Raw genomic sequence first — 55,454 nt, 5'->3', positions numbered from 1 at the left:
GACGCCGAACCGCTCGCCGTGGTGACACCGGACGACTGGGCGCGCGACGGCCAGGCCGCCGGCACGCCGTTCTCCGCCGCGCACACGTTCGGCCAGACCGGCCCGTTCCGGCCGCGCAACCTGCCGTTCCGCAACGGCAACGTCGTGCTGGCCGGCAGCGGCACCACGCCCGGTGTCGGCATCCCGCCGGTGCTGATCTCCGGACGGCTGGCCGCCGAACGGCTCCGGCGTCCGGAGCAACCGTGAGAGCGCTTTCTCTCATAGGGTGATCCGCCTCAGAGCAAGCTCGAGGGGGCTTCGTGCGCACGATGAGGCGGGCACTGGCGGCATCCGTCGCCGCGGTGGTTCTGGTGGTCTCCGGAGGTGCGGCGCACGCCGAGCCGGCGTCGTCGATCGCGTGGGCGCCCTGCCCGGACAACCCGGACGGCGAATGCGGAACGCTCAGCGTGCCGCTGGACTGGAAGAAGCCCCGCGGTGAGCGCATCGACCTCGCGCTGGGGCGTCACCGTGCCACCGACCCGGCACGCCGGCTGGGCGTGCTGATGGTCGACCCCGGCGGACCAGGGGGTTCCGCGGCGGAGTTCGCGCTCTCCGGCCTGTTCAGCCCGGAGGTCCGGGCCCGGTTCGACATCGTCGGCGTCGACTCGCGGGGCACCGGGAACAGCCTGGCGTTGCGGTGCGCCGACCTGATGGACGGGCAGCCGTCGATCTACCCGGAGGACGAGGCCGGGTTCGCCGCGCTGCTCGAGCACAACAGGACCGTGCTCCGGAAGTGCCGCGAGCGCAGCGGGCCGATCCTCGACCACGCCGACGGCGCCACCGTCGCGCAGGACATGGACGCGGCCCGGCGGGCGCTGGGGGAGCGGAAGATCAGCTACTTCGGGCTCTCGTACGGCACCGTGTACGGCCAGGCGTACGCCGAGAGGTTCGGCGGCAAGGTCCGGGCGATGGTCCTCGACAGCGTGGTGGACCACAGCGCGGACGTCCGGCGATTCGTCGGAGACCGGGCGGCCGCCGGAGACGACGCGTTCAGGGAGTTCGCGAGCTGGTGCGATCGCACGACGGACTGCGTGCTGCACGGACAGGACGTCTACGCGGCCTGGGAGGCGGCACTCGTCCGCGCCGACGGCGAACCGCAGGGGCGGCAGGGCCTGCTCGACGACATGTACTTCGCGCTGCGCGGACCGGACTGGCTCTGGGCCGCCGACCTGATCGTGGGGCGGTCGCTGCGGGCCCAGGCCTTCGAACCCAACTACGAGTCGGTCCGGCTGGCCGCGGTCTGCCAGGACTTCTCCCTGCGCATCCGCACCTTCCAGGAGTACCAGCGGATGCGGGCGGACGAGCTGCGCCGTTCGCCGATCATGCGCGGCAGCTTCCTCGGCCACGACGAGGCCACCGCGTGCATCGGGGTTCCCGGGCAGCCCGCCAACCCGCCCCACCGCCTGGACCTCGGTGACGCGCCGAAGATCCTGGTGCTGAACGCCAAGTACGACCCGACGACCCCGCACGCGTGGGCGGTCAGCGTCCACCGGCAGGCGCCGCGCAACACCGCGTTGCTGAACTACGAGGGATGGGGCCACATCGCCTATCCCCGCAGCGCCTGCACGCGCGGCGGGGTGGACGACTACCTGCTCGAACTGAAGATCCCCGCGATCAGTTGTCCTGCCGCGCCTTCGCGATGAAATCGCGGTACCAGCGGTAGCTGGCACGCGGAGTGCGTTGCAGCGTCTGGTAATCGACGTGCACCAGGCCGAACCGGTGCTTGTAGCCGTGCGCCCACTCGAAGTTGTCGAGCAGCGACCAGCAGAAGTACCCGCGCAGGTCCACGCCCGACGCCTGCGCGGCCGCGATGTGGTCGCGCAGGTAGGAGATGCGTTCGGTGTCCTCGAACCCCTCCGAGTCCGGGTAGACGCAGCCGTTCTCCGTGACGTACACGGGCGGCAGGTCGGGATGACGGGCCTTGAGGTCGTTCAGGGCGAACGTCATGCCGTCGGGTTCGACGGGCCAGCCCATGCCGGTGCGTGGCACGTCCGGGATCTGGGTCGTGTCGACGCCGATGTCGTGAGCCGTGCGCTTGGCAGGGTCGGGCTCGCGGTGCGGCGCGTCGGCGACGTGCAGCCGGTAGTAGTAGTTGAGGCCGACGTAGTCGAGCGGCTGGCCGATGATCGCCAGGTCGCCGTCGTGCCGGAACGAGAAGTCGCTGATCTCGCCGAACATCGACGTCATCTCGTCCGGGTACGCCGAGCCGAACAACGGGTCGGTGAACTGCCGCCGCAGCAGGCAGTCCTGACGGCCGGCCGCGGCGACGTCGGCGGGGGAGTCGCTGACCGGCACGGTGGGCGACTGGTTCAGCACGATGCCGAACTCGCCGTCGTGACCGTTGGCGCGCATGGCCTGCACGGCCAGGCCGTGCCCGAGCAGCAGGTGGTGTGCTGCCGCCAGGGAGCCGTGGCCCTCGCGTGCACCGGGAGCATGCCGGCCTTCGCCGTAGCCCACGACCGCCGAGCAGTAGGGCTCGTTCAGCGTGGTCCACTTGGTGACGACGTCGCCGAGCTCCTCGTGCACGAGGGCGGCGTAGTCGGCGAACCGGGAGGAGGTGTCGCGGTCGCGCCACCCGCCCCTGTCCTCCAGCGTCTGCGGCAGGTCCCAGTGGTAGAGCGTCAGGAACGGCTCGATCCCGTTGTCCCGCAACGTCTCCACTAGCCGTCGGTAGAAGTCGAGGCCGCGTTGCTCGATGCGTCCCGTGCCCTCCGGCAGGACCCGCGACCACGACACCGAGAACCGGTAGGCGTCGACACCCAGGTCGACGAGCAGGCGCACGTCCTCGGCCCAGCGGTGGTAGTGGTCCGCCGCCACGTCCCCGGTGTCACCGGACGCGACGGCGCCGGGAACCCGTGCGAAGGTGTCCCAGATGGACGGACCGCGGCCGTCGGTCCGTGCCGCCCCTTCGATCTGGAAGGCCGAGGTCGCCACGCCCCAGCGAAAACCGTCCGGAAAGCTCACAACAGTCTCCAATGAAGATCAGCCCTTGACGGCGCCCGACATGATGCCGCCGACGATCTGACGGCCGAACAACAGGAACACGAGCAACACCGGCACCGTGCCGATGGTCGCGGCGGTCAGCACGAGCGTGTAGTCCGTGGTGTAGCCGCTGGCCAGGGTGGACAGAGCGGTCTGCACGGTCGGGTTCTCCGGCACCAGCACCACGAGCGGCCAGAAGAAGTCGTTCCACGCCTGCATGAACGTGAACAGCCCGAGCACCGCCGCCGCCGGACGGGCCGCGGGCAGTGCCACGTGCCAGAACAGCCGCAGCGAGTGGCACCCGTCCATCCGGCCGGCCTCCAGCAGCTCGTCGGGGATCGCCCGCTCGAAGTACTGCCGCATGAAGAACACGCCGAACGCCGTCACGAGCCCCGGCACGATCACCGCGTGGATCTCGCCTGCCCAGCCGAACTCGCTCATCATCATGTAGAGCGGGATGATGCCGAGCTCGGTCGGGATCGCCTGCGTGCCGATGATGAGCAGCAGCAACACGTTGCGGCCGCGGAACTTCAGCTTGGCGAACGCGAAACCGGCCAGCGTGGAGAACAGCACCACCGAGACGGTCACCGTGCCCGCGACGATGATCGAGTTCATCAGCGCCAGCGCGAAGTCGGTGGTGTCGAAGACGCGCGCGATGTTCTCGAAGAGGTGGCCGCCCGGCACCAGGACGGGCGGCACGCTGTCGATCGCGTCCGGTGTCTGCGAGGACACCACGAACGACCAGTACACCGGGAACGCGGAACCGGCCAGCACGGCGATCAGGGCCGCGTACGTCCACGGCCCGGCCACGCGGCGGGCCAGTCTGCGCGCCCGTGCGGTCGGGCCGGTGGGCCGCACCGGCGCGGGGCGTTCCAGCACTGCGGTCATGGGGTCACTCCGTCCGGATCCGTTTGGTCACCAGGTAACCGAGACCGGCGACGATGACCGTGGCGATCGCCAGCACGACCGCGATCGCCGAGCTGTAGCCGAAGTCGTAGTTCGTGAAGCCCTGCTCGTACAGGTACAGCGCGGCGGTCTGGAACTGCCGGTCCGAACCACCGGTCGCCGCCGCGGCGCCGGGGTTGAACAGCAGCGGCTCGGCGAGCAGCCGCATGTTGCCGGTGGTCGCGATGATCGTGGAGAAGATGATCTGCGGCCGCAGCAGCGGGACCGTGATCCGCCAGAACTGCTGACTGCCGTTCGCCCCGTCCAGGGTGGCCGCCTCGTACAGGGTCGACGGGATGGCCTGCATGGACGCCAGGAAGATCAGCGCGTGGTAGCCGGTCCAGCGCCACACGACCATCACCGCGATCGCGATGTGCGAGGTCGCCGTGCCGGCCTGCCAGTCGACGCTTCCCGCGCCGAACAGCCCCAGCACCCAGTTGACCAGGCCGAAGTCCCGGCCGAACAGCTGCGCGAAGATGATCGTCACCGCCGCCACCGAGGTGATGTTCGGCAGGATCACGCCCATCCGGAACAGCGTGCGGGTGCGGACCTTGCGGTTGAGCAGCTGGGCGATGAAGAGCGCGAACAGGATCTGCGGGATCGTCGTCAGCAGCCACAGGCTGAGCGTGTTGCCCATGGCGTTCCAGAAGTACGGGTCCGCCATCAGCGTCGCGTAGTTGTCGAGCCAGACCAGGCGCGCGGCCTCGGCGTCGAGCAGGTTGCGGTGCTGCAGCGAGACCCAGACGGTGTAGAGCAGGGGGAACAGCCCGAAGACACCGAAGATCAGGAAGTACGGCGCCACGTACCCGTACGGCGCGAACTTCGTGTCCCAGCGGTGCCTTCTGACCGCTTTTTCCATCAGAACCATGTCAGCGCGTCACTTCTGGACGTCGCCGACGAACTGGCGCCACGACTCCTCGCCGTTCTGCTTGCCCTGCTCGACGCGCTGCATCGCGTTGCCGATGGCGGTCTGGATGTCGCCGGCCTTCGGGCCCTGGTACTGCGGGTTCAGCTTCTTGGCCGCGTCGGTGAACAGCTTGCCGATCGGCGCGTCGTTGAAGTACGGGTTCTTGTAGTCGACGATCGACGGGTCCTCGTACAGCTTCGGGATCGACGGCAGCAGCCCGGCGCTCTTGAAGACCTTGGCCTGCTGCTCTGGCGCGGTCAGCCACGCCGCCAGCTCCACGGCCTTGTCGACGTTCTTGCCGGACTTGGGCACCGTCAGGTACGAGCCGCCCCAGTTGCCGCCACCGCCGGGCACGGAGGTGACGTCCCACTTGCCGGCCGCCTCGGGCCCGGCCTGGTCCTTGATCTTGGCCATCTGCCAGGCGGGGCACGTCACGGTCGCGAACTGGCCCTGCTTGAACCCGGTGTTCCAGACCGGCGTGGAGTACAGCAGCTTCGAGGAGAGCCCGGACTGCACGCCGTCGACGACGAGGTCCCAGCCGGCCTTGATCTCCTTGTTGTCGCCCACGACGATTTTGTCGGACTTGTCGTAGTAGCCGGTCGAGGCCTGGCCGACGATCGCGTTGAGGACGGTCGGGCCGCCGTCGAACCACTTCACGCCCTCGGGCGCCTTCTCCTGGAACTTCTTGCCGGCGGCCATGAAGTCCTGCCAGGTCGGCCACAGCGCGGCGACCTGGTCGCGGTCGGCGGGCAGCCCGGCGTTCTGCAGCAGGTCGCGGCGGTAGCAGATGGCCAGGCCGCCGATGTCGGTGCCGTAGCCGATCTGCTTGCCGTCCTTGCTGAGCGAGGCCTCCCACTTCCAGGGCAGCCAGCGGTCCTTGAGCTGGTCGCCGCCCTTGGTGTTGAGGTCGACGAACTTGTCCGGGGTGGCCTTGAACTGGTTGACGTAGCCGGTGTCCACCGCCTCGATGTCCGCCGTGCCGCTGCTGGTGGCGAGGTGGGCGGCGAGGTTCTTGTGGTGGTCGGAGTACGAGGCGGTGCGGTCCGAGATCTCGACGTCCGGATGCGCGGCGGCGTACTCCTTGAGCAGCTCGGCGTACCCGAAGTTGCCGAACAACCCGATGGTCAGCTTGGTCTTGCCGCCGGACGCGGCGTCGCTGCCGCAACCGCTGAGCACGACGGCGGTCGCGAGCACGGCGCAGCCGAGTGCGAGTGCTTTGGGGCGCATTTCCAGGCCTCCGTTGGTTTTCTGGGCGCGCTGAAGCAGAAGTGGTGGTGGTGCGAGAAGGTGTGAGGCGCCTATGACAGCGGTGTTACGCGACGCCCGTCAAGTAACGAGATGATAAACAGATCAACTTCTGCACCTGTTTGACTAGCAGAAGTGCTGCTCGTAGGGTCTATGTAACCGCTTACGGTAAATCGGGAGGTCCGATGGCGACCGGGCGAGAGATCGCCCAGCTCTGCGGCGTGTCCGTGGCGACGGTGTCGCGCGTCTTCAACCAGCCGGAAACGGTCAACGAGGAGACGCGCACTCGGGTGCTGCGAGTCGCGAAGGAGCTGGACTACCGGCCGAACGAGTCCGCGCGGGCGTTGTCGACCAAGCAGTCGACGATGATCGGACTGGTCTGGGACACCGACCACCGCAGGCCCGGCTGGCGCCACCCGTACCTGCAGGACCTGTTGATAGGACTGAAGTCCGCGCTCAGCGCGCACGGCTACCACCTGCTGATGCTCGCTACGAGCGGCGACGCCCGCGAGGTCGGCGCGTCGCTCGCGGACCCGGTCGGCTACGTGAACATGACCCGCCGCCACCACCTCGGCGGCCTGGTCCTGATCGACAGCGGCTCGGACGCCGGCGCGTTCGAGGCGTTCGCGCAGTCAGGGGTTCCCTGTGTGGCGCTGGACGTCGCGGTCGACGGACCCAGGGCCACCTACGTGACGTCGGACAACGAGGGTGGCGCGCTGTCGGCGGTCCGCCACCTCGTCTCGCTCGGCCACTCGCGGATCGCCACGATCACCGGTCCGCCGGGCAACCAGCCGTCCGAGGCGCGTGTTTCCGGCTACCGCAAGGGGTTGCGGGAGGCGGGCATCGAACCGCGTGCGGAGTACCTGGGCACCGGTGACTTCTACCGGGCTAGTGGAACCGCTGCCGCACAACGGCTTCTGGCGCTCGACGAGCCGCCCACCGCGGTGTTCGCGGCCAGCGACGAGATGGCGGTCGGTGCGCTGCTCGCCGCTCGTGCCGCCGGGCTGCGGGTGCCCGAGGATCTGGCGCTGGTCGGGTTCGACGACATCGAGATCGCCTCGGTGGTCGATCCGGCGTTGACGACGGTGGCCCAGGACAAGCCAGGGTTCGGGGTGGCGGCGGCGAAAGCGATCATGGCGATGATCACCGGGGTGGAGCGCGAGGAACCCCTGGTGTTGCCGACCCAGCTCGTGGTCAGGGGCTCCTGCGGGGCGAGGTAGGGCGGGGGATCGCTCTAGGAGAGGGCTCCTGCGGGCGCGTTTCAGGCGTGAGCCTGGACGTCTTCGTGGGAACTCGCGGTCAGTCGGTGCGTCGGGGTGCTGCTCCCACGTCCGCGCGCTCTGCCGCGAGTGGCAGTGTTGTGCGGCGGTGCCGCGGTGTGGTGCCGCCGCACAACCACCGAGCCCGAACTCGCCGCTAGTCCTTTGTGGAGGTCGCGGCCGCGATGAGCGCGATCAGCTGCTGCCGGAAGTGCTCGTAGTCGTCCACGGCGCCGAGCAGCGTGTCGGACTCGCGTTCCTCGCGGCGGGCGGCGGCGAGGGCGCGGCGGCCCGCCGCGGTGATCTTCACCGACGTGCGCCTGCGGTCCTTGGTGTCCTGGCTGCGCGCCACGTGGCCACCGCGGTCCAGGTGCTCGATGGTGCGGCTCATCGTCTGGTCGGTGACGCGGCACAGGAGGGCCAGTTCGCGCTGGGAGCGCGGGCCGTCGGCCAGGTGGTGCAGGGTGATCATGCCGGCGTGGGTGAGGCCGCGGGTCGCCAGGAAGTCCTCGAAGCGCTTCTCGACGACGCGGGCCGCGACCGACAGGAGCCTGCCTGTGGGCCAGGAGGCGACGTCCGCGCCCACCTGGTCCGGGCGGTCGGCCACCGCCAGCTCGTCTCCCTCGGCCACGGCCCCATCATCCCAGACCCACCCGATCACCCCACGTCGGCACCGAACGGCATGCCGGTCACGGGCGTGTCGCCCGCTACGGCCGCCGCTATGGCCGCGGCCGCGGGTGGGTAGGCGAGCTCGCCCAGGCCGCCCAGCGGGGCGTCCGACTGCACGATCGTGACGTCGATGTCGGGGGTCTGGCCGATCCGCGCCCAGCGGTAGTCGCCGAACGTGGACTCCGCGACGTGTCCCTCCCTGACGGTGATCTGAGCACCGAGCACAGTGGACAGGGCGTCGATCACGCAGCCCTCGACCTGGGCGCGGACGCCGGACGGGTGCAGCGCCACGCCGACATCCACGGCCGCGTGCACGCGCAGCACCCGGCGTGACGACGGCTCAGCCACGGCGATCACCGCGATCGCGGAGCCGTACTCCTCCAGGCAGGCCACGCCACGGGACGTGCCGGGCTCCGCCGGACGGTTCCAGCGGGCGCGGTCGGCGACGGTGTCGAGCACCTTGTGCAGCCGCGAGCCCGCGGGCAGCAGCGTCCGGCGCAGCGCCACCTGGTCGAGGCCGGAACGCCTGCCGATCTCGCTGAGGAAGTTCTCCTCCGCGTAGACGAACTGGCCCGCGTAGACGGACCGCCAGAACCCGGTGCGCAGCGGAGCCGGCCGGACGACGACCGAGACGTCGCCGGGCACGGTGTAGGGGAAGTGGTCGCCGCTCGCCTTGATCAGGGCGGGGTTGCCGAAGATGGGCAGGACGGTCAGCGGCCAGGTGGCGACCTCGTGCGCCCTGCGGACAGGCATGCCGTCGGCGCCGATCTCCGCGGACAGCCGGTGCACGGACATCGGCCGGTAGGAGTCGTTGCGCATGTCGTCGACACGGGTCCACAGCACCTGGACCGGAGCGCCCGCACGCCGTGAGCAGGCCACCGCCTCCAGGACCGGGTCGGGCTCGATCCGTCGCCCGAACGCGCCGCCGGACGCCGTCGCCTCCACCCGCACGGACGTCGCGGGCACACCGAGCTGGCGGGCCAGCTGCGTGCGCAAGCTGCCGGGGTCCTGCGTCGGAGCCCAGATGGTCACGCCATCTGGACGCACGTGCGCGGTGGCGTTCATCGGTTCCATCGGCGCGTGAGCGAGCAGCGGCATCTCGAAGACGCGCTGCAGGCCGTTGACCGGGCTCTGCGCGGGCAACGCCGCGTGCAGGTCGGCGAGCCAGGCGCGGCTGTCCGCGCCGGGTGTGCCGCCGCTCCAGGTGATCCGCAGGGCGTCCCGGCCCCGCAACGCCTGGTGGGTCGACCTGGCGATGACCGCGACGCCGCCCTGACCGTCGGCCGGGGCGGTGAGGGTCAGCACGTCGACCACTCCCGGCAGGGCACGGGTCGCGGTGTCGTCGACCGTGGCGGGCACCGCGCCGATCCACGGCGGCCTGGCCACCACCGCGACCAGGCTGCCGGCCGGCCGCGAGTCGATGCCGTACCGGGTGCGGCCGGTGACGACGTCGCGGGCGTCGACCCGTCCGCCGCGGGTCTTGCCGAGCAGCCGCCACTTCTCCGGCGGCGTGAGCGCGACCGGCACGGTGGCGGGATCGAGGGCGGCCGCGCCGCGCACGAGTGCCCGGTAAGGCAGGCGGCCTCGGCGCGGGTGGCACACCGCGCCGTCCTTCGCCGTGCACTCGCTGACCGGCACACCCCAGCGTTGCGCGGCGGCCGTGACGAGCAGGCAGCGCGCGGTCGCGGCGGCCGTGCGGATCGGGACGGAGAGCTGCCGCACCGAGGTCGAGTTCGCCACGCCCTGCGAGCCGAAGCGCTCGGTGTCGCCGTGCGCCTGCTCCAGCGTGACGTCCCCGGCCTCGACCGCCAGTTCCTCGGCGACCATCAGCGCGACCACGGTCCGCACGCCCTGACCGGTGTCCGGACGGGGCACGGTCGCGGTGATCCGGCCGGCGTCGTCCAGCCGCACGAAGACGTTCGGCACCAGGCCCTCCGCGGCCAGCGCGGGCACCGGCACCGCGATGACCAGCGCGCCGACTCCCGCGCCGCGCAACAACGTCCGCCTGCTGATCATCGTTCCTCCCGCATGATCCGGCTCGCCCGCCGCACGGCCGCGCGGATGCGGGGATAGCTGCCGCAGCGGCACACGTTGTCGCGCAGGGCCTCCTCGATCGCCGCGTCGTCCGGGTCGGGGTCACGGGCGAGCAGCGCCGCCGCGGCCATCACCTGGCCTGGCTGGCAGTAGCCGCACTGCGCCACGTCGAGCTCGCGCCACGCCCGTTGCACCGGGTGGTCCCCGTCACGGGACAACCCCTCGATGGTCGTGATCCGCGTCTTCGCGCTGTCAGCCGCCGTGCGCACGCACGGCCGCGCCGCCTGACCGTCCACATGGGACGTGCAGGCGCCGCACAGGCCGACCCCGCACCCGTACTTGACCCCTGTCAGTCCCAGTTCGTCGCGCAACACCCACAGCAGGGGAGTGTCACCCTCGACGTCGACCTCGTGCCGTTCACCGTTGACGCGCAACAGATAGCGGGCCACCGCGCTGCCTCCCCTAGTTGCTCAGTGCGCTGAACGTATCACGACAGACCGTGCATAATGCTCAGCGTGCTGAACGATGTGCGACGGACCGGTCGCGGTGTCCTGGTGTGGGGTGTGGTGGCGAGCGCGGTGCTCACCGGCCTGGTGTGGCTGCTGGGTCAGCGGCTGCACGGGGTGGTGTTGCTGCCCGACCAGGGCGCGTCCTGGTACTACTGGAAGCTGCCGGACCCCACCTTCTGGAGCAGGGCGTCCGCCTGGGTGGGCTACGCGGCGCACCAACTCGTGTCGTGGGGCCTGATCTACTACGCCCAGACCCGGATCAGGCGCTACACCACCGGCCTGCACCGCATCAACGTGCTCGCGCTCGCCGCGAACGGCGCGTTCATCGGCCTGCACGCCCTGCAGACGCAGGTGTTCTACGACGGCCTCGCCCAGGACGTCTCGATCTTCAGCTCGCAGGGCTCCGTCGTGCTGCTGCTGGTGGTCGTCCTGCTGATGGAGAACCGCCGCCGCGGCCTCGTGCTCACCTGGTCCGCGCCGATCTCCGCGCAGGTCGTCGGGTTCGCGCGCCGCTACCACGGCTACCTGTTCAGCTGGGCCGCGATCTACACGTTCTGGTACCACCCGATGGAGTCCTCGAGCGGGCACCTCATCGGGTTCTTCTACATGTTCCTGCTGCTCGTGCAGAGCAGTCTGATGTTCACGACATCCCACACGAACCGCTGGTGGACGCTGACCCTCGAACTGCTCGTGGCTGTGCACGGCACGCTCGTCGCCGTGATGAACTCCGGCCCGAACGGCATGTGGCCGATGTTCTTCTTCGGGTTCGTGGCGATCTTCGTGCTCACCCAGATGCACGGTGTCGGGCTCAGTGTGAGGACAAGGTGGTGGATCGGCGGCACCTTCGTGGTCGCCGCCCTCGCGGTCTACTCCTGGCGCGGCCTGGGCAAGATCGACGAGGTCGTGCGGATCCCGTTGATCGAGTACCTGCTGGTGGCCGTGCTGGCGCTGCTGATCTGGGCCGGCGTGCGGCTGTCGCGGTCGCTGTCCCGGTCGCGGTAACGGCACGCAGAGGTCTGGACCGCGCTGGTCGTGGCCGCGGCCCCAGCGCCACGGGCCGAGGCCGTCGCGCCGTTCAAGGTCCTCGCCTCCTTCAGCGAGGCGGCGGACCAGGCGCACCGCGGCTTCCAGCGGGAGGCCGACATCTGGTTCCCGCAGCAGTCCGCTGCCAAGCAGAACAAGCTGATCCTCGACGGCATCGACCTCGCCTGGTACCCGGTCGTCCACAAGGCGAACGGCAAGTGCGTGGACGCGAAGGCCACGGGGTCGAGCAGCGGGACCGTGATCCAGCAACGGCACCACCGCGCAGCAGTTCCAGGCGACCTGCGGTGGGAACAGCAGGGGCAACAACCGCACGAACGCGGCGTTGGTGCTCGACGTGTCCGGGGTGCCGCTCGCCGGCAACGCGGGCGTGCGGCTGTGGACGTGCGGCGGCGCAGTCGTTCCGCATCGGCTGACGACGCACGTTGCCCCGGGCGCCGGGACTGATCAGCGCGCGGGCTCGCCGAACCAGCGGCTGAGGTGGGCGTTCAGGTCCTGCTGGTCCTCGCCGATCCAGGCGACGTGCCCGTCGGGCCGCAGCAGCAGGGCGGGGACGTCCAGCGGTGCGGTCGGATCCGCGATGACGTCGACCCGGTCCGACCACCCGCCGGCGGTCAGCCGTTCGGTGCGGTCGAGCACGACGCCACGACCCTGGTGCAACCGTTCGTAGAGACTGCCCTGCTTCAGGTCGAGGTCACGCAGCCGGCGGCCGAGCAGGTCGGGGCCGTCGCCGAGGTCGTAGCGGACACCGATCGCGGTGATCTTCTCGATCAGGTGCCGGTTCACCTCGTTGATGTCCATCAGCTCGGTGAGCAGCCTGCGCACGGCTCGCGCGCCCGGTTCGCCGGACGCCAGCGCCACCTGGGCGCGGGTGTTGTCCAGGACGTCGGCGGCGACCGGATGGCGTTCGGTCTCGTAGGTGTCCAGCAACGTCTCCGGTGCCCAGCCGCGGATCTGGGCGGCGAGCTTCCAGCCGAGGTTGACCGCGTCCTGGACGCCCAGGTTCAGGCCCTGGCCACCGGCCGGCGGGTGGATGTGCGCCGCGTCGCCCGCGAGCAGCACCCGTCCGGCCCGATAACGCTCGGCCTGCCGGGTGGCGTCGCCGAAACGGGAGAGCCAGCGCGGGGAGTGCACGCCGAAATCGGTGCCGGCGATGGCACGCAACTGTTCCCGGAAGTCCTCGATGGTCGGCTCGGCACGGTCTTCGCTGACCTGAGCGGCCGGGATCACGACGCGGTAGACCTCGCCGCCGAACGGCTGCAGCGTGAACGACTGGTGGGTCTCGCGGATCTCGGCGACCTTGGCGGCGATTTCCTCCTGGGACGCAGTGGCTTCCAGCTCGCCCATCAAGGTGTCGTTGCGCGAGGGTTCGCCGGGGAAGCCGACACCGAGGAGTTTCCGCACAGTGCTGCGTGCGCCGTCGCAACCTACTAGGTAGCGCGCCCGCAGCCGTTCGCCGCCGGCCAGTTCGACCGTCACCGCTTCCTCGTCCTGCTCCAGACCTACGATCGCGCACCCGCGCCGGACCTGCGCACCCAGTGCCGTCGCGTGCTCTTCGAGGAGGCTTTCAGCGACCGGCTGCGGGATGCCGAGCAACGACGTGAAGCCGGAGTCCAGGCCTTCGGGCGTGGGTTTGGGGATGCCGGCGAAGGAACCGCCGACCGGGCGTTGCCTTCCGCGTTCCAGGAAGCGGTCCAGCAGCCCGCGCATCGCCAGGATCTCCAGGCTGCGGATGTGCAGACTGACTATGCGCACGAACGAGGCCGGCTCTGACTCCTTCTCCAGCACGAGCACCCGCACGTCGTGCAGGCGGAGCTCGGCGGCCAGCATCGCGCCGGTCGGTCCACATCCGGCGATGACGACATCGAACATTGACAACCCAGTTTTCGCAGGTCCTGACATCGGCGGCCCAGTGTGGGGTGGTCATCCGCGGTCCGCAACCGACATTCGGGTTTCCTGTTGCCCCGAAAGGGTATTCGGCGATTCCCTATGAGCAGGACGGTGAGACGTGGACAGACCGTCGTCAGAGGACGTGTGGAGCCCGACGGTCGGTGTGGAGGAAGAGTTCCTCCTCGTTGACCCGGACACCGGCGTCCCGGTCAACAAGGCGGACGAGGTCGTTGCCGCCGCTCGTGAGTTCGGGCTCGAACTGGAGCACGAGCTCACCGGCGCGCAAGTGGAGATCAACACAACGGTCTGCCGCGATGTGGAGCAAGCACGGTACGAGCTGGCCGAGGCCCGCCGTTTCGTGGCACGGGCCGCGAAAACCGTTGGCTGCCAGGCGATCGCCGTCGGGGCACCGCCGTTGGGCGATCCGACGGGGGAGGTGACGGACAGCCTTCGGTACCGGCGGATCGCGCGCGAGTTCGGTGCGTTGGCCGAGCAGCAGCTGATCTGCGGCTGTCACGTCCACGTCGCCGTGGCGGACCGGGAGACCGCGGTCCAGGTGTGCAACCACGTCCGGCCGTGGTTACCCGTGCTGGCCCTGGTCACGGCGAACTCGCCGTTCTCGCGCGGTGAGGACACCGGCTTCGCGAGCTGGCGTTCGACGGTGTGGTCGCGCTGGCCCGTGTCGGGTCCGCCACCGGTGTTCACCTCGTGGCAGCACTACGAGGAGGTCTGCGACACCATGATCACGGCGGGCACGGCGCTCGACCGGGCGATGATCTACTGGGACGTCCGGCCCGCCACCGACCTGCCGACCGTGGAGGTGCGGATCTCGGACGTCGCGGCGACCGTCGACGACGCCGCGTTGCTCGCCGCACTGGTCCGGGCGCTCGTCGCGCAGGCCGTCGTGGACGTCGAACGTGGTGTGCCGCCGCAGGAGGTCTCGCAGGAGTCGTTGCGCCAGGCCTGCTGGGGTGTGGCCAACGAAGGCCTGCACGGCAGCACCCTGGACGTGCTGTCCGGCGAACGGTTGCCGGTGCGGCAGCAGTTGTACGCCCTGGTGAGCCGGTTGACCCCGGTCTTCGAGGCCAACGGCGATCTTCCTGCCGTGCATCGAGGTCTGCGACTTCTGGACACCGAGGGAACCGGAGCGGACCGTCAGCGTCGTGCGTTCCGCGACGGCAAGGTGGCGGCACTGCTGAGCCTGCTCGCCATCGACAACGCGGACAGCGCCGAGCCCCAGCGCAACGCGGCCAGCTGAGCCCGGGGTGCCCCCACGGCGACGTGGGGGCACCGGCGTCCGGTTCAGGCCTTGCGCACGCCTTCCTCGACCCGCTTGCCGATCTCCTCGTCCACGTTGTGCCAGTACTCGAAGGCACGGACCAGGACCGGCTCGGACACGCCCTTCAGCAGGTGTCCCACGATGTTGTCGACGAGCCGTGTCCGGGCGTCGTCGTCCAGGACCTCCCGGACCATCGTGCGGGCCTGGCCCCAGTCGTCGTCCTCGGCGTGCGCGACGTAGGCGCTGCGCACCATGTCGCCCTCCGCGGCCCATCCCGCCGTCGGGCCGTAGCTCTGCGCATCGGCCTGTGGCCCGCCCTTGGAGTTCGGCGCGTACACGGGATCGGAGACGTTGGTGACGCGCATCGCCCCGTCCTTGCTGTAGCTGTGCACGGGCGACTTCGAGGCGTTGACGGGAATCTGCTTGTAGTTCGCGCCGATGCGGTGACGGTGCGCGTCGGCGTAGGCGAACAGCCTGCCCAGCAACATGCGGTCCGGGCTGGCACCGATGCCGGGCACCAGGTTGTTCGGCTCGAACGCGGCCTGCTCGATCTCGGTGTGGTGGTCGGTGGGGTTGCGGTCCAGGGTCAGCTTGCCGACCTCGGTCAGCGGGTAGTCCGCGTGCGGCCAGACCTTGGTCAGGTCGAACGGGTTGAACCGGTACCCCGCGGCGTCGTCGAACGGCATGACCTGGACGAACAGCGTCCAGCTCGGGTGATCGCCGCGCGAGATCGAGTCGAACAGGTCGCGCGTGTGGTAGTCGCCGTCGGAGGAGGCGAGCTGGTCCGCGTCTTCCTGGGGGAGGAACTCCACGCCCTGATCGGTCTTGAAGTGGTACTTCACCCAGAACCGCTCACCGGCCGCGTTGACCCACATGTAGGTGTGCGAGCTGTAGCCGTTCATGTGCCGCCACGTGCGGGGAATTCCCCGGTCGCCCATCAGCCACGTGACCTGGTGCGCGGACTCGGGCGACAACGTCCAGAAGTCCCACTGCATGTCGTGGTCGCGCAGGTTGTTGTCCGCGCGGCGCTTCTGCGAACGGATGAAGTGCTGGAACTTCATCGGGTCCTTGATGAAGAAGACCGGCGTGTTGTTGCCGACCATGTCGTACACGCCTTCGGACGTGTAGAACTTCACCGCGAACCCGCGCGGGTCGCGCCAGGTGTCCGGGCTGCCGCGCTCGCCGGCCACGGTCGAGAACCGCGCCAGCACGTCGGTGGTGACGCCCGGCTGGAACACCGCCGCCCGCGTGAAACGGGAGACGTCGGCGGTCACCTCGAACCTGCCGAACGCCCCGCTGCCCTTGGCGTGCGGCTGGCGTTCGGGGATGCGCTCGCGGTTGAACTGCGCCATCTGCTCGATCAGGTAGTGGTCCTGTAGCACGATGGGGCCGGCGGGGCCGATCGTGAGCGAGTGCTCGTCGCTCTCGACCGGGATGCCTGCATCGTTGGTGGTGGGATGGTCAGCCATCGGGTCCTCTCAGGTGCGCGGTGCGTGCGGCTTGCGGCGCCCTTCTGACGAGCCGCTCCTCGACGGGTTCGACCTCGGGACGGGCGGGCAAACACACCTTCTTCCGATCGCGGGCACCACCACCGTGCCCACCACGGCGCGAAACCGCGCGCCGAAACCGAAACCTCGAACTCATGATCGTCACCTATCGGGTGATCTTGTCCGCGTCCGGGCGTGCGGATCCGGCGCGACGTTCATACGGTCCCCCTCGGCGGTCGAGAGGCCGTTGCACCACCAGGGCTCGCCGTCCGCTCACCTGTCCAGCGGCGTGCCCTGTCCCACGTAACGGACGAAGCCCTCGCCGGACAGGCGCTGCGAGACAGCGAGAGCGGGACGAGGTGCGAAAAGGGACATGCGTCATCTCCGTGGCACCATCACCAGTCGCGCCGTGCTCATCGCCGTCTCCGCGACGGCTCTCGTCACCACGTGGGGCACGGCGGCCTCGGCCTCCGCACCGGTCGACTGGGACCGGATCGCGCAGTGCGAGAGCGGCAGCAACTGGTCGACGAACACCGGCAACGGCTACTACGGCGGGCTGCAGTTCAGCCAGTCGACCTGGCAGGCCAATGGCGGCGCGGGCCGCGCGGACCAGGCCTCCCGCGCGGAGCAGATCCGCGTCGCGGAAAGCGTTCTGCGCACCCAGGGTCTGGGAGCTTGGGGGGCGTGCGGACGACGTGCGTCCGCCGGTGGGAAGCTGCCGGTCCGCCAGGGTTCGGCCCCGGTCAGGGGTTCGTCGGCGAGCAAGGCCGTGTCGCGCGTGGTCGCGGTGGCACCGCCGTCCGCGAGCAACCCCGATGGTGACTACACGATCAAGACCGGCGACACGCTCAGCAGCATCGCCCAGGAGTTCCGCGTCGAAGGGGGCTGGCAGGCGCTGGTGGCCAAGAACGGCCCGTACCTGACCAACCCGGACCTCATCAGGCCAGGGGACAAGATCGCCACGAAGTGACGCTCGGCGCGGGACCTGCGACCCAGGTCCCGCGCCCTGCCCTGGTCAGCCCAAGCCTCGCAGCCAGGCCGCGACGTCCTCGAAACCGTTGCGCCGCGCGGCTTCGAGCGCGGTGACCCGTTCCCAGGGCGGCAGCCAGTCCAGGTCCGCGCCCAACGCCAGCAGGCGCTCGGCGCACTCCCGTTGCCCGCCGTGGCACGCGCTCCAGAACGCCATGGTGACGTCTTCCTGTGTGGCACCAACGAGAAGCCGCTCGAGTTGATCGCGCAGGCCGAGCGTCGCGGCATCGATCAGCGTGACCGTCGCACCGCGCTCCACGAGCCGACGGGCCGCACGCCACTGCGCGAACGCCCGCGCGTCGGCCAGGGGAGTGCCGCCGCCGATCACCGCTCCGTCGGCGTCGATGTCCGCACCGGCGTCGAGCAGTGCGTCGAGCACCTCGACGTCATCGGCGCTGGCGGCCCAATGCAGCGGAGTCTCGGTGTGCGAACCCTCGAACCGTGCGTTGACGTCGGCGCCTGCCGAGACCAGTGCCGCCACGGTCTGTGCGCCGTGCGGGCACCCGGCGGGCCAGTCCGTCAGCACGTGCAGCAGGGTTCGCGAGTTTCCGTGGTCGTCGACGATCCGCGCGGTGGCCAGTCCGGCGTCGTCGGCCAGCAGCCGGCGCAGGGTGGCCAGGTCGCCGCTGCGGACAGCGGTCGCGGCGAGTGTCAGCGGGTCGTCGGGTCGCATCAGGCCTTGCTCCACCGCACGACGTCCGCGAACGTCACGTTCCCGCCGCACACCACGAGGCCCAGGCGCGCCTCGGGCCCGACCCGGTCGAGCACCGTGCGCGCCGCCGCCACGAGACACCCGGCGGCGGGTTCGGCCCACACCTTCTGCGTCTCGGCCAGCGTGATCGACCCCCGCACGGCGTCGGCGTCGGACACCACGAGGACGTCCTCGACCAGCGCGACGGTGTGGTCGTAGGTCAGCTGCGACACGTGCGGCGCCGAGAGCGTCGACACGATCGACGTCGGCGTGATCTCCACCGGACCACCTGCGGCCAGTGCGCGGTGCATGGCGTCGGCACCCTCGACCTCGACGCCCCACACCCGCACGCCCGGCACCAGCGCGCGGAACGCCGTCGCGACGCCCGAGATGAACCCGCCGCCGCCGATGCTGACCAGCACGTCGGTGACGTCCGGCGCGTCGGTCGCGAACTCCAGCCCGACGGTGCCCTGCGCGGCGACCACGATCGGGTCGTCGTACGGGTGCACGAGCGTCGCACCGGCCTCCACCAGGTCGTTGAGCAGCGCGAACGCCGCCGCCAGGCCCTCGGTGAGCCGCACGTCCGCACCGGAGGCGCGGGCGAGCTCGACCGAGCGGGCGGGCGCGGTCGCCGGCATCACGACGGTCGCGGCCACGCCGAGTTCGCTCGCGGCGGCGGCCAGCGCGATGCCGTGGTTGCCGCCGCTGACCCCGACCACACCCGCCGCCCAGGCCTCGTCCGTGAGCGAGAGGATCTTCGCGAACGCGCCGCGCGTCTTGAACGAACCGCTGCGCTGCAACAGTTCCAGCTTGACCGTCGTCGGAACGCCCAGCAGGGCGGACAGCCCCGGCGAGGGGAGTGTCGGCGTGCGCAGGACCCGTCCGTCGAGCACCTCGGCCGCGGCACGGACGTCGTCGAGGGTCAGCAGCTCCGCCATGGCGTCACCCTAGGGCGCTGACCCGCGCGATCTCCAGCCGGGCGACGTCGCGCACGTAGCGGCTGGACCTCCCGTCCCGCGGTGTGACGAGCGTCGGGCGGGTGAGCCGCCTGCCGTTGTAGCGGGTGGCGAGCAGGGCCGAGCAGGCACCGAACTCAGGATCGACCTCCGCCCACGACAGCAGCACGCGGAACCCGTCGGCACCGCAGGCCACGACGACGAAGCTGAGCCTGTCCATCTTGCTGCCGCCCGAGGTGCGCAGCGCGACCCTCGCGAGCACGTCGTGCAGCGGCACGCCCTGCACCTGGTGGACCTCGCGGACGCGGGTCGTCCGGTACTCGACGTTGACCGGCTCGCGGGCGTGGGCGTCGAGGTGGGACGTGCGGAAGACCCACTCATCGTTGATGTCCCCGGTGACCAGGACCTGGTCCTCGGACAGCGGCATGCGCGGCGTTGGTATGCCTGCAAACGATGACGTCACGTGCTTCACGGTACGTCTCGGTCACTGTCCGCAAAAGCATCCTAACGAGGTGCATTGCATCCGTGAAAGCGGCATCTAAGATGTGACAGTGCCGAATCTGCGGAGAAGCAAGTCTGACAGGATCACCCTCGCGGTCGCCTCAGCCGCGCTGGTGCTCGCGGGGTGTGGTTCAGGTCAGCAGAGCGCCGCGCCGGGTTCCGAGGCGCCGGAGGTCACCGGGGACGTCACGGTGTTCGCGGCGGCCTCGCTGATGGAGACGTTCACCCAGCTCGGCAAGGACTTCGAGGCCGCCCACCCCGGCACGAAGGTGAAGTTCAACTTCGGCGGCAGTTCGGCGCTCGCCCAGCAGCTCAACCAGGGCGCGCCGGCCGACGTGTTCGCCTCGGCCGCGCCGGCGAACATGAAGCAGGTGACCGACACCAAGACGATCACGGACGTGCCGAGGACGTTCGTGAGGAACAAGCTCGCGATCGCCGTGCCGAAGGGCAACCCCGGCAAGATCGCCGGGCTCGCGGACTTCGCCGACGCGGGCAGGAAGATCGCGCTGTGCGCGGAGCAGGTGCCGTGCGGCGCCGCGTCGAAGAAGGTCTTCGAGCTCGCCAGGATCACGCCCGCGCCGGACACGCTGGAGCAGGACGTGAAGGCCGTGCTCACCAAGGTCTCGCTCGGTGAGGTCGACGGTGCGCTCGTCTACAGGACGGACGTGAAGGCCGCGGGCGACAAGGTCGAGGGCATCGAGTTCGCCGAGTCGGCGCAGGCCGTCAACGACTACCCGATCGCCCCGCTGGCCAAGGCGCCCAACGCCGCCACGGCCAAGGCGTTCGTCGACTTCGTGCTGTCCGAGAAGGGGAAGTCGGTGCTCAGCGCGGCGGGCTTCGACAGCCCGTGAGGCGCAACCGGGTGCGGGGACGGCTGCCCGCGGTCCTCGTCCTGCCCGCCGTGGCCGGCCTGGCGTTCCTGCTGGTGCCGCTCGCCGGGCTGCTCATCAGGACGCCGTGGACGTCACTGTCCACTTTGCTCAGTGCTGAGGTCGGCGAGGCGCTGCGGCTGTCGTTGATCTGCGCCTCACTGGCGACGGTGCTGTGCCTGTTCCTCGGCATCCCGCTGGCCTGGCTGCTGGCGCGCTCAGGCCTGCCTGGTCGTGGGTTCCTGCGCGCGCTCGTCACCGTGCCGCTCGTGCTGCCACCCGTTGTCGGCGGTGTCGCGTTGCTGCTCGTGCTCGGCCGGCGTGGCCTGATCGGCGAGCACCTCGACGCGTGGTTCGGCATCTCGTTGCCGTTCACCACCGCCGGGGTCGTCGTCGCCGAGGCGTTCGTGGCGATGCCGTTCCTGGTGATCTCCGTGGAGGGTGCGCTGCGGGCAGCCGATCCGCGGTACGAGGAGGCGGCGGCGACGCTGGGCGCGTCGAGGTGGCTGACGTTCCGGCGGGTGACGCTGCCGTCGGTGCTGCCGGGTGTGGTGGCGGGCGCGGTGCTGTGCTGGGCGCGGGCGCTGGGGGAGTTCGGTGCGACGATCACGTTCGCCGGCAACTTCCCCGGCGAGACGACGACCATGCCGCTCGCGGTCTACCTTGCCCTGGAAACGGATCCGGACGCCGCGATCGTGCTGAGCATCGTGCTGCTGCTGGTGTCCGTCGGAGTGCTGGCCGGTCTGCGCGACCGGTGGATCAGCGGGCCGACATGAGCCTGAACGCGGAACTGCGCGTCACGCGCGGCACCTTCACCCTCGACCTCGACGTGACGATCGCGCCCGGCGAGGTCGTCGCGCTGCTCGGCCCGAACGGCGCGGGCAAGTCCACCGCGCTGCGCGCCCTGGCGGGGCTGCTCCCGTTGACGTCCGGCCACATCACCGTCGGCGAGTCCATCTGGGACGGTGCGGGCGCGTTCGTGCCGACGGAGAGACGGCCGATCGGCGTGGTGTTCCAGGACTACCTGCTCTTCGCGCACATGTCGGCGTTGGAGAACGTCGCGTTCGGCCTCCGGTCCCGTGGCACCCGCCGCGCCGAGGCACGGGCAGAGGCGGCGCGCTGGCTCGACCGGGTCGAGCTGAACGGCTACGCGCACACCAAGCCCCGTTCCCTGTCAGGAGGTCAGGCCCAACGCGTCGCGCTGGCACGGGCGCTGGTCACCGGCCCGAGCCTGCTGCTGCTCGACGAACCACTCGCCGCGCTGGACGCGAGCACCCGCCTGCAGGTCCGTTCGGAGCTCGGCCGGCACCTCGCGGACTTCGGCGGGCACACGTTGCTGGTCACCCACGACCCGTTGGACGCCATGGTGCTGGCGGACCGCCTGGTGATCCTGGAAGGCGGCCGTGCCGTGCAGTCCGGGCCGCCCGCGGAGGTCGCCCGCCAGCCCCGCACCGACTACGTCGCGAACCTCGTCGGCCTGAACTTCTACCGCGGCAAGGCATCGGGCACGGACGTCGACCTGGAGGGAGGCGGCCGGCTCACGATCCCGAGACCTGTCAACGGTCCGGTGCACGTCGTGTTCCCGCCCAACGCCGTGAGCCTGCACGCCGCGAAGCCGGAAGGCAGCCCGCGCAACGTCTGGCCGGTCACGGTCGCCGCGATCGAACAGCACGCGCACACCACCCGTGTCCGCCTGGACGGCGCGCCGGCCGTGCTCGCCGACATCACCACGGCCACGCTCGCCGATCTGCGGCTGCGTCCCGGCGACGAGTTGTGGGCGGCGGTGAAGGCGACCGAGACCCACGTCTACCCGGTCTGACAGTCGCCGGCTATCGAGCGATAGCGACGTTCGCTTGGACACCGTGCTCGTCGCGGGAGGAAGGTCGAGGCACCACAACGACTTCCGAACGGGAGACCTGCAATGGCGAAGGTCCTGTGCGTGCTCTACGACGACCCGGTCGACGGCTACCCCGAGACCTACGCGAGGGACGGCCTGCCGCACCTCGACGGCTATCCCGGCGGGCAGACGCTGCCGACGCCGTCCGCCGTCGACTTCACGCCGGGCACCCTGCTCGGCAGCGTCTCCGGCGAGCTCGGCCTGCGGCAGTACCTGGAGAGCCAGGGCCACACCCTCGTCGTCACGTCCGACAAGGAGGATCCGGACTCGACGTTCGACCGGGAGCTGGCGGACGCGGACGTCGTGATCTCCCAGCCGTTCTGGCCGGCCTACCTGACCGCGGAACGGTTCGCCCGTGCCCCGAGGCTGAAGCTCGCGCTGACCGCGGGCATCGGCTCGGACCACGTCGACCTGGACGCGGCGATCGAACACGGCGTCACGGTGGCGGAGGTGACGTACTGCAACAGCATCAGCGTCGCCGAGCACGTCGTGATGTCGATCCTGAACCTGGTGCGCAACTTCGTTCCCTCGCACCAGATCGTGCTCGACGGCGGCTGGAACATCGCCGACGCGGTGGCCCGTTCCTACGACGTCGAGGGCATGCACGTCGGCACGGTCGCGGCCGGCCGGATCGGACTAGCGGTGCTGAAGCGCCTGGCGCCGTTCGACATGCACCTGCACTACACCGACCGCCACCGCCTGCCGGAGAGCGTGGAACGCGAGTACAACCTGACGTTCCACGAGTCGGCCGCGGCCATGGTGCCGCACTGCGACGTCGTGACGATCAACGCGCCGCTGCACCCCGAGACCGAGGGCCTGTTCGGCGACGACCTGATCGCCACGATGAGGCGCGGCGCCTACCTGATCAACACCGCCCGCGCCCGCATCGCCGACCGCGACGCCGTCGTGCGCGCCCTGGAGAGCGGCCAGCTCGCGGGGTACGCCGGCGACGTGTGGTTCCCGCAGCCCGCACCGGCCGGCCACCCGTGGCGGACCATGCCGCACCACGCCATGACCCCGCACATCTCGGGCAGCTCGCTGTCGGCGCAGACCCGGTACGCGGCCGGCACCAGGGAGATCCTGGAGTCGTTCTTCGCGGGCACGGCGATCCGCGACGAGTACCTGATCGTGGACGGCGGCAAGCTCGCCGGGACGGGCGCGCACTCGTACTCGACGAACAGCTGATCACCCGGTCCGGTGATTGCTGCGGGGTTCACCGCGAACGTTGGATGGGGCCATGAGCGAACTGACGCTGGACCCCGCCACGACCGCCGTGGTGCTGATCGAGTACCAGAACGACTTCACCAGCGAGGGCGGCGTGCTGCACGGCGCCGTGTCCGAGGTGATGGACAAGACCGGCATGCTCGGCAAGACCGTCGCGGTCGTGGACGCGGCCCGTGCGGCGGGCGCGACGATCATGCACGCGCCCATCACGTTCGCCCAGGGTTATCACGAGATCTCCGCGCACCCGTACGGGATCCTCAAGGGCGTCGTGGACGGCAACGCGTTCGTCAAGGACAGCTGGGGCGCGGCGATCACCGACCAGCTCGCACCCCAGCCAGGTGACATCGTGGTGGAGGGCAAGCGCGGGCTGGACACGTTCGCCAGCACCAACCTCGACTTCATCCTGCGCAGCAAGGGGATCACGACGATCGTGCTCGGCGGGTTCCTCACGAACTGCTGCGTCGAGTCGACCATGCGCACCGGCTACGAGAACGGCTACCGCGTGATCACGCTGACCGACTGCGTGGCGGGGACCTCGGTCGCCGAGCACGACAACGCGATCACCTACGACTACCCGATGTTCTCCCTCCCGGTGAGCGCGGACCAGGTGATCGCCGCTCTTGCCTGACCGCGCGGGCGTGCCGTGAACGCGCCTGCGGCTCGGGTTCGTCCGATGTGGACGCATCTGAGGATCAAGGACGAAGTCGCTGTCCTGCTGGGGTTTCCGTGCCTGCTCGTGCAACGTGGCCTCGTCGAGCAGCGGCGTGCTCTGCTGGGAGAGGATCACCGCGGCCTGCGCGGCCCGCGGCCGGTCGGCGAACAGCGCGTCGGACATCTCGGCGGGCAGCGGTTCGACCGTGCCGGTGACGCAGATCTGCTGCAGAGTCTCACGCCAGTGGAACGTCGCTGCCGCATCCGTCGGCGGTGGAGAGCGTCATCGCGAACGGCTCCCGCACCTCGCGCCGCACCGCCAGGCCGAACCACTCGCCGAGCAGTGCGAGCGTGTCGTCACCACTCCCGGCGTCTTCGCCGGCGCCACGGTGTTCAACCTCCTGGTGGGGCTGGCACTGGCGAGCGTGCTGTTCGCGAACTTCAACGGCGGACAGATGCGAGTGATCACGCCATGCCGACCAGGACGAGGTGTGGTCAAGTGGTGCGAGGCGTGGCCGGGAAAGGGGCTCGGGATGGTGGACACAGCACCGCGGGGGTGGGTGCCGGTCGAGCACCGGTTCCTCGGACTGGACCGGCGGACGTTCGCACCCGCCCTCAGCGTTCTGGCGATCGCGCTGCTGCTGCTCTACGGACTACCCGCCCTGAACGCGGTCATCCCGTGGCACAACGAGATCCGTGCCGGTGACGTGCTGGACCTCGGCGACGGCGCGACCGCGGTGCCGCCGGTGGGCTGGCAGCTGGAGGACGGTGTGCTGGCCGGGACCGGTTCGGCCAACCCGACGAGCCTTCAGGTTCAGCTGGCGGCGGGTGGTGCGTCGATCGTGTTGCGCGGCACACCGTTCACCGGCAGCGCGGAGGCGTTCCTGGACCAGGTGCAGCGCGCGGAGGGCAGCCCACCGGGCGTGGACGGGTCGCGAGGCACGGTGACGACCGCGTCCGGGCTGGTGGGGGTCGCCCAGGGCAGCACCTCGCCCAACGGGGACGGGCTCGACGTCGCGTTCAAGATGACGACCGCATCCGGTGAGGCCGCGGCCGCGCCTGCGTTGCTGGTCAGGGTGCGCACGGCGCCGGGGCAGTTCGAACGTCTGCAGGACACCGTGGGGACTTTCCTGCGCAGCATCACGGCGGGGGCGGCCCGATGACCACGACATCCGAAGCGCGGACCGCGCAGCTCACCGCGATCGAGCAGTCGGGCTGGGGGCTGCCGTTCAGCCTGGTCCAGCCGCGCAACCTGGCGTTCTGGGTGTACCTGCTGGGCGTGGGCGGCGGCGCGCTGTCGATGCTGCGCTACTTCGGGCCCGGCGCCCACTTCTACAGCCCCGCGCTGACCGGCGGCGTCGTGCTGTTCGGCCTGTACCTGGTGCCGTGGCTGCTGCTCCTGCGCCACCAGAACCGCTACACCGCCCAGCCCGCCGCGCTGCTGGCGGCGGCGTTCGCCTGGGGTGGCCTCGCCGCGACGTTCTGGATCGCGCTGCCCGCGAACACCGCCCTGCTGGAGATCTGGACGAAGCTCGGCGGAACGGCCTTCGCCGCCGACTGGGCCGCCGGTCTCACCGCGCCGATCAACGAGGAGTTCGGCAAGGCGCTCGGCCTGGTCCTGCTGATCGGCCTCGCCCCGAGGCTGGTGCGGGGCGCCTACGACGGCTTCATCATCGGCGCGTTCATCGGGCTGGGCTTCCAGGTCTTCGAGGACGTGCTCTACGTCTACAACGGCGCCGCGCAGACGTTCGGCGCCGACCAGCTGGCGTCGTCGTTCCAGATGTTCCTGGTCCGCGGCGCGGCCGGGATCGTGTCGCACGCGTTGTTCAGCGCGATCTTCTGCGCGGGCCTGATGTGGGTCCTCGGCCGCACTCCCGGCGAGCGCAACGTGCCCCGCGGCGTGCTGACCATGCTGACCGCCATGGTGTTCCACTTCGCGTGGGACGACATGGGAGGCCTGAGCGGCGGCATCGGCGTCCTGGCGGCCGTGCTGCCGTTCGTGATCGCGGTGGTCGAGCTCGTCACGCTGTTCTACGTCGCGCGGCACGCGTCCCGGCAGGAACGGGTCTGGATCCGCCAGCTGCTGCAGCCCGAAGCGGATGCGGGGGTCATCGATCCCGCGCTGCTCGGTGCTGTCAGCGGTCTCGGCAAGGACCGCAAGGCGTTCCGGAAGCTGGTGCGCGGTCGCCGCAGGGCACGGCACCTGCTGGAGGCGGCGTCCGACCTGGCCCGCGAACTCGCTCGCGCGCAAGGGAACGAGACGAGCGAGGTCGCGCACGCGCGGGCCGAACTGCTGCGGCTGCGCGGTATCCGAGCCTAGAGTCGTTCGCCCGCGGTCACGAACATCCGCTCCGCCGCGTCGAGCAGCACCTCGCGCAGCGCGGGCGAGGTCGTCGCGACGGCGGCGGCGCGGAGCCGGGTGCCGACGCCCATCAGGTCCACTCGGGACAGACGTTCGCCCGGACCCCAGTGCGGCGGCACCGGAACCGGTGTCACGGGCGGGATCACGAACACCACACCGCCCACGACCACGGTCTGTCCCTGCGGTGGGGGCTGGAAGTCGCAGATCGGGGGCGAGCCGATCAGGCCGTCGGCGAACTGCTCGAGCGCCGCGCGGTTGACCATCGGCACCGCGTCGCTGCCGAGCCGGTCCGCCGCCTGCTGCAACGCCGCGGCCTGGTTGACCGCCGCGCCGGTGGCCAGCGCGACCCACCGCAGCCGCTCGTCGGCCGGCATCTTCTGCCGTGCCGGGACGATCGTGGTGTCGGCGACCCAGTGCCGGATGGCGTCGAACTGGTAGATCCAGCCCAGCTCGTCCTCCGGCGGGGGGAACGGCCACCAGTACAGGGCGATGAGCTCCGACTCGGTCAGCGTGACGCTCATGTCGTTCTCCTCGTGGTCGGCGTTGTCGGAGAGACAGACGACATCGGCGACACGCTTGATACGCGTATCAACGAAGACGCACGGGCCGTCTGAGGGGCATGCGACGCACAGGGAGAACACCGCGGTGGGCCGTGCTGACGGCTCTGCTGACGGTTCTGTTGTCAGGCTGCGACCCCGGCGGGGACGCGGCGACGAGCGCGGGATCCGCAGGCGAGGCAGTACCCACGGCCGGCTCGAAGGAGGTCGGGGCCGGTACGACACAGGCCGGGTGCCGCCGGCCCGGCCAGGAGATCGGGCACTGGCTGCCCGCGTTCGACCGGTCTCTCCAGGAGGAGGCCACCGTCCGGACCGTCACGACGAACCCCTGCCCGCCGTTCGTCGAGCTGCTCAGCCAGATCGACATGCTCGTCCCGGAGGGACAACGGCGGGCGAGCAGCGCTGCCAGGGACTTCGCGATGGGAGTGCGTGGTCTGGCCAGCAAGTACCTGGCGGGGGCCGACACCGCGAGGTGCCTTTACGAAGCCGACAAGCTGACCATCGCGATCTACCAGCACGCCGATCACCCGTGGTCCGTTGGCGTCGTCGTGGCGCTCCGGCTCGACGCCGCCGCGGACGTGGCGTTGTGCTACCTGTTCGGGCAGACCCGCTCCGACCCGACGCTCACCCCGGTCCAACCGGCGGAGGGGCCCGAACCCGAGTTCTGCCCGAGCTCCTCGCTGCCGCTGCGCAACGGGGTGCGGACGGCCGTGATCACGTTCGGGTCCTCCACCTGGATGTGCGACGCGCTGGAGCGCGCCGTGCCGTCCGACTAGGCGGAACGGTCGTGAACCTCCTGCAACGCCGCGATCGCCGTGGAACGGCGCAGTCTGACCAGGCAGCGTTGCCTGGTCGGGCCGATCGCGCCGACCGGCATGCCGAGCCGCGAGCTGATCTCCGCGTAGGACGGCGGGGGATCGGTCAGCAGCATCGAGACCAGTTCTCGTTGCCGCACCGGCAGCCGGGCGACCTCGCAGCGCACCGTGACGCGCCGTTCCTCGTGCAGCAGCGGCTCGTCCGCGGCCGGTTCGGCGGGGTCGGCCGGCTCCCGCTCGTCCGGGACCTCGCGATGCCGGCCGCGCAGCAGCGACATGCACTCGTGCCGGACGGTCGTCGTCAGCCAGCCCGGCAACGCCTCCGGGTTGCGGATCTTCGCGACGTTGAGCACCAGCTGCAGCCAGACGTTCCCGCTGACGTCGTCGGCGTCGGCCCCCGTGATCCCGTGGCGCCGGCACACCGCCGACACCAGCGGCGAATAACGCCGGAAGAGTTCCCGCCAGGCGGATTCCACACCCTGCGCGGCGCTTTCCAGCAGTGCCGCGACCGACGATTCGTTCCGCATTCTCGCCCTCCCCGTTGCTCCATTGGCTCCACGGTTTCGGAACGCTCTGCTCGCCGACCTTGCGGCGACCTTGCGGAGCAGTCAGCATCGACGGGTCCGTCTTTCGTCACCCGTCGAAATCCGGGGGCTCGCGGCATGGAACTCCGGCTCTTCGGGGAGGTGCAGCTGAGCGTCGACGGCGGGCTGCTCGACGTCGGAACCCCTCGTCAGCAGGCCGTGCTGGCCGCGCTCGCGGTGGACGCGGGACGCCCGGTCGCCGTCGAGATGCTGATCGACCGGGTGTGGCACGACGACCCGCCGGTCCAGGCGCGCAACGTGCTCTATTCCCATCTGAGTCGAATTCGCCAATTGCTCAGGAAGGCCGGGGAAAACATCCACGTCGACCGCAGGAATGCGGGTTACGTGCTGGACGTCGATCCCGATCAGGTGGATCTGCACCGGTTCTCCCGGCTGGTCGAGCTGGGCAGGGACGCACGGGGCGGCGACGTCGAGCGCGCGGCCGTGCTGACCGAGGCGCTGGGCCTGTGGCGCGGCACGCCGCTCGCGGGCGTCCGGGGCGAGTGGGTGGAGCAGGTCAGGGAGAGCTGGCACCGGCGGCGGCTGGACGCGATCGTGCTGTGGGGCGAGGTCGAGCTCAGGCTGGGCCGGTTCGACGGGGTGATCGGCGCACTGCCCGACCTGCTCGCGGAGTACCCGCTGGCCGAACCGCTCGAAGTCCTGTTCATGCGCGCGCTGCACGCGGCGGGCAGGGACGCGGAGGCCGTCGAACGCTACGGCGTCGTCCGCAGACGGCTCGCCGACGAACTGGGCACCGATCCGGGGCCGGAACTACGTGCGTTGCACAGCGCGATCCTGCGCGGCGACCTGCCGAAACCCGGCCGGGAACGCGCGTTGGCGACCCCGGCGCAGCTCCCGCCCGACATCCCCGCTTTCGCCGGCCGCGCGGAGGAGTTGCGCAGTCTCGGCAGCACCGCGGGGATCATCGTGGTGTCGGGGACCGCGGGCGTCGGCAAGACCACGCTGGCTGTGCACTGGGCGCACCTGGCCCGCGCCGAGTTCCCCGGCGGGCAGCTCTACGTGAACCTGCGCGGGTTCGACCCGACGGGCTCCCCGGTCGCCCCCGGAGAGGCGGTGCGCGGCTTCCTGGACGCGTTCGAGGTGCCGTCCGCGCAGATCCCCGCCAGCCTCGACGCGCAGGTCGGCCTCTACCGCAGCCTGCTCGCGGACCGCAGGGTGCTGGTCGTGCTGGACAACGCGCGCGACGCCGAGCAGGTCCGCCCGCTGCTGCCGGGAGCACCGGGCAGCCTCGCCCTGGTGACCAGCCGCAGCCAGCTGGCCGGTCTCGTCACCGAGGGCGCCCGCCCGGTGCCGCTGGACCTGCTCGACGACCGCGAGGCGCGCGAGCTGCTGGCCGGACGCCTCGGCGCACAACGGACAGCGGCCGAACCGGACGCGGTCGACGAGATCGTCGTGCTGTGCGCGCGGCTGCCGTTGGCACTCGCGGTGGTGGCCGCCCGCGCCGCCATGCACCCGAGGTTCCGCCTCGCCGCGCTGGCCCGCGAACTGCACGAGGCACGCGGCGGTCTCGACGAGTTCTCCCGCGCCGACCAGGCGACCGACCCGCGGGCCGTGTTCTCGTGGTCCTACCTGCAACTCGGTGCCGCCGCAGCAAGGTTGTTCCGGCTGACCGGCCTGCACCCCGGCCCGGACCTCGGCACCCGTGCGGCGGCGAGCCTGGCCGGACTACCGGTCGGCGTCACGCGCCCGCTGCTGGCCGAACTCGCGGACGCACATCTGGTCGCCGAGGACAGTCCCGGCCGCTACACCTGCCACGACCTCCTGCGCGCCTACGCGTCGGAACAGGCCCGCACCCTCGATCCCGAACCCGAGCGGCACGCGGCGATCGGCCGGATGCTCGGCCACTACGTCCACAGCGCGAACCACGCCGACAGACTGCTCGACCCACGCAGGGAGGAGCCGCCCACCCTGACCGCGCTCCCGCCCGGCGTCGTGCCGGAACGGGTTGCCGACCACGGCGCGGCACTGGCCTGGTTCCGCGCCGAGCGGCGGGTGCTGCTCGCCGCCGTCCACCAGCCCGTCGAGTTCGACGCCCAGGTGTGGGAGCTGGCCTGGACGATGCGGCGTTTCCTGGCCCACCAAGGACATTGGCACGACGAGATCGAGACCCTCACGCTCGCGCTCGCCGCCGCCCGCCGGCTGGGCGACCCGATCAAGCAGGCCTACGCCCAGTGCTACGTGGGATGCACCCAGGTCTGGCTGGAGAAGTTCGAGGACGCCCGCTTCCGGTTCTCGGTCGCGCTCGACCTGTACCGCGACGCCGACGACCTGGTGGGCCAGGCGCACGTCCGGTACTACCTCTGCTGGATGCTCGAACGTCAGGAGCGCGTCGCCGAGGCGCTCGCCCAGGCCGAGCAGGGCCTCGACCTGTTCGGCAGGGCCGGGCACGAGGCGGGGCAGGCGAAGTGCCTCAACGCGGTCGGCTGGTTCCACGCGCTGTCCGGCGACCACGAGGCCGCCATCGTCCACTGCGAACGGGCGCTGGAACTGCAGACCGCGCTGGGCGACCAGCTCGGCGCGGGCCAGACCTGGCACAGCCTCGGCTACTCGCACGACCACCTCGGCCATCACGCGCGGTCGATCGACTGCTACCAGGCCGCGGTCGACCTGTTCCGCGTGACCGGCTACCGCTTCAGCGAGGCGTACACGCTGATGTCGCTGGGCGACGCGCACGACCACGTCGGCGACGCGGGCGCGGCCCGCACCGCGTGGGGAAATGCCCTGGAGATCCTCGACCAGCTCGGTCACCTCGACGCCGCCAAGGTGCGGGCCAAGCTGGAGAACCACCCGTGAAAGGCAGACGATGACCGAACCCACCGACGGCACCACCGAACTCTTCGCGCGGCTGCAGGCGCTGGACCTGTCCGAGGAGCAGCGGAGACTGCTGGCCGCGATCCTCAACGTGGCCGGGTGCATCACCGACGGCGAAGGCAGACCGAACGAGCGGGCCTTCCACGAGGATTTCGAGCAGGCGTTCACGCCGTACTCGCCTGCCACGGTCGCACTCCTGCTGGCGAGCGCGGACTGCCCGCCTCCGCCCGCGGCCACGTACGAGATGGTCACGCGCGCCATGGTCGTTCGTGGCCTGCCCCCGTCGGGCCCGACAGGTCCGATCCTCGTGCCGCCCATCACGCCTCCTCCGCCGCCCCCTCCACCGCCCACTCCTCCCGGGCCTGCTCACGATGACGACTGATCGCGCCGCCTGGCCGGTGGTCGTCGTGTCCATGCCCTTCATGCACGCCGACCGCCCGTCCATCCAGTTGGGACTCCTCGCGGCGATCGCCCGCCGGGAGGGGTTCCCGGTGCGCACGCTGCACGCGAACCTGGACCTCGCGGCCAGGATCGGCACGGCCTACTACCGGCAGCTCGCCGACCAGTGCGGGAGGCTGGTCGGCGAGTGGCTGTTCGCGGTCGAGGCCTTCGGCGACGCCGCTCCCGACCAGGAGGGCAAGCTGCTGCTGGAGTTCGCCGACGACCTCGCCTACCTGGGTGACCGGGAACGGTTGCTGCGAACGCGCGAGCACGACGTCCCGGCGTTCCTCGACGCACTTGTGTCCGAAGTGGACTGGGAAGGGGTGCGCGTCGTCGGGTTCAGCTCGACCTTCCAGCAGACGGCCGCGTCGGTGGCGCTGGCCCGGCGGCTCAAGGATCGTTTCCCGGACGTCGTCACGGTGTTCGGGGGCGCCAACTTCGACGGTGAGATGGGCCTGGAACTGGTGCGCTCACTGCCTTGTGTCGACTTCGCGGTCATCGGGGAGGGCGACAGCGCGTTCCCCCGGCTGCTGGACGCGCTGGCCGCCGGAACCGATCCGGGCGCGATCCCCGGCGTCGCCCGGCGGGTCGGGGACGACGTGGTCGCGACCCCGGCCGCACCACCGCACGAGCAGCTCGACGACCTGCCCGACCCGGAGTACGGCGAGTACTTCGACCGGATGGCGGTGCTGGGGCTGCTCGCCGGTGACGTCTGGATCCCGTTCGAGGCCGCCAGGGGGTGTTGGTGGGGCGCCAAGCACCACTGCACCTTCTGCGGGCTCAACGGGACCACGATGCGGTTCCGCGCCAAGTCACCGGTGCGCGTGCTGGACGAGCTCGCGCACCAGGCGAGGCGGTACCGCTCCACGCGGTTCGAGGCGGTCGACAACATCCTCGATCCGCGCTACCTGCGGGAGCTGTTCCCGGTGATCGCCGAACGCGGCGAGGACTACGAGATCTTCTACGAGGCCAAGGCGAACCTCACCAGGGCACAGCTGAAAGTGCTGGCGCTCGGTGGCGTGACGCGGCTGCAGCCCGGCCTGGAGTCGCTCAGCTCCGCCGTGCTGAGGTTGATGAACAAGGGCGTCCGAGCGGCGCAGAACGTGAACCTGTTGCGCTGGGCCGGTTATTACGGCATCGACGTGGCGTGGAACATCCTGTGGGGGTTTCCCGGCGAGACCGAGGAGGACTACGCGGAGCAGGCGAGGATCGTGCCGCACCTCGTGCACCTGCAACCTCCCGCGAGCGCCGACCGGCTGTGGCTCGAACGCTTCAGCCCGATGCACACCCGGCCGGACAGTTTCGGGTTGCCACGGCCCAAGCCCGAGGCGAGCTACCGGTTCGTCTACCCGGACACCGTTGACGTGGAACGGATCGCGTACTTCTTCGAGTACGAACCGAGCACCGCGTTGCCGGCTGCCGCTTACACGCCGTTGAGGAAGTCGGTGATCGACTGGGCCCGGGCCTGGCAGGAGACCCGTCCCACGCTCGTCTACCGGTCGGCGGCGGGGTATCTGCGCATCGACGACGCCAGGCACCAGGGCAACGACGGCACGTACACCTTCCACGACACGCTCGCGGCGATCTACCTGGCCTGCACCGAACGCCCGCGCACCGCCGCCGCCGTGCGCACGGAGCTCGGGCTGGACCTGCCGGTCGAGGCGGTGCGGGACGCGTTCCGGCAGTTCCAGGAGCGCGGGCTCATGTTCCTGGACGACGAGCTGGCGCTCGCACTGGCCTTGCCCGCCACCCGCGGCCGATAGTGATCACCGCCGCGAGCAGCAGCGCGAGGAAGACCAGGCCGAGCGCGCGGCCGTCCAGACGTTGCCGGTTGCGCACCAACGGTTGGGCGGCTTGTTTGCGTCGCTCAGCGATCAACTGCACCGCCGCCTCGGCCAGCACCACGAAACCGATGACCCCGAGCATGGTGTTCGACACGCGGCCGGCCGCGTCCGCCTTGCGCGTCTCCCAGGCCGCCAAGGCGGTCAGCGTGTCCCAGTCGTCCTTCTCGGAGACGAGCGCGGTGGCCAGGCCGGTCTCGACCTCGTCCGCCGGTGCGGGATCGCGGGCCATCGCGCCGGCCACCGCGGCACTCCGGGCGGCCGCGGCCTCCTCGGCGCGCGCCAGTTCGCGGGCATCGGTCACGGTCCGCTCGTCCTCGTAGTTGGCGTCGATCTCCCTGCCGGTCGCGGCCACACCGCCCTCCGCGGCGATCTGGAGGGCGGTGCGCCCGAACTCGGTGCGCGTCGAGCTGATGCTCTTCGCGCTGCGGGACTGGACGGCGTGCCGCGCGGACTCGGCCTGGTACCGCTGCTCCTGCGAGCTGAAGGCCAGCTGCACCAACGGGAACAGCACACCGGCGGACCAGATCACGAGCAGCAGCACCGCCACCCGCCGTTCCGGACCGGTCGCGATGCCCGGCTGCGGGTAGAGCTCCACCACGGGCCGTGCGGATCGGCGAAGCATGGCCCCGACGACGGCCAGACCGGTGACGAGGGCGGTGACCGCGGAGATCCACAGCGCGAGCCGGGCGAGGTCGTCACCCTCCCGGTCGGGAACGGCGGGGTCCGGCGCGGGCGGACGAGCGGCACCGACGTCGGCGAGCCGGAGGAGAAGATTCGAGCCGCCACCGGACAGGTCGTAGCGGCGCTGACCGGCGAGGTTCTGGGGAGCGGAGACCTGGCGGAACGCGAAGGCGGCGTTCTCGGCGATCGCCTTCTCCGTGGCGGCGGCCGCGTTCGTGCCCGCCAACGGCGTCAGTGCGTCCGCGCGGATCTGGAGCGCGGCGACGCGGAAGGCGAACGGACCCTCGTTCGCGTAGACCTGCCGCACGTCGTCCTGGAGGACACCGGCCCGGTCCACCTCCTGCTGGAGCGCCTTCTGCCAGGCACTGGACGCGTCGCTGTACATCCACCCGGCGAGGACCGTGAAGGCCGCGCCGACCAGGATCGCGACGACCTGGACGACGACCCGCGCTCTCACGAGTCCCGCAGCAGGACGAGTGCGTACCCGCCCGACTCGTGCAGGTGCAGCGCGTCGCGACCGGCGCGGAAGGTGAAGACCCGCCGTTTCAGCGCTTCCGGCTGGTCGGTGTGGTCACCCGCCGGATCATCCGGTGCCTTGCGGGTCCGCGTGGACCGCGCCGGGTTCAGTTCGAGCTGGTCACCCGCGGCCACGTAGGTGCCGTCCTGGTCGCGGTGAAAGACGAAGCGGCCGCCGGAAGCTTCGTATTCCAATGCTTCTCGGGATTTGTACTTGCCATCGGCGGAGAAGCGGAAACGCATCTCGGTGGTCGAGCCCGTGCAGACCCATTCACCGACGATCGGCGCCGTAGCCGAATCGCCCGCGGGCGCGACACAGGCCGGTGCGGAACTGGTCGGTGGTGCGACCGAGCTCGATTCCGACGGCCTGGGCGGGGGCGCGAACGGACCCACGCACCCGGTCGGGAAGGTGACCGCGACAACCGCGAGAAGTACGGTGGAAAGATTTTTCGACGCCGCTGTCGGCATGGGACGCGACTATACTTCTTTCCCTCCATTTCGCCAGTGAAGAATCATATGAAAAATCAATGGAGACACTTCGTCTGGAATATGCGGAGTCAGCCGATGGTGACCACTCGGGCCCACGACGGCGGCAGGTCCGGAACGTAGTCGGGATCGTCCTCGTCGTACGCGCTTTGCCGCGCGAACAGACCCACCACCGTCCGGCACGGCGGCGCGGCATCGGGCCACGGCGTCTGGCCGTCGGTCAGGGCAACGACGACGTCGGGACGGGGAGTGGCCCGCAACGCCTTGGCGAAGCCCTCCCGCAGATCCGTGCCACCGCCGCCGACCAACGCGATCCCCTCCGCCTGGCACAGCGGACCGGTGACGTGGGCGGCGGCGTCGCAGGACAGCACCGACACGAGATCCCGCCGGCCGCCCACGGCACGGACGATCGCGGCGATCTCGACGATCGCACTGCCCAGCTCGGCGTCGCTCACGGACCCGGAGGTGTCGACGATGACGACGACGCGCGGAGGCCGGCGCCGCCGGCTGGGCATGACGACTCCGGGCACTCCTGCCGACCTGCGTGATGGCCGGCCGTAGGTGTAGTCCTCGCCCACGCCGGGGCCGGAGACCGCTGAACGGACCGCCGCGCCCAGCAGGTCACGCCACTGCTGCGGCGGCTGGAAAGCCTCCTCCGCCCACCGCCGCCAGCCCTGCGGAACGGAGCCGGGGCTGCCCGCGATGCCTTGGGCCACGCGGAAACGCGCGGCGTCCTGCTCCTGCGCGCTGAGCCCGTGCGCGCCGTCCGGCCCGAGGTCCCAGCCGCGTTCCAGGCCGTCGGCGCCGCTGCCGCAGTCGAGCCAGGCGAACGCGTTGGTGTGCGGGCCGAGCCGGAACTGCCGCAGGTAGTCCTCCATCAGCTCGCCCTCCGGCAGCCGGAGGTCCGCGGGCTGGACCGCGTCGTCGGGACGCACCAGCCCGTCGCCGAAGACGTCGTCGTTGATCTCGCAGTCCGCGGCGATGTTCATCCGCAGCCGCTCGCCCGGCCCGGTCAGCGCGTGCTGTGCCGCGAACCGGTCGCCGCGCCCGTGGTGGTCTCGGATCAGGTGGGACACCTCGTGCACCCAGATCCCGGCGAGCTCCTCCACGGGCCTGCGGTCGACGAACGCCGGTGAGACGTAACAACGCCAATGCCGGTCAACAGCCATCGTCGGGACCTGCCGCGACTCCACGACGTGCAGCGCGAACAACGCCGTCGCGAGGTACGGCCGGCACTGGACCGCGTACAGCCGGGCGGCGAACAGCTTCTCCTCGTCCAGGGTCATCGGCGGGCACCCACCACGGCCCTGGCCCTGTCCGCCCGCCGCGACAGCGACACGGCCCCGGCCAGCCGCTCTATCGCCGCCGGCACCTCCCAGTCGTCGCGGCGCAGCGCGGCGAGCGTCGACGCCGGGACGACCACCAGGTCCGGTGCGCCGGTCTCCAAGGCCAGCGTCAGCAACGCCCACGCGGCGTTCCAGCGGGCCTCGTCCGGCCGGTTGCGCACGGCCGCCACCACGCCGTCGAGCACCACCTGCCTCAGGTCGCCGCGTTCGGGCAGGACCGCCGACGCCGGATCGGCCAGCAGCACCTCGGGGTCCGGCAGGTCCATCCGGTCGAGGCTCGCCAGCAGCTCCAGTCCCGGACCGTCGCCCACCGCGCCGCGCACCAGCATGGACAGCACCTCCCGGGACGTGCCGGCCGCGGTCGCGAACGCGATCAGGCGCAACGTCATCTCCCAGCTGCGGGGCGAGGGCCAGGCACCGCCGCGGCGCGCCTCGTTCTTGGGCAGCTGATGCACGAGGTCCGGCCTGGTGGCCAGCAGTTCGCACACCGCCCGCCGCGCGAACGCCACGGCGTCGGGCAGCCGCCCCGCGCTCAGCCGGGGGAGTGCGGCGACCGGCCAGGTGCCGCCCAGTCCGCGCACCACGACCTCGTGGTCGTACGTCCACTGCAGATGCACGAACCGGTTGGCCAGCGGCGGGCTCAGCTCCCAGCCGTCGGCGGCGGAGGAACGCGGGTTCGCGGCGGCCACGATCCGCACGCCCGGCGGCAGTCGCAGGGCGCCGACCCGTCGTTCCAGCACGACCCGCAGCAGCGCGGCCTGGACGGCGGGAGGAGCGGTGGACAGCTCGTCGAGGAACAGCAGCCCGTGGCCCGCCTCGACGAGGCGCACCGCCCAGTCGGGTGGCGCCATCGGCACGCCCTGCGTCGCCGGGTCGTCGCCGACCACCGGCAGGCCGGAGAAGTCCGAGGGTTCGTGCACGCTGGCGATCACCGTGGTCAGCGGCAGCGCGAGGGCGTCGGCGAGCTGGGTGAGGGCCGCGGTCTTGCCGATGCCCGGTTCACCCCACAGCAGCACCGGCAGGTCGGCGGACACGGCCAGGCTCAGGGCTTCCAGCTGGTGGTCGGTGCGCTGCTCGGTGGACGTGTCGGCGAGCAGCGCGAGGAGTTCGGTGGCCACGTCGAGCGGCCGGGCGTTCAGTGCAGGCATGGTCGATCACCTTGGGTTGTGTCGTGGCCGTGCGACGGCCAGGCGAAAGGGAGTCAGCGGCAGGTGGTGCGGCGACGGCGGCGGGAGCCAACAGGGCCGAGGCCGGTGAGCCCGGCGCGGTACAGCCCGTGGGTCACCTTGCGCTGCGCGGCCGTTTCCAGCTCGTCGCGCAACGGACCGCTGCGCAGCAGGGCGTCCGGCCCGAGCAGGCCTTCGACGACGGCGAGGGCACCGGCGACATCACCGTGGTCCAGGCGGGCGCGCACGTCCACGAGGTCCTCCGGTTGCCGGTGCACCGCGTCGATCGCCTGCAGGCAGGGCAGACCGGTGCCGCCCAACGCGACCAGCAACGCCTCGCGGCGGAGGTCGTCCTGGCCGTGGTCCAGCGCGACGAGCACCCCGTCCACGATGCCGATCCGGTGCGTGGCACCACGGCAGTCGACGAGACGGGAAGCCGTTGTGCCATCAGGACTTCGCGCCGCACCGGCCGGGTGGTCCGGCATCAGCGAGGACCTGACCAGCGGGTGCAACCGGTCGGCGTCGATCAGGCCGGCGCGCATCAGTTCCAGGTCGGGCAACGCCCACGTGGCCGCGTCCGGCAGGACGGGTAACGCGGTGTTCCTTGGTGTGGAAGCACTTCCGGTCAGATCCAGCACGACGCGTCGCCGCGCGCCGAGCCGCACGGCGACGGCGCTACCCGCACTTCCCTCTGCGCGAAGCAGCAACGCGGCCTCGGCCGTCCACCGGTGGGTGGCACGGCCGAGGTCGTCGCCGGTGCCGGACCTGTCGCGCAGCTCCGAGGTCCTGCGCGCGTCCCACAGGTGACGGTGCAGATCGAGGCGGAAACGCCTGTCCGGCCTGGGATGGGGATGCTTGCCCACGCTGCTCGGCACTCCGGACGGCCGCCACAGCGCGAGGCTGATCCGTTGCCCGGCATCGGCCCAGGCGGGCGGTGTGCGGGCGACGAGGTGCACGCCGGGGGAGTACCGGGCGAGGGAGACGGTGAGGCCGGGCCGCAGCAGGCCGTCCGGCCTGATCCTGGGGAAGTGCCAGCGAAGCAGGTCGGGAACCAGGTGACGCAGATCGGCGCGAACGGCGTTCGCGAGTTCCCTGCCCTGGTTGCGACCCACCGCGCGGAGATCGAGATCCACGTCGACCCGCGCGGCCGCGCAGGCCCCTGACCAGTCGCCGGCCTCGCGGCGGGCGGTGGAGGACTCGATCATCGACGTCGGCACGGCGAACTCGCGCACGTGCGACCAGAAAAGAAGGCGGGAGTGTCCATTCACGGTCCGGTGGTGCATCAGCACTCACCTTTGGTGAACGGGACCCCCGATCTGCTCGTGTAGGTGATCATCGAGGGAACCGTAGCAGGGCGCGCAAGTGAATTGGGCCGGTCCTCGGCTTCGTCACGAGCGGACTCGCTGATCAGTCCACAGTGGAGGGAGCGGATTCCTTGCTCCTGCGCCGCTGCCGGACCACGAGGAGGATCACGCCGGTCAGCACGGTGATCGTGGAGACGACGGTCAGCCCGACCGCCGGGTCGATGTGGTCGTAGTACCGGTTCAGGTCGCTCTCGGCGTAGGCGGTGTACCTCGACGCCTTCTGCAGTTCCTCGTCCTTGCGCGGGTCGGGGTCCTGGTACTTCTCGGAGGCGTCGAGCGCCTGCTGCGCGATGGTGAGGTTCTGCTCGGAGAGGTCGAACGCCGTCCGGGCGATGGAGTACAGGTTGGTGCTGAACACGGCGGCGGTGATGCCGATGACGATCGACAGGACGCCGGTGATCAGTAGTTTTCTCATGGGTGGTCGCGCTCCGATGTGGTGGCCAGGTGGTCGAGCAGTGCGAGATGGCGGAACTGGTAGCGGGAGCCGACCTGCTGCAGCACACCGCGGCGGTGCGCGTCGGCGAGAAAGGCGGGCAGGGCCCAGGGGAGCCTGCCGGTGAGCGGGTACCAGACGCGGGTCAGCAGCACCCATTGCGTCCAGGCGGTCATCGCCAGCGCGTTGGGACGCGACGTCATCAGCCACACCAGTGCGGCGACGGCACCGGCGATCCCGAGCGACACCAGCACGGCGACCTCGGTGCCGAACCCGAGCCAGATCTGGCGCGCCAGCTGGTACCCGGCGATGTAGACGAACGCGGTCACGAGAGCGAGCCAGCGCAGGAAGAACACCAGGACCGCCGACACGACCGCGAGGACCGGTGTGTCCGGCGACGCCAGCCACATGGCCAGCCCGGCCGCGGCGGCCAGCAGCCAGCCCGTCCGGACGCTGCCCGCCCGGTCGGCGAGCAGGACGCTCCGGGCGGTGACGGCTCCGTCCGGTTCGTCGTAGGTCACCGATCCGGCCAGCAGACCGGCCACGACGCCGAGGGCGCCGCAGATCAGCACGCCCTCGATGCTCCTGGTGACACCGCCGATCACCACGCCGAGCCCGAGGCCCGCCACGACGGACTCGAGCCGCCGGCGGCCGAGGCCGAACCGGATCCGCAGGCGCATCGGTTCCGGGCCGCGCCGGGGAAGTCCGACGCCCAGGGCGCAGACCGCGGTGACGACCAGGGCGAGATCGATGCGGAACACCGGGAGCATGACGGCGGCGCAGCCGAGCGCGACGAACGCGATCCGCGCGGTGCGGGGCACGCGGTCCCGCAGCTGCCACCAGGCGAAGTCCTTCGCGTCCGTCGCGGCGACCTCGGTCGCGAGGAACGACAGCCAGCGCTGTGCGGAAGCGGGTGACCAACGGCGTTTCGCCGGCCCCGCGGTAGGTATGTCGGCGCGGTAGGCGCCGCCGATGAACCCTGCGAGCAGATCGGCCCGGGGGTCGGTGGCGGTCACCAGCGTGTCCGGGTCTTCCGCGGATCTGGTGCCTGGCCGGTAGATCGCGCGGGCGAGGCTGATCATCAGCGGGTTGCCGAGCGCGTGCGCCAGAGGACCGTGCTCGTCGGCGGAGATCTTGTCCGCCACGAGCCGCCATCGGCCGTTCTCCGCGTCGCTGCCGAGAAAAGCCAGCGCCGTGTCGCGCGGAACGGGTTCCAGCTCCACCACCGCAGCGCCGGACACCACGTTCCCGAGGCACTTCACGGCTTGTTCGAACTCGTTGGCACGGCAGGTGATCACGATGTTCGCCTTGTCTTCCGCCAGCGCCTGGTTGATCTTCCGGAGCGCCTCGACGCGGACGTCGGGCTCCAGCTCGTCCAGACCGTCGAGCACCGGGAGGATCCGCTGCTCGTCCACGAGCCTCTCGACGACGTCCGCGCCGAACTTCTCGGTGAGCGCCGGGTGGTCGTCCGCGAGACGACGCTTCAGCCACGTGTGCAGGTGGTCGTCCGGGTTCCACGAGGCCAGCGGCAGCAGGACCGGCACCGGTTCGTCCGGATCGCGGTCCTCCAGCAACGCCTTGGTCAGCAGCACGGCCAGCACGCTCTTGCCCGACCCCGCCTCGCCGAGCACGACGAGCCTGCGGGTCGGGACGGAGCGGAACGCGGCCAGGATCCCGGTGACGTCGCCGGTCAGCCGCGCACGTGCGCGGCGCAGCGGGCGCAGGCGTTCGTCACCGAGCACCGAGGCGGCGTGGTCGCCGACGTCCCGGCGTCGCGTCGTGTGGAATCGCACCGGCAGAGGCGCGGGATCGAACACCCCGCGCAGCAGCGCCTCGTCCACCCACTCCCGCCGCACGGCCGCCACCAGGAACTTCTCGGCGTCGAGCAACGGGCCCACAGGTGCCGTCCGATGGGCTTTCATCCGCTCCAGGAACAGGGCTGCCCCGGCGACTACGACGAGGACGATCCAGATCGCCCATCTCCACCACGAGGGCATGTTCTGGACTGTGTTGGTGGCGAGGTTGCCCGCCAGCGCCAACAGGACCGCCGTGACCACCGACAGCGCGAGCACCGTGTTCTGTGCGGGCCGCCAATGCATTCAGTTCTCCCTGTGGGTCCGGGTGTCAGCCCCCTCCCTGTCGTTCGGGCCCGTCCCGGCGTTTCACGCGGTTCGCCGGTTCACCCGATCAAGATCTGCCAAGCTGGCCGCATGGGGAAACGGGCGGGCTTCGCGGTCCTGGTCACCGCCCTGGTGGCGTGGGGCGTGTGGGTCGGCTGGCGGCGTCACACCCTCGCGTACCTGCCACCGGAGAACGTCTTCGGCGACCGGGGTTACGTCTTCGTCCCCGAGACCGGCCGCCGGCTGTGGATCGAGGCGGCGAGCCCGATCATGATGGTCGGCTTCCCCGTGCTGATCCTGGCGTTGCTCGGCATCACGGTGCTGCTGTTCAAGGGGCACGCGGCGGACATCCGGATCGGCTGGCGAGCGTTGAGGGACCGGCCGGTGCGGCTGGGGCTCGGCACCGTCGCGGTCGTCGCACTGGTGCCGTGCTGCCTTTTGATCGTCTACGCCTTCCACGTCGGCAGCGGTTCGCCCATCACGTTCGCCACGTACGTGGAGGTCGCGTTCCTCCGGGACGTGCCGTGCGCGGTGACCATCTTCGGCTCGATGTTCATCGCCGCGGTCTACCTCGCCGTGGCGAGCCCGTGGCTGCTCGACTACCTGCCGCGCGTCGTCCGCTGGATGGTCGTGGAGCGGATGATCAAGGCGAAGACGGCGCAGGACGACGAGGTCCGGGCGGAGCTGGCCAGGCTGGAGAACGACCTCGTCACCCGCCCGTACCGCAGCCAGATGATCACCTCGGTGCTGGTGCAGATGCAGGTCGCGAAGCTCGACGGCGGTGAGCCGCTCGACGACGCGATCCTGCGCACGATGGCGCTCCTGCCGGCACTGGAGGAACCGGCATGGACGCACGTGCTGTCGCCGCTGCTCGCCGACCTCGAAGCCCGCTACCAGTTCGCCGACACGCTGGTGAAGGCCTACGCCAGGACGGACTCGCGGGCCCACCTGGACGTCGCGATCCGGATTCTCGAGGGCATGCACCGGCGTCCGCCCCTCACCACCCGCCGCTTCCGGCGGGCCATGATCGCGTTGACGCTCGCGCACGCCCTGCAGCTGCGGGACACGCCGGCCGACACCGCCCGCGCACACGCCCTCGTCGAGAAGGCCGCCCGCGTCGCACCGGACGAGGCGCGGGTGACGCGCGCGATCCTGCTGCTGCCGACCGACCCGGACGAGGCGATCGCGCTGCTCCGCGCCGTCGGCGAGGACGAGGAGATGAGGCTGGCCGGCGCCTTGATCAGCCGATACGAGCGCAGCGGTGACCGGGCCGACCTGCACGAGGCCGTCGAGCTCACCGGCCGGCGGCTGGCGGGACGCGGCTCGGACGCGCCGGAGGTCCTCGAACACCGCCTGGCCGCCCTGGCGTACCTGGAGGACTTCGCGGCGCCGGACCTGCTCGACGCGCTCGACCGGGTGAACGCGCTGGACTCCCCGCCCTGGCAGCTCGCGCACCAGGCGGCGACGGTGGAAGGCTTCCTGGCGATGGAGAGCGGGGACTTCGACGGCGCGCTGACGCACTTCGAACAGGTGCTGCGGGTGGTGGTCAGGGCGGCGTCACTCGGCCTGAGCCGGGCCGACCGCCAGGCCGTGCTGCGGCAGTCCCGGCTCGCCCCCGCCACCGCCGCGACCCTGGCGCTGTACGTCGAACGGGTCGAGCGGGCCGTGGAGCTGCTGGAGATCAGCCGGACCGTGATCTGGTCGCAGGTGCGGGAACTGCGCACCGCCGGCGCCGACGAGCCCCGCCTCGCCGAGCTCAGGGCGGCGCTGCAACAGCCGGACTACGCGAGGCCCGGCGCGGAACAGGACCTGCTCGCCGTGCACCGCGAGGCCGTGACCAGGGCCGGGCTCGCCCGCGAGTGGGACGACCTGGCGCAGCGGCAGACGTTCGGCCACCGGATCCGGTTCGCCGACCTGCGCGAGGCGGCAGCGGAGGGCCCTGTCGTCCTGGTCAACGCCAGTCCCGCGCACTGCGACGCGATCATCGTGCTGGCCGATCACGACCCGATCCACGTGCCGCTGCCCGATCTCAGCGAGGCGGAGGCGAGGGCGTGGGCGGAGGGTCTGCTCGACCCCGAGACGCGCCGGATGAACGCCCGCGTCATCGCGCCGAAGCTGTGGGATGCCGTCGCTGCGCCCGTGCTGGCCGCGGTCGAACCCCACCTCGGTGAGGATCGGCGGATCTGGTGGTGCCCGACCGGCGCGCTGGCCCCGGTGCCGTTGCACGTGGCGGGACGCGACGGGAAGTCCGTGCTGGACCTCGTCGTCTCGTCGTACACACCGAGCCTGTGGGCGCTGCTGGACGCACGGCGCACCGGCAGGTCCACGGTCGGCGAGCCGACGATGCTGATCACCTCGCTGCACGACACACCGCCCAGGGCCGACGGCACGAACTGGGCTCCGCTGCCGCACGCGGAGCAGGAAGCCGGGCTCATCGCCGGACGGATCCCCGGCGCCACCCGGCTGGCCGAGCAGGAGGCCACGGTCGCCGCGACCAGGGCCGCGTTGCCCGGCAGCACGTGGGTGCACTTCGCCTGCCACGGCGACATGGACGGCCTGGTGCTGCACGACGGCAGCCTCGGCCTCGACGAGCTCGCCGGGCTCGACGCCGGCGCGAGCGAGCTGGCGTTCCTGTCCGCGTGCGTCACGGCCGTCCCCGACTCGCAGAACCTCGACGAGGCCCTGCACCCCGCGGCGGCACTGCACCTGCAGGGCTTCCCGCACGTGATCGGGACGTTGTGGCACATGCGCAGCGAGGACGGCCCGACGGTCGCCGACGACTTCTACGCACACCTGCTGACCGGCCGTTCGCCGGCGCTCGCCCTGCACAGCGCCCAGCTGCGGCTCAGAGAGCAGGCGCCGGACGACCCCGCGCGCTGGGCGCCGTTCGTGCACATCGGGCCTTGATACCGTTCGTCCGTACGAAGGAGTGGGGAGCAGATGCCGTCGTTCTTCCGCCGTGGCAAACAACCAGAACCGGTGCCGCGGCCCGATGACGGGGCGCTCGCCGTCGCGTGGTTCTGCGACCGGCTGCCGAACCTGCGCGCGCGGGCCGACAAGATGGGCTGGCGGCGTGAGCTGGAGGCCGAGGTCGAGGCGGTCAAGGCCGGGCGGCCCGCCGCGGAGGCCCTGCACAACCTCATGCTCGACGACTACGGCACCGAGCGCGGAGACGGCGCGGCCGGGTTGCAGGCGCTGTGGGACCCGGCGCCCATCGGGCAGCGGTTCTCCTGTCCGCGGTTCTCCTGTCCCGACCGCGGGCGCGGCAGGGACGCGGGCGAGCCGTGGTGCAACCTCGGTGACGAGCCGATGACCCCGTCCACCCACCGGCTCGGTCCGTAGTGGACAAGCTGCTGTCGGGGCTCGGCACCAAACTCGCCGAGCGCTGGGTCAACCTGCTCGCCCTGCCCGGTGTCCTGTTCACCCTCGTGCTGGCGTTCGCGTGGTGGGTGCACCCGGTGGGCGCGCTCGACCTCACGGCGATCGTCCGCAGGCTCGGCGAGATCACCGTGCCGAAGCAGAACGCCGAGCTGGCGTTGGTGGCGGCGGCCGTCGCCGTGGTCGCCACCGCGTGCGCCGGGATCGCCGCCGAGCTCAGCAGGCCCATCGCCCGGATGTGGACCGGGGGCGGCCGCGTCGGCCTGGTGCTGCTGGGTCCGTTGCTGCGGCGCAGGATCCGGCGGGCGCAGGCGGCCGCACCGGCGGGGTACACCGTGCCGGAACGGTATCTGCCCGCCCGTGCCACCCGGATCGGCGACCACCTCCGGCTGGCGGAGCAACGCGTCGCCGCCCAGTACGGCGTCGCGCTGGTCCGCGTCTGGCCCCGGTTGTGGCAACTGTCCACTGCGGACGGACGGGCGATGACCCAGCTGGCGTGGGACCGCTACACCGCCGCCGCCCTGCGCGCCGCGTGGTCGATCGGCTATCTGCTGATCGCCGTGCTCTGGTGGCCGTCGGCGATCATCGGGCTGGTGCTCTACATCAGTGCGGTGGCCGCGGCCCGCCGTGCCGCGCTGGACCTGCGGACCGCCATCGAGGCGCTGACCGACGTCACGCTGCTGCCGCTCGCGACGGCCGTGGGGATTCCGTTGGCACACGGCAGGTTCACCGTCAGGGACGGGCCGGCGCTCGAAGCGGTGCTGGACAAGGGCAGCTACCTCACCGAGAGCTCCTGAGCCGCGACCCACTCGGCCAGTGACGCGAGCGTGGCCTCGGCGCTGGCCGCCATGTAGTCGCGCAACGCGGTGAGGTCCGGGCCGAGCACGGGGTCCGTGCGGAGCAAGCGCCACGACTGCTCCGCGACGGTCCCGCGGCCCTGGGCGCGCAGCGTCCACGTCCATTCGACGATGCCGTCCTCGGCGCCACCGACCACGAAGGCGAACACCGCGCCGGGTTCGGCTTTCACGACCTGGGAGCGGCTGGTCCACTCCTTGCCGTCCTTGCGGTTGTGGCCGCTGAACCACGAGCCCGCCTCGGGTCCGTGGCCCTCGTCGTAGGCGACCTCGCTCGCGTTGGGACTCCAGCGGCCGATCGCGGACACGTCGCTGACGAGCCGGTAGACCTCCTCCGGGGCGGCGTCGACCCAGGCGTGGCGGCGGAAGGCGAGCTCGGACAGATCCATGGTGGTTCCTCTGTTCGGTGATGTACCGCCATCTGACCGGCCGTCGCGCGGGTGGACCACTCCCTGCTCTGCGTATCCCTGGCTGGGAGAGGTAAGGACCCGCGGCGGCGCCCATACTCGAATCCATGGGTGAGACCGCACGGCTCGGAGAGTTCCTCAAGACGCGGCGCTCGCAGCTTCGTCCCGAGGACGTCGGCGTGCGGACGTACGACGAACGGCGGCGTGTGCCAGGGCTGCGCCGGGACGAACTGGCGCGGCTGGCCGGCGTGAGCAGCTCCTACTACACGAGACTCGAACAGGGGCACTCGTCCAGCGCCTCGCCCGAGGTGCTGGACGCGCTCGCCGCCGCGTTGCAACTGGACGAGGCGGAACGTCAGCACCTGCACGTCCTGGCCACACCCGTGAAACAGGCACGGGTGCGCAGGCCTCCCGCCGAACGCGTCGACGAGTCGACCGGCCAGTTGCTCGCCGCGCTGGCGGGCGTTCCCGCCGTGGTGCTCGGCATGCGCAGCGACGTGCTGGCCTGGAACAGGCTGGGCCACGCGTTGTTCGCCGGGCATCTGGACTTCGCCGTGGCGGTGCGTCCGAACATGGCGCGGCTGGTGTTCCTCGACCCGCACACCCGCGAGCTCTACGCGGACTGGCAGAGCAAGGCCAGGGCGGTGGTGGGGAACCTGCGTCTCGTCGTGGGCCGGCATCCGGACGACGCCGCGTTGCACGAGCTGGTCGGGCAGTTGAGCGCGAAGAGCACGGAGTTCGCCTCGATGTGGGCCGACCACCGCGTCAAACCCTGTGCCACGGCCGTGTACGAGATGCGGCATCCGCTGGTCGGACCGCTGACCGTGACGCAGCAGACCCTGAGCAACGGCCTCGGCCCGAGCGTGGTCGTGGCCACCGCGCAACCGGGTTCGTCCTCGCACGCCGCGCTGGCGTTGCTCGCCCAAGCCACGGCCTGACACCACAAGCACATCAGAAGGGTGCGGCGCTGCCGCATGCCCGAAAACAGTGAGGAAAGCATGTCCCCGAAAACCGCCAGGAAGGCACTCGTCGCCGCTGTCCTGGCCGCGAGTTCCCTCGTCCCGCTCGGAGTTCCGGCCTCGGCCGCGACCTATCCGCTGTGCGCGGCGCGCGTCGTCCAGCACTTCGACCTCGCCGCGGGGCAGACACCGGAGAGCATGGTGTTCGCCCCGGACGGCACGGCGTACGTGACGTTCGCGAAGGCTCGGCAGATCGCCGAGATCTCGCCCGGCGGCCGTATCAGGATCCTCGCCACGCTGCCCGCGCCCGCGGACGGCGGGGTGAACACGCCCGCGCTGGGTTTCCCGCTGACGGTCGGCATCGACCGGGCCGCTGACGGCACGCTGTACTTCGTCTACGCCACCGGAACCGCCGACCTCACCGGCGTGTGGAGCCTGCGGCCCGGTGGTACTCCGCGGCGCATCGCGGCGTTGCCGGCCAACACTTTGCCCAACGGCATCGCGCTGGACCGGCACACGCTCTACGTCGCGGACTCGACCGGCGCCGTCTGGCGAGTGCCGACATCTGGTGGCACGGCTGCGGTCTGGTCGTCGGACCCGGCGCTCGCTCCCGCCGGGTTCCTCGGTGCGAACGGGCTCCGCGTGCGTGACGGCGCGGTGTGGGTGACCAACCTCGACCTCGGGACCATCGTCCGCATTCCGGTGCGGGCAAACGGAACCGCCGGTAGCCCGAAGGTGGTCGCCACCGGCCTGGCCGGGATCGACGACTTCGCGTTCACCGGTCGCGGTACGGAGATCATCGCCGCGCTGGACACCGTCAACCAGGTCGCGCTGGTCCGGCCCGACGGCACCCACACGATCGTGCTGGACGCCGCCGACGGACTGCAGGGCCCGACCACGATCGCGTTGCGCGGCAACGACGTCTACGTGCCGAGCGCCGCCTACCTCACCGGGACGGACCCGAACCTGCTGCGGGCGCGCCTGGTCACCTCGACCCGGCGGCCACCAGCTTCGCGGTGACGGGGTCGAGCTCGGCGACCAGCTCGTCCCGCTCGGCGGGGGAGAGGGCCTCGTAGGGCGCGGCGGCGAGTTCGTCGGTGAGGACCGTCCCAGGAGGTGCGGTGGCCGAGCGCGGCCAGCTCCTCGCCGCACTCGCCGGCGAAGGGCAGGGGACATTTCGCACATTATTTCTGTTGTGTCCGCACAAGCAACGGATTCCGCACTTCGTGGAATGGATTCGATTGTTTGATGGATTCCTGGAATGGGGATGGTAAATGCGACTGACGGCGTGAATGATGCGCCAATGATCCCCCGCCCTCGAATTCATCACCTATCATTGATGCTGGGTTTTCTCGGACTGCTCGCCGCGTGCGGGAGCAGTCCGACACCCGCGTCACCGTCCACCGGCAATGTCACCACCAGCACCGTCATCAGCGGTACCTCTGCTGCCACGGAGCCGTCGGCGACCGTGCCGCCACCCCAAACCCCACCGACCCAGGCCGTACCACCGCAGGCCACGCCGCTGCCCGCCGCGCTGGTGGGGGAGTGGAGTGCCAGCACGGCCAAGTCCGGTGCGCTGGAGCTCGTGCTGACCGCGGACGGCGGCTTCCACCAGTACGGCGGCCCGATCGACTGGCGTGGCACGGTGAGCGTGCGGGGAGCGCGGCTCACGTTCACGGGCACCGACGGGAAGACGAGCACCGAGGAGTGGTCGATCAAGGGCGGCACGCTCACCCTGGCCGGCATCACCTATCTCAGGGTCGACGCGGGTGCGGGGGCGCTCGCCCTGGCCGGGTCGTGGATGGGCCTGGACGACATCTTCGAGACGCTGACGTTCACCGAGAACGGCACCTACGAACGCTCGCGGGACAACGGGAGCGCGATCACCGGCACGTACAAGGTGCAGGGCAGCAACCTCACGCTGCAGCCCAGCGGCGGCGCGGCCACTACCTTCGCGTTCTCCATCGACAACGCGATCCTGACCCTCCGGACGAACGCCGGTTCGGTGCAGTACACGCGTTCTTCCTGACCGCGCGAAACTGTCCGCGCACACTGTCCGGCGTGGAAGATCCTGGGCCAAGGCCGCTCACCACGCGGTCGATCGTGAGTGGCGGCGAGGTGTTGGGCGATCGAGAGCTGGAGGCCCGCTGGGCGAACGCGTGGCGACCGGAGGAGATCGCGCGGCGGCTGGCCGGGGTGAGCGTCCCCTGGTACGTCGCGGCGGGCTGGGCGCTGGACCTGTTCCGCGGGGAGCAGACCCGGCCGCACGGCGATCTGGAGATCGCGGTGCCCGTGGCGGGATTCACGGAGGTCCGCGAGCGTTTCCCCGGCCACGCCTTCGACGTGCCGTCGTCGGGGCGCGTCTGGTTCGACGCGGGCGCCGACGTGCTGGCGGCGACGCACCAGACCTGGTTGCGGGAGCCCGTGACCGGCCACTACCTGTGCGACGTCTTCCGTGAGCCGCACGACGGCGACACGTGGATCTGCCGCCGTGACGAGGGTATCCGGTTGCCGTACGAGGTGATCGTCGAACGCACGGCGGACCGGATCCCCTACCTGGTACCGGAACTGGTGCTGCTCTTCAAGGCGAAGGAGGTGCGGCCGAAGGACCAGCTGGACTTCGAGAACGTGCTGCCCCTGCTCGGCCCGCAGCGCCGCCGCACGCTCAGGGAGTTGCTGGAACGCGTGCACCCCGCCCACGCCTGGCTGGGCGCGCTGAGCTGATCACCAGCCGCGCAGGCGGGGCCAGATCTCCTGGCTGCCGCCGGCCACGTGGTAGCGGTCGTGCTGGGCGGCCGTCGCGCAGGCGTGGTTGGGCAGGATCCGCAGGCGCGTCCCGATGGGCAGGTCGGGCACCGGCTCCCCGTCGCGGGTGCTCAGGACGCCGTGTTCCTGGCTGGCACCGGTCATCACCAGGCCGGGGATCAACCGGCCGCCGGCGTCGGCGACCAGCCCGTACCCCTGGTCGACGGCCTGCACCTGCGTGCCGCGGTCCCGTGAGGTGGCCATCCAGCCGCCGTCGGTGATCACCCAGTTCTTGTCGTGCCGGTGGCCGATCACCGTGACGGCCACGGTGAGGGCGAGGTCGTCGGTGGTGCAGACGCCGATGCCCGCCATGACGAGGTCGAAGAAGACGTAGTTGCCCGCGCGGACCTCGGTGACGCCGGTCAGGTCGGTGGCTGCGTGGGCGGTGGGGGTGGAGCCGACGCTGACGATCGGGCACGGGAGGCCGGCGGCGCGCAGGGTGGTGGCCGCGGAGACGGCCGTGTCGCGTTCGTTCTGCGCGGCCAGCAGCAGAGTCTCCGGTGTGTAGGCGAAGTAGGACTCGCCGGCGTGGGTGAGCACGCCGGCGAGGTTGCCGCCGAGCGTCCGGCCGATCTCGACGAGGGCGGGGTCGGTGGCCACGACACCGCCGCGGTGGCCGTCGCAGTCGATCTCGATCAGCGCCGGGACGCGGAGGTTCTCCTTGCCGGCGAACGAGGTCAGGGCTTCGGCCTGCGTGACGGAGTCGAGCAGGACGGTGAGCTCTACTCCGCGGCGCAGCAGGGCGGCGACTCGCGGGAGTTTGTGCGGGTCGATGCCGACGGCGTAGAGGACGTCGCGGTAGCCGGCGTCGGCGAAGTGCTCCGCCTCGGCCAGCGTCGACACGGTGATCGGCCCGTCCGCGTGCACGCGCTGGGCGACCTCGACGGACTTGGAGGTCTTGACGTGCAGTCGAAGCGGGACGCCGAGTGCGGCGAGGTGGTCGCGCAGCCGTGCCGCGTTGCGGTCGAGGCGGTCGATGTCGAGGACGGCGTACGGGGTGTCCACAGTGGTCACTCGGATGCTCCTGACGAGTGGCGGCGCAGCAGGGCGGCGGCGAGGGTGAGGTCCTGCAGGGCGAAACCGGAGCTGTCGAACACCGTGATCTCGTCGGGTGAGGTCCGGCCCGCGGCGCCGGCGAGCACTGCCCCGAGCGCGACCGGCGTGGCCCCTTCGGCGTGCTGGAACTCGCCGATGGTGCGTGACTGTTCCGGCAGGTCGCAGAACAGCGATGCGGTGCCGTACAACGAGATCGGCAGTTCCTGCTTGCCAGGGCCGTCGGCGCCCATGGCCGAGATGTGCGTGCCCGGTGCGACCCAGCCCGCGTCGAACAACGCCTCCCGGGAGGTGGTGGCGGTGACGAGCACGTCCGCGGCTTCCACCCCGGCCTGCGGTTCGGCGGGTTCGGCCGGCAGACCGGTCTGGGCGGTCACGGCGGCAGCGAACTCCAGTGCGGCGTCGGCACGGCGGCCGACGACGAGGACCCGTTCGAACGAACGCACCCGGCTGACGGCCCGCACCTCGTGCAGGGCCTGGTGCCCGGTGCCGATCACGGTCAGCCTGCGGGAGTCGTTGCGGGCCAGCGTGTCCACGGCCAGGGCGTCGGCGGCGGCCGTGCGGTAGGCGTTGGCGGTCGCGGCCTCGACGACGGCGCTGAGCCGCCCGGTGGCCGGGTCGAGCAGCACGATCGTGGAACTGTGGCGAGGCAGGTCGGTGTTGCCCGGCCAGAAGCTGCCGATCTTCACGCCCGCGAGGTCGCCCGCGGAGCCGGACTTGAGGGTGAACCTGTTGTGCGGCAAGGAGGAGTGGCCGATCACGACCGGGAACGTCGATCCCGTCGTCACGGCGAGGAACGCCTCCCGCGCTGCCTGCAACGCCAGCTCGTCGTTGACGAGGGCGGCCGACTCGGCCTCACTGATGAACGTGGTCACGGCTGGTCCTTCTTGAGCTCGGCGAGGTCGTTGTACAGGCCGGTGCGGGAGATGCCGAGGCGCTTCGCGATGCGGGCGGGCGCGCCGCGCAGGCTGAACACGCCGGCCTCGTGCAGCGACCGGACGAGCGTCAGCCGCTCGTCCCGCCCCAGTGCCGCGACGGGGACCGCGTGCGCGCGCTCGGCCCGCTTGACCAGCGACTCGACCACCTGGTCCAGGTCGCCGGAGAAGTCGGTCGTCGCGGTGGTCTCCTCGGCCGCCGACAGCCCGAGCAGGTCCGACAGCACCCCGGTGGCACGGGTGATGGCCGACATGTCGATGTTGATGCACAACGCGCCGATCAGCGTCCCGTCGACGTCGCGCAACGGCAGCGTCGTGCACTTGAGCACTCGCCCGTCCTGCGCTCGGGTCAGGTACCCGACCTCGTTGCGGGCGTCGTCCCCTGCGGCGAGGACGCGCAGGCCGATCTCGCTCATCGCGTCCCCCGGCACGCGGCCGGTGACCGACCCCGCGACCGCGACGACCGACCGTTCCTGGTCGCGGTAGTCGTGCAGCACGACCTCGCAGCTGCGCCCGAAGGTCGCCACGATGCCCTCGATGGTGGGCGTCAGCGCGGCGAACACGGCATCGGCTGTGCTCATGGGCTCCCTGTTCTGAACAAAGTGTCAAGTTCTGAACAAACTGTCCCACGGAGGCCGCGTCACCGCACTGTGGCCCTGGCCACGGCTCAGGGCGCGATGTACGGCGGCGCCACGCCCCAGCCCCACTTCGGCACCGGCGCCCCGTGGAACGGCTTGGCGTCCGCGGCGGAGTTCTGCACCGCGAGCCGCGTGCCCCACTCCAGATAGGACACGAACGCGGCGCGGAACTCCGGGTCGTCCGGCAGCCGCACCTCGTCCGCCGCGTCCATGATCAGGTTGAGCCAGCGGCGCCGCTGCTGTTCGGTGATGCCCCTGCCGATGTGCTGGGAGAGCATGAACTCGTAACCGCCGCGTTCCTCGGTGTACGCGGCGGGCCCGCCGAACACCTCGCCCAGCCACAGCGCCACGTACCGCGCGTGGCCGGGATCCATGCCGGCGAACACCGGCGCGAGCAGCGCGTCGTCCGCGACCTTGCGGTAGAACGCCTCGGTGAGCGCCAGCAACGCGTCCGCGCCGCCCGCCCACGTGTAGAGAGAAGGTGTTGACTGGTCGTTGATCACGACGCCAACTCCAGCAGCACGCGAAACGTCCGGCAAGTACGCACCTTTTGGTGAGGAGCGCCCGTGTACCACTGTCCCGTCGAGCTGACCCTCGACGTCATCGGCGGCAAGTGGCGGACCGTGATCCTCGCCCACCTCAAGCAGGGACCGCACCACTACGGCGAACTGCGCCGCAAGGTGCCGGGGATCAGCGAGAAGATGTTCGTGCAACGGCTGCGTGAGCTGCAGGAGTCGGGCCTGGTCTCGCGAACCGAGGTGCCTCCGCACGTCGAGTACTCGCTGACCGAGGAGGGCAGGAGCCTCGGACCCGCCCTGCAGGCCCTCTACGACTGGGGTGTCGAGCGGGCCGCCCGCACGGGTGAGACCGTAGGACCATGATCACGACGCCTCTGGCCGCGTTCGTGCGCGGCGCCGCGGAGTGGGAAGAGACCGCGCGAGGCCTGCGGCCGCACCGGCTGCCCGCGTGGGTGCGCGACCGCTTCCCCGACCCGCAGCTGATGACTGCCGAGAGCAGGCCCTCCGGTGTGCGCCTGGTGATGGCCACCGCCGCGAGCACGATCGAGCTGGACCTGCATCCGACCCACGTCTCCTACCGCGGTGTCGCCCGGTCGCGCGGCAGCGTCGACCTCGTCGTGGACGGCGAACTGGTCGCGAGCGAGCAACTCGGCGGCGGCGACCACGCCGAGGTCGACATGCGGACCGGGGAGACGCAGTTCCACCAGGGCACGGCGTTCACCGCGCGGTTCGCCGGTCTTGCGGACGGCGACAAGGTCGTGGAGATCTGGTTGCCCCACAACGAGACGGTGGACCTGGTCGCGTTGCGCACGGACGCGCCGGTGCGGCCGGCCGAGCCGGACAGGCGGATCTGGCTGCACCACGGCAGTTCGATCAGCGCCGGGTCCAACGCGGCCACCCCGGCCGGGATCTGGCCCGCCGTCGCGTCCCGCCGCGGTGACGTCGAGCTGCACAACCTCGGGTTCAGCGGGAGCGCCCTGGTCGACCCGTTCGTCGCACGGGTGATGCGCGACCGTCCCGCCGATCTGATCAGCGTCAAGTTCGGCATCAACGTCGTGAACTTCGACGTCATGCGGCTCAGGGCGTTCGTGCCGGCCGTGCACGGCTTCCTCGACACGATCCGCGACGGCCATCCGTCCGTGCCGCTGGTGCTGATCTCGCCGCTGTTCTGCGGCATCTACGAGGACACGCCCGGACCTGGCGGAATGGACATGGACGCGCTCGCCGCCGGGGACGTGGTCTTCACCGCCACCGGTCCGCACGGGGACGCGCCGCAGCTGACGTTGCGGATCATCCGCGAGGCGCTGGCGTCCTTGGCCGAACGCCGCGCGGAAGACCCGAACCTGCACTACCTGGACGGCACCCGCCTGTACGGGGAGCAGGACGCCGGTGCACACCCGTTGCCCGACGCCCTGCACCCCGACACGGTCACGCACGAACTGATCGGCGAACGTTTCGCCGAGTACGCGTTCGCGTCCGGTGGTCCGTTTGCTCAGGGCGTGATGCGGTAGGCGTCGATCATGCCCGCGGACGTGCCGCGGTTGACGATGCGGATGGTGTGTTGTGCGCGGGTGAGGCCGGACCTCTCCCACACCACCTGTTGCACCTGGTGGTTCCCCGTGGCGCGAAGGTCCACCGTGGCCTGGAACGAGGCGCCTGCGAGCACGGCTGCGGGCAACAGACGGAACGACCTCATGGAGCACCTTCCGGAACAGGGTGAAGGCGAACGGGGCGATGTCACACCCAGTCAAAATCCGACCTGTTCCGGTGGTCAAGGCTGATCAGGCTCAGTTCGTCCCGGTCTTTCCGGGGACAGGTCCGATCAGTTGGGCTATCGCCGTTGGCGCGAGCAGAGCTCGACCACCGCGTCGTGCTCGCGGGCGAGCGTCGCGTCGCGCGGCCGGTCGCCGAAGGGCTCCAGCCGTTCGTGGACGTCGGCGAGCAACCGGTAGCGGATGAGCCTGATGGCCGCCAGGAGCCAGGCTTCGATCTGGCCGGGCTCCTTCGGCGGGAACAGGCCGAGCGCGCTGTCGAACCACTGGGGCGTGACGAGGTCCCTGGCGATCGCGTCCTCCACCCGCTCGCGGATCGTCGCGCGGGCGGACTCGTCCGCGGCCTCCGACTTCGCCGCGGACGTCTCCGCGGACCTGTGCGCCTGCATTGCGTCCTTGAGTTGCAGGCGTGCGCGCTCCACGTTCTCGACAGGTCGCTTTCCGCTCCTGCGGAACGCGAGCCAGGTGCCTACTTCGTTGCGCC

At 70.9% G+C, this 55,454-nt stretch carries 56 protein-coding genes (2 of these 56 running past the window's edge); 27 read left to right on the top strand and 29 right to left on the bottom strand.

Translation table 11 applies throughout. The annotated features are described in order from the left end of the window. Together crtI and ACSHWB_RS41510 are read left to right on the top strand one after the other, a co-directional pair. A protein-coding gene (gene crtI, locus ACSHWB_RS41515) for a phytoene desaturase family protein (protein WP_439658804.1) crosses the window boundary here: on the top strand, positions 1-246 show its final stretch. It extends 1,218 nt beyond the left edge of the window; 246 of the gene's 1,464 nt are visible here — the last part of the coding sequence; its start codon lies off the left edge, out of view; it ends in the stop codon at positions 244-246. A 62-nt stretch (positions 247-308) separates the two neighbouring features. Then, on the top strand, positions 309-1,682 hold the full coding sequence (locus tag ACSHWB_RS41510) for an alpha/beta hydrolase (RefSeq protein WP_439664762.1): 1,374 nt from the start codon (positions 309-311) through the stop codon (positions 1,680-1,682). On the opposite strand, the gene ACSHWB_RS41505 is transcribed toward ACSHWB_RS41510, so the two are convergent. Genes ACSHWB_RS41505 through ACSHWB_RS41490 form a run of 4 tightly spaced genes read right to left on the bottom strand, consistent with a single transcriptional unit; the run spans position 1,654 to position 6,100 of the window. Continuing rightward, positions 1,654-3,003 carry a GH1 family beta-glucosidase gene (locus ACSHWB_RS41505; RefSeq protein ID WP_439658803.1) on the bottom strand — a complete coding sequence of 450 codons (1,350 nt, stop codon included), beginning with the start codon at positions 3,001-3,003 and terminating at the stop codon, positions 1,654-1,656. The genes ACSHWB_RS41510 and ACSHWB_RS41505 overlap by 29 nt on opposite strands. An 18-nt stretch (positions 3,004-3,021) precedes the next feature. Continuing rightward, the gene (locus ACSHWB_RS41500) at positions 3,022-3,909 is read right to left on the bottom strand and encodes a carbohydrate ABC transporter permease (RefSeq protein ID WP_439658802.1); all 888 of its coding nucleotides are present in this window, start codon (positions 3,907-3,909) and stop codon (positions 3,022-3,024) included. Between the two features lie 4 nt (positions 3,910-3,913). After that, a complete protein-coding gene (locus ACSHWB_RS41495) occupies positions 3,914-4,825 on the bottom strand; it encodes a carbohydrate ABC transporter permease (RefSeq protein WP_439658801.1) in 912 nt (303 codons plus the stop codon). Between the two features lie 18 nt (positions 4,826-4,843). Beyond that, positions 4,844-6,100, bottom strand: coding sequence for an ABC transporter substrate-binding protein (locus ACSHWB_RS41490; RefSeq protein WP_439658800.1), 1,257 nt, complete (start codon positions 6,098-6,100; stop codon positions 4,844-4,846). A 203-nt stretch (positions 6,101-6,303) separates the two neighbouring features. On the opposite strand from ACSHWB_RS41490, the gene ACSHWB_RS41485 reads away from it, so the two are divergent. Then, the gene (locus ACSHWB_RS41485; protein ID WP_439658799.1) at positions 6,304-7,338 is read left to right on the top strand and encodes a LacI family DNA-binding transcriptional regulator; all 1,035 of its coding nucleotides are present in this window, start codon (positions 6,304-6,306) and stop codon (positions 7,336-7,338) included. 196 nt (positions 7,339-7,534) lie between these two features. On the opposite strand, the gene ACSHWB_RS41480 is transcribed toward ACSHWB_RS41485, so the two are convergent. Genes ACSHWB_RS41480 through ACSHWB_RS41470 form a run of 3 tightly spaced genes read right to left on the bottom strand, consistent with a single transcriptional unit; the run spans position 7,535 to position 10,529 of the window. After that, positions 7,535-8,008 carry a MarR family winged helix-turn-helix transcriptional regulator gene (locus ACSHWB_RS41480; RefSeq protein ID WP_439658798.1) on the bottom strand — a complete coding sequence of 158 codons (474 nt, stop codon included), beginning with the start codon at positions 8,006-8,008 and terminating at the stop codon, positions 7,535-7,537. Positions 8,009-8,034: 26 nt separating this feature from the next. After that, entirely contained in the window at positions 8,035-10,062 is a 2,028-nt protein-coding gene (locus tag ACSHWB_RS41475; protein WP_439658797.1) for a molybdopterin cofactor-binding domain-containing protein, read from the bottom strand. Next, a complete protein-coding gene (locus ACSHWB_RS41470; protein ID WP_439658796.1) occupies positions 10,059-10,529 on the bottom strand; it encodes a (2Fe-2S)-binding protein in 471 nt (156 codons plus the stop codon). Before ACSHWB_RS41470 ends, ACSHWB_RS41475 begins: the two co-directional genes overlap by 4 nt. A gap of 66 nt (positions 10,530-10,595) precedes the next feature. On the opposite strand from ACSHWB_RS41470, the gene ACSHWB_RS41465 reads away from it, so the two are divergent. Both ACSHWB_RS41465 and ACSHWB_RS41460 read left to right on the top strand, forming a co-directional pair. Further along, positions 10,596-11,591: a hypothetical protein gene (locus tag ACSHWB_RS41465; protein WP_439658795.1), complete on the top strand. Its 996-nt coding sequence runs from the start codon at positions 10,596-10,598 to the stop codon at positions 11,589-11,591. Positions 11,592-11,621: 30 nt separating this feature from the next. Then, positions 11,622-12,077: a hypothetical protein gene (locus ACSHWB_RS41460; RefSeq protein WP_439658794.1), complete on the top strand. Its 456-nt coding sequence runs from the start codon at positions 11,622-11,624 to the stop codon at positions 12,075-12,077. On the opposite strand, the gene rox is transcribed toward ACSHWB_RS41460, so the two are convergent. Then, on the bottom strand, positions 12,078-13,502 hold the full coding sequence (gene rox / locus ACSHWB_RS41455; RefSeq protein ID WP_439658793.1) for a rifampin monooxygenase: 1,425 nt from the start codon (positions 13,500-13,502) through the stop codon (positions 12,078-12,080). It abuts the gene before it with no gap. 136 nt (positions 13,503-13,638) lie between these two features. Here rox and ACSHWB_RS41450 point away from each other — a divergent pair, with 136 nt between their 5' ends. Beyond that, complete coding sequence (locus tag ACSHWB_RS41450) at positions 13,639-14,778, top strand: carboxylate-amine ligase (protein WP_439658792.1); 1,140 nt, start codon at positions 13,639-13,641, stop codon at positions 14,776-14,778. Between the two features lie 44 nt (positions 14,779-14,822). Here the strand turns inward: ACSHWB_RS41450 and ACSHWB_RS41445 are convergent, their stop codons facing one another. Further along, a complete protein-coding gene (locus ACSHWB_RS41445) occupies positions 14,823-16,268 on the bottom strand; it encodes a catalase (RefSeq protein WP_439658791.1) in 1,446 nt (481 codons plus the stop codon). A 391-nt stretch (positions 16,269-16,659) separates the two neighbouring features. Between ACSHWB_RS41445 and ACSHWB_RS41440 the strand changes: the two genes are divergently transcribed. Further along, complete coding sequence (locus ACSHWB_RS41440) at positions 16,660-17,256, top strand: transglycosylase family protein (protein ID WP_439658790.1); 597 nt, start codon at positions 16,660-16,662, stop codon at positions 17,254-17,256. A gap of 45 nt (positions 17,257-17,301) precedes the next feature. Here ACSHWB_RS41440 and ACSHWB_RS41435 read toward each other — a convergent pair whose 3' ends face one another. The 3 genes from ACSHWB_RS41435 to ACSHWB_RS41425 are packed head-to-tail and all read right to left on the bottom strand — an operon-like array spanning position 17,302 to position 19,389. Continuing rightward, on the bottom strand, positions 17,302-17,988 hold the full coding sequence (locus ACSHWB_RS41435) for an ankyrin repeat domain-containing protein (protein WP_439658789.1): 687 nt from the start codon (positions 17,986-17,988) through the stop codon (positions 17,302-17,304). After that, on the bottom strand, positions 17,988-18,944 hold the full coding sequence (locus ACSHWB_RS41430) for a threonine ammonia-lyase (RefSeq protein WP_439658788.1): 957 nt from the start codon (positions 18,942-18,944) through the stop codon (positions 17,988-17,990). The genes ACSHWB_RS41435 and ACSHWB_RS41430 overlap by 1 nt, the downstream gene beginning before the upstream one ends. A gap of 4 nt (positions 18,945-18,948) precedes the next feature. Then, positions 18,949-19,389, bottom strand: coding sequence for a molybdopterin-binding protein (locus ACSHWB_RS41425; protein ID WP_439658787.1), 441 nt, complete (start codon positions 19,387-19,389; stop codon positions 18,949-18,951). 124 nt (positions 19,390-19,513) lie between these two features. Between ACSHWB_RS41425 and modA the strand changes: the two genes are divergently transcribed. The 7 genes from modA to ACSHWB_RS41390 all read left to right on the top strand — a co-directional run bounded on the left by modA (position 19,514) and on the right by ACSHWB_RS41390 (position 26,424). Continuing rightward, complete coding sequence (gene modA, locus ACSHWB_RS41420) at positions 19,514-20,314, top strand: molybdate ABC transporter substrate-binding protein (protein WP_439658786.1); 801 nt, start codon at positions 19,514-19,516, stop codon at positions 20,312-20,314. Continuing rightward, positions 20,311-21,108: a molybdate ABC transporter permease subunit gene (gene modB, locus ACSHWB_RS41415; RefSeq protein WP_439658785.1), complete on the top strand. Its 798-nt coding sequence runs from the start codon at positions 20,311-20,313 to the stop codon at positions 21,106-21,108. Before modA ends, modB begins: the two co-directional genes overlap by 4 nt. Beyond that, complete coding sequence (locus ACSHWB_RS41410; protein WP_439658784.1) at positions 21,105-22,151, top strand: ABC transporter ATP-binding protein; 1,047 nt, start codon at positions 21,105-21,107, stop codon at positions 22,149-22,151. Before modB ends, ACSHWB_RS41410 begins: the two co-directional genes overlap by 4 nt. A gap of 102 nt (positions 22,152-22,253) precedes the next feature. Next, positions 22,254-23,414, top strand: coding sequence for an NAD-dependent formate dehydrogenase (locus ACSHWB_RS41405; protein WP_439658783.1), 1,161 nt, complete (start codon positions 22,254-22,256; stop codon positions 23,412-23,414). Between the two features lie 52 nt (positions 23,415-23,466). Beyond that, complete coding sequence (locus ACSHWB_RS41400; RefSeq protein ID WP_439658782.1) at positions 23,467-24,081, top strand: cysteine hydrolase; 615 nt, start codon at positions 23,467-23,469, stop codon at positions 24,079-24,081. 115 nt (positions 24,082-24,196) lie between these two features. Beyond that, positions 24,197-25,267 (top strand): hypothetical protein, encoded by a 1,071-nt coding sequence (locus ACSHWB_RS41395; RefSeq protein ID WP_439658781.1) that lies wholly within the window; start codon positions 24,197-24,199, stop codon positions 25,265-25,267. Next, entirely contained in the window at positions 25,264-26,424 is a 1,161-nt protein-coding gene (locus ACSHWB_RS41390) for a PrsW family intramembrane metalloprotease (RefSeq protein WP_439658780.1), read from the top strand. The genes ACSHWB_RS41395 and ACSHWB_RS41390 overlap by 4 nt, the downstream gene beginning before the upstream one ends. Here ACSHWB_RS41390 and ACSHWB_RS41385 read toward each other — a convergent pair. After that, positions 26,421-26,987 (bottom strand): hypothetical protein, encoded by a 567-nt coding sequence (locus tag ACSHWB_RS41385; protein WP_439658779.1) that lies wholly within the window; start codon positions 26,985-26,987, stop codon positions 26,421-26,423. The genes ACSHWB_RS41390 and ACSHWB_RS41385 overlap by 4 nt on opposite strands. Before the next feature lie 131 nt (positions 26,988-27,118). Here ACSHWB_RS41385 and ACSHWB_RS41380 point away from each other — a divergent pair, with 131 nt between their 5' ends. Next, positions 27,119-27,799, top strand: a complete 681-nt coding sequence (locus ACSHWB_RS41380; RefSeq protein WP_439658778.1) for a hypothetical protein — start codon at positions 27,119-27,121, stop codon at positions 27,797-27,799. On the opposite strand, the gene ACSHWB_RS41375 is transcribed toward ACSHWB_RS41380, so the two are convergent. Beyond that, entirely contained in the window at positions 27,796-28,365 is a 570-nt protein-coding gene (locus tag ACSHWB_RS41375) for an RNA polymerase sigma factor (protein WP_439658777.1), read from the bottom strand. The genes ACSHWB_RS41380 and ACSHWB_RS41375 overlap by 4 nt on opposite strands. A 135-nt stretch (positions 28,366-28,500) precedes the next feature. On the opposite strand from ACSHWB_RS41375, the gene ACSHWB_RS41370 reads away from it, so the two are divergent. From ACSHWB_RS41370 to ACSHWB_RS41360, 3 genes are read left to right on the top strand one after another with little or no spacing between them, the layout of a single operon-like run. After that, entirely contained in the window at positions 28,501-31,236 is a 2,736-nt protein-coding gene (locus ACSHWB_RS41370) for a BTAD domain-containing putative transcriptional regulator (protein ID WP_439658776.1), read from the top strand. Between the two features lie 10 nt (positions 31,237-31,246). Next, positions 31,247-31,636, top strand: coding sequence for a hypothetical protein (locus tag ACSHWB_RS41365; protein WP_439658775.1), 390 nt, complete (start codon positions 31,247-31,249; stop codon positions 31,634-31,636). After that, a complete protein-coding gene (locus ACSHWB_RS41360) occupies positions 31,626-33,458 on the top strand; it encodes a RiPP maturation radical SAM C-methyltransferase (protein ID WP_439658774.1) in 1,833 nt (610 codons plus the stop codon). Before ACSHWB_RS41365 ends, ACSHWB_RS41360 begins: the two co-directional genes overlap by 11 nt. Here the strand turns inward: ACSHWB_RS41360 and ACSHWB_RS41355 are convergent. The 7 genes from ACSHWB_RS41355 to ACSHWB_RS41325 all read right to left on the bottom strand — a co-directional run bounded on the left by ACSHWB_RS41355 (position 33,397) and on the right by ACSHWB_RS41325 (position 41,630). After that, positions 33,397-34,677 carry a hypothetical protein gene (locus tag ACSHWB_RS41355; protein WP_439658773.1) on the bottom strand — a complete coding sequence of 427 codons (1,281 nt, stop codon included), beginning with the start codon at positions 34,675-34,677 and terminating at the stop codon, positions 33,397-33,399. The genes ACSHWB_RS41360 and ACSHWB_RS41355 overlap by 62 nt on opposite strands. Next, complete coding sequence (locus ACSHWB_RS41350; protein WP_439658772.1) at positions 34,674-35,204, bottom strand: hypothetical protein; 531 nt, start codon at positions 35,202-35,204, stop codon at positions 34,674-34,676. Before ACSHWB_RS41350 ends, ACSHWB_RS41355 begins: the two co-directional genes overlap by 4 nt. Positions 35,205-35,293: 89 nt before the next feature. After that, positions 35,294-36,508 (bottom strand): vWA domain-containing protein, encoded by a 1,215-nt coding sequence (locus tag ACSHWB_RS41345; protein WP_439658771.1) that lies wholly within the window; start codon positions 36,506-36,508, stop codon positions 35,294-35,296. Next, a complete protein-coding gene (locus ACSHWB_RS41340; RefSeq protein ID WP_439658770.1) occupies positions 36,505-37,716 on the bottom strand; it encodes an AAA family ATPase in 1,212 nt (403 codons plus the stop codon). The genes ACSHWB_RS41345 and ACSHWB_RS41340 overlap by 4 nt, the downstream gene beginning before the upstream one ends. Before the next feature lie 53 nt (positions 37,717-37,769). Continuing rightward, positions 37,770-39,017, bottom strand: coding sequence for a hypothetical protein (locus tag ACSHWB_RS41335; RefSeq protein ID WP_439658769.1), 1,248 nt, complete (start codon positions 39,015-39,017; stop codon positions 37,770-37,772). Positions 39,018-39,141: 124 nt separating this feature from the next. Then, positions 39,142-39,513 (bottom strand): hypothetical protein, encoded by a 372-nt coding sequence (locus ACSHWB_RS41330; protein ID WP_439658768.1) that lies wholly within the window; start codon positions 39,511-39,513, stop codon positions 39,142-39,144. Continuing rightward, entirely contained in the window at positions 39,510-41,630 is a 2,121-nt protein-coding gene (locus tag ACSHWB_RS41325) for an NACHT domain-containing protein (RefSeq protein ID WP_439658767.1), read from the bottom strand. The genes ACSHWB_RS41330 and ACSHWB_RS41325 overlap by 4 nt, the downstream gene beginning before the upstream one ends. Before the next feature lie 111 nt (positions 41,631-41,741). Here ACSHWB_RS41325 and ACSHWB_RS41320 point away from each other — a divergent pair, with 111 nt between their 5' ends. From ACSHWB_RS41320 to ACSHWB_RS41310, 3 genes are read left to right on the top strand one after another with little or no spacing between them, the layout of a single operon-like run. After that, a complete protein-coding gene (locus tag ACSHWB_RS41320; RefSeq protein WP_439658766.1) occupies positions 41,742-44,558 on the top strand; it encodes a CHAT domain-containing protein in 2,817 nt (938 codons plus the stop codon). A 33-nt stretch (positions 44,559-44,591) separates the two neighbouring features. Next, the gene (locus ACSHWB_RS41315) at positions 44,592-44,993 is read left to right on the top strand and encodes a hypothetical protein (RefSeq protein WP_439658765.1); all 402 of its coding nucleotides are present in this window, start codon (positions 44,592-44,594) and stop codon (positions 44,991-44,993) included. Continuing rightward, complete coding sequence (locus tag ACSHWB_RS41310; protein WP_439658764.1) at positions 44,993-45,826, top strand: hypothetical protein; 834 nt, start codon at positions 44,993-44,995, stop codon at positions 45,824-45,826. Before ACSHWB_RS41315 ends, ACSHWB_RS41310 begins: the two co-directional genes overlap by 1 nt. Here ACSHWB_RS41310 and ACSHWB_RS41305 read toward each other — a convergent pair. After that, complete coding sequence (locus tag ACSHWB_RS41305; RefSeq protein WP_439658763.1) at positions 45,805-46,272, bottom strand: SRPBCC family protein; 468 nt, start codon at positions 46,270-46,272, stop codon at positions 45,805-45,807. The two genes, ACSHWB_RS41310 and ACSHWB_RS41305, sit on opposite strands and share 22 nt — an antisense overlap. Before the next feature lie 125 nt (positions 46,273-46,397). Here ACSHWB_RS41305 and ACSHWB_RS41300 point away from each other — a divergent pair, with 125 nt between their 5' ends. Both ACSHWB_RS41300 and ACSHWB_RS41295 read left to right on the top strand, forming a co-directional pair. After that, positions 46,398-47,228, top strand: coding sequence for a helix-turn-helix domain-containing protein (locus ACSHWB_RS41300; RefSeq protein WP_439658762.1), 831 nt, complete (start codon positions 46,398-46,400; stop codon positions 47,226-47,228). 60 nt (positions 47,229-47,288) lie between these two features. Then, positions 47,289-48,269, top strand: a complete 981-nt coding sequence (locus ACSHWB_RS41295) for an SMP-30/gluconolactonase/LRE family protein (RefSeq protein ID WP_439658761.1) — start codon at positions 47,289-47,291, stop codon at positions 48,267-48,269. Here the strand turns inward: ACSHWB_RS41295 and ACSHWB_RS41290 are convergent. After that, positions 48,235-48,432, bottom strand: coding sequence for a hypothetical protein (locus ACSHWB_RS41290; protein WP_439658760.1), 198 nt, complete (start codon positions 48,430-48,432; stop codon positions 48,235-48,237). The two genes, ACSHWB_RS41295 and ACSHWB_RS41290, sit on opposite strands and share 35 nt — an antisense overlap. Positions 48,433-48,588: 156 nt before the next feature. On the opposite strand from ACSHWB_RS41290, the gene ACSHWB_RS41285 reads away from it, so the two are divergent. Together ACSHWB_RS41285 and ACSHWB_RS41280 are read left to right on the top strand one after the other, a co-directional pair. Next, positions 48,589-49,278 (top strand): hypothetical protein, encoded by a 690-nt coding sequence (locus tag ACSHWB_RS41285; RefSeq protein WP_439658759.1) that lies wholly within the window; start codon positions 48,589-48,591, stop codon positions 49,276-49,278. Between the two features lie 32 nt (positions 49,279-49,310). Beyond that, positions 49,311-49,973: a nucleotidyltransferase domain-containing protein gene (locus ACSHWB_RS41280; RefSeq protein ID WP_439658758.1), complete on the top strand. Its 663-nt coding sequence runs from the start codon at positions 49,311-49,313 to the stop codon at positions 49,971-49,973. Here ACSHWB_RS41280 and ACSHWB_RS41275 read toward each other — a convergent pair whose 3' ends face one another. From ACSHWB_RS41275 to ACSHWB_RS41260, 4 genes are all read right to left on the bottom strand, one after another. After that, positions 49,974-51,068: an alanine racemase gene (locus tag ACSHWB_RS41275; RefSeq protein WP_439658757.1), complete on the bottom strand. Its 1,095-nt coding sequence runs from the start codon at positions 51,066-51,068 to the stop codon at positions 49,974-49,976. It lies immediately after the preceding gene. Next, the gene (locus tag ACSHWB_RS41270) at positions 51,065-51,982 is read right to left on the bottom strand and encodes an ornithine cyclodeaminase family protein (protein ID WP_439658756.1); all 918 of its coding nucleotides are present in this window, start codon (positions 51,980-51,982) and stop codon (positions 51,065-51,067) included. Before ACSHWB_RS41270 ends, ACSHWB_RS41275 begins: the two co-directional genes overlap by 4 nt. Next, on the bottom strand, positions 51,979-52,623 hold the full coding sequence (locus ACSHWB_RS41265; RefSeq protein ID WP_439658755.1) for a helix-turn-helix transcriptional regulator: 645 nt from the start codon (positions 52,621-52,623) through the stop codon (positions 51,979-51,981). The genes ACSHWB_RS41270 and ACSHWB_RS41265 overlap by 4 nt, the downstream gene beginning before the upstream one ends. An 86-nt stretch (positions 52,624-52,709) precedes the next feature. Continuing rightward, the gene (locus ACSHWB_RS41260; protein ID WP_439658754.1) at positions 52,710-53,183 is read right to left on the bottom strand and encodes a group II truncated hemoglobin; all 474 of its coding nucleotides are present in this window, start codon (positions 53,181-53,183) and stop codon (positions 52,710-52,712) included. Between the two features lie 63 nt (positions 53,184-53,246). On the opposite strand from ACSHWB_RS41260, the gene ACSHWB_RS41255 reads away from it, so the two are divergent. Next, positions 53,247-53,561 (top strand): winged helix-turn-helix transcriptional regulator, encoded by a 315-nt coding sequence (locus ACSHWB_RS41255; protein WP_439658753.1) that lies wholly within the window; start codon positions 53,247-53,249, stop codon positions 53,559-53,561. Next, a complete protein-coding gene (locus ACSHWB_RS41250; RefSeq protein WP_439658752.1) occupies positions 53,558-54,709 on the top strand; it encodes a GDSL-type esterase/lipase family protein in 1,152 nt (383 codons plus the stop codon). Before ACSHWB_RS41255 ends, ACSHWB_RS41250 begins: the two co-directional genes overlap by 4 nt. Here ACSHWB_RS41250 and ACSHWB_RS41245 read toward each other — a convergent pair. Next, positions 54,691-54,894: a hypothetical protein gene (locus ACSHWB_RS41245; RefSeq protein ID WP_439658751.1), complete on the bottom strand. Its 204-nt coding sequence runs from the start codon at positions 54,892-54,894 to the stop codon at positions 54,691-54,693. The two genes, ACSHWB_RS41250 and ACSHWB_RS41245, sit on opposite strands and share 19 nt — an antisense overlap. Positions 54,895-55,029: 135 nt before the next feature. Continuing rightward, positions 55,030-55,454, bottom strand: the end of a protein-coding gene (locus ACSHWB_RS41240) for a hypothetical protein (RefSeq protein ID WP_439658750.1). It continues 508 nt past the right edge of the window; only the last 425 of its 933 coding nucleotides appear in the window; the start codon falls outside the window, past its right edge; it ends in the stop codon at positions 55,030-55,032.

It is taken from the genome of Lentzea sp. HUAS TT2 (assembly GCF_051853195.1).
In the GTDB taxonomy this organism is placed as follows: domain Bacteria; phylum Actinomycetota; class Actinomycetes; order Mycobacteriales; family Pseudonocardiaceae; genus Lentzea.
Note: the sequence above shows the minus strand (reverse complement) of the source record. Positions and strands in the feature narration are given on the sequence as shown.

Bases quoted from the DNA above. Each gene is read 5' to 3' on its own strand.
- ACSHWB_RS41300 (WP_439658762.1), top strand. From the start codon at position 46,398: ATGGGTGAGACCGCACGGCTCGGAGAGTTCCTCAAGACGCGGCGCTCG.
- ACSHWB_RS41365 (WP_439658775.1), top strand. From the start codon at position 31,247: ATGACCGAACCCACCGACGGCACCACCGAACTCTTCGCGCGGCTGCAG.
- ACSHWB_RS41385 (WP_439658779.1), bottom strand. From the start codon at position 26,987: ATGAGCGTCACGCTGACCGAGTCGGAGCTCATCGCCCTGTACTGGTGG.
- ACSHWB_RS41435 (WP_439658789.1), bottom strand. From the start codon at position 17,988: ATGCGACCCGACGACCCGCTGACACTCGCCGCGACCGCTGTCCGCAGC.
- ACSHWB_RS41495 (WP_439658801.1), bottom strand. From the start codon at position 4,825: ATGGAAAAAGCGGTCAGAAGGCACCGCTGGGACACGAAGTTCGCGCCG.
- ACSHWB_RS41410 (WP_439658784.1), top strand. From the start codon at position 21,105: ATGAGCCTGAACGCGGAACTGCGCGTCACGCGCGGCACCTTCACCCTC.
- ACSHWB_RS41370 (WP_439658776.1), top strand. From the start codon at position 28,501: ATGGAACTCCGGCTCTTCGGGGAGGTGCAGCTGAGCGTCGACGGCGGG.
- ACSHWB_RS41425 (WP_439658787.1), bottom strand. From the start codon at position 19,389: ATGCCGCTGTCCGAGGACCAGGTCCTGGTCACCGGGGACATCAACGAT.
- ACSHWB_RS41340 (WP_439658770.1), bottom strand. From the start codon at position 37,716: ATGCCTGCACTGAACGCCCGGCCGCTCGACGTGGCCACCGAACTCCTC.
- ACSHWB_RS41325 (WP_439658767.1), bottom strand. From the start codon at position 41,630: ATGCATTGGCGGCCCGCACAGAACACGGTGCTCGCGCTGTCGGTGGTC.
- ACSHWB_RS41360 (WP_439658774.1), top strand. From the start codon at position 31,626: ATGACGACTGATCGCGCCGCCTGGCCGGTGGTCGTCGTGTCCATGCCC.
- ACSHWB_RS41400 (WP_439658782.1), top strand. From the start codon at position 23,467: ATGAGCGAACTGACGCTGGACCCCGCCACGACCGCCGTGGTGCTGATC.
- rox (WP_439658793.1), bottom strand. From the start codon at position 13,502: ATGTTCGATGTCGTCATCGCCGGATGTGGACCGACCGGCGCGATGCTG.
- ACSHWB_RS41510 (WP_439664762.1), top strand. From the start codon at position 309: ATGAGGCGGGCACTGGCGGCATCCGTCGCCGCGGTGGTTCTGGTGGTC.
- ACSHWB_RS41285 (WP_439658759.1), top strand. From the start codon at position 48,589: ATGCTGGGTTTTCTCGGACTGCTCGCCGCGTGCGGGAGCAGTCCGACA.
- ACSHWB_RS41350 (WP_439658772.1), bottom strand. From the start codon at position 35,204: ATGCCGACAGCGGCGTCGAAAAATCTTTCCACCGTACTTCTCGCGGTT.
- ACSHWB_RS41445 (WP_439658791.1), bottom strand. From the start codon at position 16,268: ATGGCTGACCATCCCACCACCAACGATGCAGGCATCCCGGTCGAGAGC.
- ACSHWB_RS41320 (WP_439658766.1), top strand. From the start codon at position 41,742: ATGGGGAAACGGGCGGGCTTCGCGGTCCTGGTCACCGCCCTGGTGGCG.
- ACSHWB_RS41335 (WP_439658769.1), bottom strand. From the start codon at position 39,017: ATGCACCACCGGACCGTGAATGGACACTCCCGCCTTCTTTTCTGGTCG.
- ACSHWB_RS41250 (WP_439658752.1), top strand. From the start codon at position 53,558: ATGATCACGACGCCTCTGGCCGCGTTCGTGCGCGGCGCCGCGGAGTGG.
- ACSHWB_RS41430 (WP_439658788.1), bottom strand. From the start codon at position 18,944: ATGGCGGAGCTGCTGACCCTCGACGACGTCCGTGCCGCGGCCGAGGTG.
- ACSHWB_RS41500 (WP_439658802.1), bottom strand. From the start codon at position 3,909: ATGACCGCAGTGCTGGAACGCCCCGCGCCGGTGCGGCCCACCGGCCCG.
- ACSHWB_RS41245 (WP_439658751.1), bottom strand. From the start codon at position 54,894: ATGAGGTCGTTCCGTCTGTTGCCCGCAGCCGTGCTCGCAGGCGCCTCG.
- ACSHWB_RS41295 (WP_439658761.1), top strand. From the start codon at position 47,289: ATGTCCCCGAAAACCGCCAGGAAGGCACTCGTCGCCGCTGTCCTGGCC.
- ACSHWB_RS41405 (WP_439658783.1), top strand. From the start codon at position 22,254: ATGGCGAAGGTCCTGTGCGTGCTCTACGACGACCCGGTCGACGGCTAC.
- ACSHWB_RS41440 (WP_439658790.1), top strand. From the start codon at position 16,660: ATGCGTCATCTCCGTGGCACCATCACCAGTCGCGCCGTGCTCATCGCC.
- ACSHWB_RS41485 (WP_439658799.1), top strand. From the start codon at position 6,304: ATGGCGACCGGGCGAGAGATCGCCCAGCTCTGCGGCGTGTCCGTGGCG.
- ACSHWB_RS41305 (WP_439658763.1), bottom strand. From the start codon at position 46,272: ATGGATCTGTCCGAGCTCGCCTTCCGCCGCCACGCCTGGGTCGACGCC.
- ACSHWB_RS41265 (WP_439658755.1), bottom strand. From the start codon at position 52,623: ATGAGCACAGCCGATGCCGTGTTCGCCGCGCTGACGCCCACCATCGAG.
- ACSHWB_RS41475 (WP_439658797.1), bottom strand. From the start codon at position 10,062: ATGATCAGCAGGCGGACGTTGTTGCGCGGCGCGGGAGTCGGCGCGCTG.
- ACSHWB_RS41375 (WP_439658777.1), bottom strand. From the start codon at position 28,365: ATGCGGAACGAATCGTCGGTCGCGGCACTGCTGGAAAGCGCCGCGCAG.
- ACSHWB_RS41315 (WP_439658765.1), top strand. From the start codon at position 44,592: ATGCCGTCGTTCTTCCGCCGTGGCAAACAACCAGAACCGGTGCCGCGG.
- ACSHWB_RS41345 (WP_439658771.1), bottom strand. From the start codon at position 36,508: ATGACCCTGGACGAGGAGAAGCTGTTCGCCGCCCGGCTGTACGCGGTC.
- ACSHWB_RS41390 (WP_439658780.1), top strand. From the start codon at position 25,264: ATGACCACGACATCCGAAGCGCGGACCGCGCAGCTCACCGCGATCGAG.
- ACSHWB_RS41490 (WP_439658800.1), bottom strand. From the start codon at position 6,100: ATGCGCCCCAAAGCACTCGCACTCGGCTGCGCCGTGCTCGCGACCGCC.
- ACSHWB_RS41330 (WP_439658768.1), bottom strand. From the start codon at position 39,513: ATGAGAAAACTACTGATCACCGGCGTCCTGTCGATCGTCATCGGCATC.